Genomic DNA, 57671 nt, shown 5'->3' on the forward strand with positions numbered 1-57671 from the left:
GATACATCTTGCCATCCTTAGTTTTTACAGTAATGTCAAGTGGCATCGGTACTAATCCCTTGTTCTGTAGGATGACCATTTTCCCTTTTACATCTTCTATAGCGTAATTGATGCGATGAGTAGTGTGAACAAAATACTCCTTAAACCAATCAAGTTCAAGGCCACTTGCCTTTTCCATTATCCTGAAAAAATCATTTGTATTGGGATGTTTAAATTTCCAGGTTTCAAAATACATCAGCATACTTTTATCAAAGTTTTTTTCACCAATGATATATCTGAGCTGTTCTAATAGTGCAGATCCTTTTGTATAAGAAGCAACACCATAAGCTGTATTGGTCATAAAATGATCGGCATGTGTTATCAGGGGCTCTTCCTTCCCACTGAGTGCAAAATTTACGTAACCTTTTACATCCTGTAAGTGTGGGTTATCGACAGCATCCCCAGGTATAAGTTTTTCTTTTTAAATGATTCATGACGGCATTACTTGCGTAAGATGTAAATCCTTCATCCATCCAGTGATACAGTGCTTCATTTGACCCGAGGACCATTTGAAACCAGCTATGCATCAACTCATGTATAGACACGCCGACTAAACTTATAAGAGACCTTTGCCCGGTAATCAAAGTTGCCATAGGGTATTCCATGCCACCATCGCCACCCTGAATAAAAAGAATATTCTGAAAAAGGGTATTTGCCATAATGTGTATTGATATATTCAAATGCTTCATCCATGATTGCAGGCAGCCTTTCCCAGTTGTCGGACGTTTTTTCGCCAGGCTGGTAAAAGTATCTTACTGTGGTTCCATCCCGGTTTTTGTGTACTATCTGCTTGTAATCAGGATCTGCTGCCCAAACAAAATCATGGACATTTTGAGCTTTAAAGTGCCATGTGAGTTTTGTTGGCCTGCTCACTGGATCAGTAGATGCGTATCCATAACCTGTTTCTTTAGGATTTTGCAGAGTGCCTGTTCCAGCCAGAACATAGTTTGACGGCATAGAAATTTTCACATCAAAGTCACCCCAAATACCATAGAATTCCCTTCCCACATAAGGATTTGAATGCCACCCCTGATAATCATAATTGCACATTTTAGGATACCATTGAGCCATCGAATATTCTATTCCTTCTGCGTTATTTCTACCCGATCTTCTGATCTGCTCAGGTACCTGTCCAGTAAAATTCATCTCAAACACAGCTTGAGTATGAGGTAGAACAGGATTACTTAGTTTTACTTCCAGGATAGTACCGACTGTTTTGTGGAGTACTTTTTTGCCATCCATCTTCAGTGAGCTGACTTTAATAAAACCCTGTTCATCACTCTTGAGTTTTGAAATGCGGTCTCCTACCCTTCTGTCAGGATCCAAAATCGTTCTGGACCTTACATCCATCATACTATTGGGCTGAAATGCATTAAAATACAGATGATAAAATACTTTGTCCAGGGTATCCGGGCTATTATTGGTCAAAATCATTTTCTGGTAGCCTTTAAATTGATGTTTTTTTACATCAAAGTCTATGTCCATTTCATATTTTGCACCTTGCTGCCATCGTTCCGGCTGAGCTGATCCATTGGTTAAGGCAAAAAGCAAAATAACAAATATCCTTATTGCGAAAGCAGTAAATTGTTTGATTTTTTGATACATATCTAAGCGTTAGTGTTATTTAAAGTATTGTTTCTGGTAAAAATAAAATTCCATTCAGGCCAATTGTACTTGTATTTACATATGACAATAAAGGTTAAAGCTCCTATTAAAAAAGTAAAAGTCATCATTGATGGATCTATTTGATGCGTGATAAAGAGGCTATCCGTTTGTAACACACTTCCTTCATAAGTAAATAATGTAGCGCCAAAAATGTTGGTCGCTGCATGTACTCCCAAAGCAAGCTCCAATCCATCATCCATCACAGTGATAAATGCCAAAAACAAACCTGCTAATATATAATATGCCTGCATAGTCCAAAATCCATACTTGGCAACTTCAGGATTGGTGCCGTGTACAAGCCCAAATAAAATGCTGGAAATCAAGATAGGGAGCCATTTGTTTTTTGAAAGCCAATAAAACCCTTGAAGTAAATATCCTCTGAAAAACAACTCCTCAAAACTTGTCTGAATTGGTAAAAAAATGAATGAAATCACTACCAATGGAAGAAAAGTACTTAAATCCCATCTGAAAGAATAGTTTTCAGGATCCGAATTGTAATTGACTGCTTCCAAAAAAAGTGAAATCATAAGCCATAATAGAAATCCAAACATTATTTTCGAATAATCAACCTTACTCTTAGGGGTAATCATTTTTATAAAATCTTTGGCATGCAGCGTTTTGACTACAAAGTACAATCCGGCTATCGCAAAAGCAAACCAGGAGATCAGCAGTATAAAAACCAAATTCTTCGGCATTCCCAGAACCCCGAAATCCATGGTTTCTTCAAAGGTTTGTAATGCATTGATCCCTTCATTATAACTACTTGAATTTAGTATGACAATACCATACATTATGATTTGCCCAAATAGATAAGACATAAAGACAATGAAAATTCCCAAAAGGTATCGCCACCAGTCATTCTTACCTAAATTACCAAGTTCGGGAAACATGTGATTTTTTTGTGCCAAATGTAATCAATTATTATAATTTCACGCAAATATACCGTGATGACTGTAAAAAAAAATATATGTGCAATCAGGATTTTCTTTTCAAGGAAAGGGCATTGATTAGCTTTCTATATTTTTTTGATATTTGTGTTTAGATAAATCGCAATATTTTGTACATTTGCAGTGTCTAAAATCCGAATGTAGTCCATTCGGCGTTATACCAATATAAGAACAGATTGCCAATTTCAGGTCATACAAAAATTAAAAAGATAAAAAATATGAAAACAAATAACAAAATGATAGTTGTAGTGCTTCTGATGATCATTGGAGCGTTTTCAAGGTTGATACCACATGTACCGAATTTTACTCCGACTGAGGGAATAACGATTTTTGGAGTCGCTTTTCTGGGTAGAAAATATCTTTCTATTATCCTACCGTGTGTCTTGATTTATTTAACTGACTTTGTGATCAATAATACAGTCGCTCGATCTTTCTTCACAGAAGTCGAAGGAACAGTTTGGTTTTCAAATTACATGATATTTAATGTGATTTCACTTGTATTAGTGGTCTTTACTACTTCGATCATTCTTAAAAAAATCAATATAGTTTCTGTTGCTCTTGCTGCGATCCTGGCTTCGGTCATATTTTATGTAATCACCAATTTCGGTGCTTTATTTTCACCTGCAAGCCTTTACACTAAAGATTTTAGTGGATTGATGCAGTCATATCTGGCAGGCTTACCTTTTTTCAGAACATCACTTTTTAGCAATTTGATGTTTACAACCATTATTTTTGGAAGTTATTATATTATCAATTCCATATCAGCGATCAAGCTGGCAAAGGTTAAATCGTAAATTCTCCTCAGGTCTTATTCCGACATCATTTTCATCCTAATAAATGGAGGTATCCGGTCATATTATTGATATTCTTAATAGAAGAATTTTTAAGGGAATCATCTCCGTTGTAAATGACAAAATAGAAAAAATATCAGAAACATCAGATGAAGTTCCGGATCATTACATATTGCCGGGATTTATAGATGCGCACATACACATAGAAAGTTCGATGGTTACTCCATATGAATTTGCCAAAACTGCACTCAGACACGGAACCATTGCTACAGTATCAGATCCTCACGAAATCGCAAATGTTTGTGGTATGGATGGAATAGACTTCATGATTCAAAATTCTAACAACACCGGTTTAAAGTTTTTTTTCGGGGCGCCTTCCTGTGTACCGGCTACTTCCTTCGAAAATGCAGGATATGAAATTGGTGTAGCACAAATTGAACAACTAATGCAAAGAGATGATATATGGTATCTCTCTGAAATGATGAACTGGCCAGGGGTACTGCATGGAGATCCTATCGTAATGCAGAAAATCCAAACTGCTCACAATTATAAAAAACCTGTTGATGGCCACGCTCCGGGTTTAAAGGGACAAGATGCAAAACAGTATTCAAAACCAGGCATATCGACTGATCACGAATGTTACATGCTTGATGAGGCTTTGGATAAGATTTCATGCGGTATGAATATTATTATTCGGGAAGGTTCTGCTGCCAAAAACTTCGATGTCTTACATCCTTTGATTCGATTATTCCCACAACAGGTTATGTTTTGTAGTGACGACAAGCATCCTGATGACCTTATAACAGGTCACATCAACCTGCTGGTAAAAAGAGCATTGATGCTTGGATATGATATTTTTGATGTCTTGCGTATTGCTTGCATCAATCCGGTAAAACATTACAACATACCCGTTGGTTGCTTACGAGAAGGAGCATTGGCTGACTTCATTATCATCAATAATATTGTAGAATGGGAAGTGACTCACACCTATAGTGATGGAAAATTAGTTTACCATGATGGAAAAGTGGACATACCATTCAAGATAACAGACATTATCAATAACTTTAATTGTTTTCCAGTAGAGGAAAATGACTTGAAAGTACCACTTGTTATTGGTGATATTCCTATAATTAAGGCCATCGATGGATCATTGATTACCGAAAAGCACTTTGCAAGCCCAAAATCAGAAGAAGGATATTTGGTTTCAGACTCCGACCGGGATATACTTAAAATTTGTGTTGTCAACAGATATAAAAATTCACCACCTGCTGTAGGATTTATTAAAAATTTTAATCTGAAAGGTTGTGCTATAGCCTCCACGGTGGCACATGATTCGCACAATATCATTGCTGTAGGAGATGATGACAGCCTGATTGTCAAAGCAATAAACCTCATAATAGCTTCTCAAGGTGGTCTTTCTGCAGTAACATACGATGATTTTCAACACATATCATTGCCGGTAGCGGGTTTAATGAGTGATCAATCTGTGGAAGAGATAGGTCAGCAATACAGCAAAATTTCGCAATTTGTGAAAAGTCAGGGTTGCCTGTTAACTGCCCCTTATATGACGCTTTCGTTTATGGCACTTTTGGTAATTCCAAAAATAAAAATCAGCGATTTGGGGATGTTTGATGCTGAAAAATTTGCTTTTTATTGATGCTGAAAATAATTTATTCAAAATTCCCGTTATACTCCATATCAGATAATAGTCTTTGATTATGAATAACCATAAGTATCACTTTTTAGCTTTAGTAACGTTTGGATTTATATGTTTTCTTTCTTCGTGCAATGATGAGGTTGAGGCCAGTTTCACCGTACCTTCATCCTATAGATTTAATAGTCCAAACCTGGCTAATAAGAGTGTGTACAAAATAGATCAACAAACCAAAAAAGGCATATTGCTTACGGATAGTCTGGGAGATTTCAGCAGAGCCAACTCAGTAATTTCCGATAGCCTGAATGCCATCATCAGAAATGCCTTTGTAATTAATTCTTTGCGTTCAATTCAATTTAAAGATGGAAATACCGCATTGCTGGAGTTTGGAAAACTGGATACTACAGGTGGTAAATCAGTAATCGTTCCTCTTAATAATAAAGAAACGAAATATACTTTTACAGGCAATCAAATCAAGTTTGAAGCCTTTCCTCAGTACTTTGCTGAAATCACCAATTCATTTTTAGAAGTCAATCTTTGTCAGGAGTTTACATACAGAAGTCAACGTGTTTCTCCCGGTAATCATGTCAAAAGGTATTTTCATAATAACTGTATTGATACAGATCATTCAAAGATTATCAGCAGAATCATAGGCGAAAGTCCTGCGACTATCTTTGACACCATTTCTATCGAAAGAGTAAATTACATCTTTTCAAAATACTAATTCCTGTATCCGGAAAAACAATGTATTAAGTGGACTTTAATACTGTATTGAACTAATTGTGCTTCAACCAGTTATTTACATTGACTTTAATTCTTTTTTCAATATTGGTTGTATCTGCTTTTTCAAATTTTTGGCCAGTAATAATTTCATATAATGTAATATACCTTTCGGATATTTCCTCAACAAATGACAAGGGTATAACTGGAATTTTTTGACCATCTAAGCCTTGGAAATTATTTTGTATCAGCCATTCACGAACAAATTCTTTTGAAAGTTGCTGTTGTGGTTCGTTACTGAATTGCCTTTCCCGATAACCATCGAGATAAAAATATCTTGAACTGTCCGGCGTATGTATTTCATCAATAAGAATTATTTTATCGCCGACTTTCCCAAATTCATATTTTGTGTCAACCAATATGAGACCTCTTTCATTCGCCATCTTACTACCCTTTTCGAAAAGTGCTCTGGTATATCTTTCCAGAATATCCCAGTCTTCTTTGCTAACTATGTTGCGGCTTAATATTTCGTCAACAGAAATATCCATATCATGACCTTCAGATGCTTTGGTGGTCGGTGTGATAATCGGTACCGGAAATTGATCATTTTCTTTCAGGCCATCGGGCATCCTGACACCACACAACAAGCGTTCTCCTGATTTATATGTCCTCCATGCATGACCCGCCAGATATCCTCGAATTACCATTTCAATTTTGATGGACTCAGCTTTCAATCCTATACTTACATTTGGGTCAGGAGTAGCAATCAGCCAGTTGGGAACAATATCCTTAGTGGCATCAAGGAAATGACGGGCTATCTGGTTCAATACCTGACCTTTGTATGGGATGGCTTTGGGAAGAATATGGTCAAAGGCAGAAATTCTGTCTGTAGCGATCATGATGATCTTATCTTCAATGTCGTAGACATCACGGACTTTACCGTGATAAATGTTTTTTACACCATCAAAGTTAAAATTGGTGCCGGAAATTGTGTTCTCTTCAAGCGACATACTCAATTAGATTATTTAGAACCTAAATATCAGGTATTTTGTATTATTATCAATAAAGGATTCCACTTTGAAAGGAGTTAAAACCTGGATTTATTTCAAATTTGTCAGTTACAAGTTTTATAGAGACAGGATCAGATGTTGGTTATAGAATTTCTGTCAAAAAGGATTTCTCTCAATTCTTTCATTGCCTTATATTCATGGGGTAATACCTTTTTAAATGCTTCTTTAACCGCAAAATATGCTCCTTTTTCACTCCCGGGAAGATTTTCTTTGACGATAGACTTAAAAAGTTTGATATCATGCTTAAGCATACCCCTGATAGAAGGTATATCGTGCCAGTCTCCTTCAATTGCGAGTGTTTTTATTTTTTGCCCTTTTTCATCCATTACAGATTCAAGGTCTATGACACTTAATTTACCGTCATTCCTCAAGGTATGTGAAAGTCCTTCAGGAAGTTTCCATATATCACTATCATTCTCCATTTCATTGTTGATAAGGAAAATTTCAAGTCCTTTTTCATGAAATCGATAGATTATAACTCTGGCAAGATCTAAAACACTCATATTAACAAATTTCAGGTCAAAATTACATATTAAGTACCATATATTAAAAAAATCATGATAATATACTCAAAATATACCAAACAGAAAATTGATTGCGAAAATTTACAATCATAATTATTTAATTTACAATACATTATGATTTAAATATTTCGCAGAATATTTTCTGTCCACTATAAATTGGTTTGCGAAAATATTTATTACCAATTTATTCATGTTGAGCATAATAGCGACAGAATTATTGTTATTGTAAAGACATGTGCATCATGTTCTATACAAAAACAAATTCTATTCGCTATAACTTTAAAAATTCACTTTGGTTCATTGGTCACAGCAAAATATACATCAAACTCAATGTGTAATTACCTCATCCCCACTTTTGGCGACTCCACAAAAATAAGGCTTATTTATTACTTTCCTGGTCTTTAGAAAAGAAATAAAGGACACAACTTTTTTACTCTTTTTATTTCAATCTTCCAAAGTTTATCTATAATGCTATTCTGAGAGAAAATATAAATATCAGTGTAGATTATTCCGTGGCCGTGATAAGCATAAAAAATGAAATATTTTCCTTTAAGCATAAGATCATCAAATTTACCAGAAAACGAAAATCCATATTTATTTCTACCCCATTTCAAAACATCATCCTTACTTGAGAAAGTAAGGCTTGACTCATCATGACCATTTTGATTTTCCATTTGGGATATTGTCTTGTTACTACAACTGTTTAGACTGACCAAAACAGTAAACAGATAAAAAAAGATTCTCATAATACTCTAATTTTTTCTTGCACATAGTAAAATACCTCCATTACTATAGTTAATTTGACCATAATTGTGGTTAGCTATTGCAGGAGTGATCCCGAAACTCAATATTACCTCATCATCACTTTTGGCGACTCCACAAAAATAAGGCTTATTGCATAGCGATAAGGTGAACCAAAATAATCTATTTCAGCCTTAGGATCCACCTGCATCCATCTCCCTGTAGTAGGATCCATTCCCCTAAAGAATGCCATGTCTATCCCTACGTCCAGATCCTTGAGCCTCTCTAAATCGTTATACTTATATCGATAGTCAAAGCCTGACAGCTGGATATAGTGTCCCTGGAACTCCAGACCGCTGGAGCTCTTTGGCTATCGCACAAAGATTCCTGACTACGCTAATCGTGATTTTCAAAATCATGTACTCCTTGCCGCTTTGCGGTTTCGTCACTTGAAAGCATCTGTATGCTTTCATCGCAAGCGAATCGCTCCTCAATGTTTCACTTCACCCACGAGCCATTTCGTATGGCTCGAACGGGTTCGTTCACCAAAAGGATAGTAGCTGGCCCATCCCGCCGAAAGCGGGTTCCTTCACTTAAAGCATTGTCATGCTTTACCCTATGGGATCGTTCAGTCACCTCCAGGATTTCAGTATTGGCAGTGATGACGCCGTCATTGATGATGTCGGTATATACCAATCCTTTCATCATCCATCCCTTTCGGATTCCTTCGCCTCTCATGCTGTTGCATTCGGCCCTTCGGGATCACTCAGTCATCAAGATACCTATTATATAGCATCACCACTTTTGGCGACACTACAAATATAAGGTTATTTATTTCTTTATCACACAGCCAGGTAGAAAAAAGCCACACAACTCTTTTTACATCGTATGGCTTTTGTGTATTCAATTCATTACGACGCTAATTTATGGCGAAGTCATAATAACACTCGGACGCATTTGCAAATTACACCCAGCAGAATCAACATAATTCCGCTACCACTTTAATGTTCATTGGTACTTATAATAAGTTCCTTTGATTTACTAATTAAAAAAATTATTATTTCCATATCTCCAATCCGGTTTGCTCATAACACAATTGATAAAATTCTTGATACTTTGTTTTAATTATTTCATCACTTTTAAAAATTATTTTCTCCTCATAAGCAATCTTAAAAGTCTCAATCATATTTTCAAAAGATAGAAAAGCATAGCAGTGAGGTTCGCTTAACGTATTCGTCTGATAAATTTGGTTTTTGTTAGTACTTTCTTGATTAAGGTCTATCCAGTACACATCAAAGTTTCCTCCATCCAATATTGGAAAAAGCTTATTCCCTGGAAAACAATGGAGCTCGTATATATCTTCATATTCTTGCCAATCTATATCTTGATAATACTTAACGGCGTTTTTTAGAGAAAATAAAGAAAACTTACCTTGAATTAGTCTTGGCGAACCATAGTAATCGGGGTAAATTTTATGTCCATTGACATATTTATAAAAATCTTTTATTTCATTTGGAAAAGATGCACCAAAAGCCAATTGTGCTTCAATTATTTCTTCATCTGATGCTCCAATATTATAAATTTTAGAATCTTCATTTAAGTAGCTAGTTTGAAGATCCTTAAGAATAATAAAGTCTTCTATAATTGGACTCATTTTAATATACTTTTAAATTTTACAACTAAATATATGAATCAAAACATAAATAAAAAAAATATAATATAAGTCTCATAATCAATACTTTTCAAATCCTGATCCTGGACCAATATATACCGGAGGAAAAAATCTTGAAGCAGCTCTTCGAGGTATTGCTTGTAAAGTTCTTAAAACTGCTGTTTTCCTAATGTCTGACTTCATATTTTTTGTAAGAGTTGTGTAACTCAACCTTAATCCTGCAGCACCCAATGCAGTTAATACAGACGTATACTCATCTGTCTTGGAAAGAGGTACAACCAGAAATGCATCTTTATCGGTTAATAATGTCGATAAAATACTCAATTGCCCACCTTGCTTGCGCTGTTCACTTAAAGGAACATATTGAACAGATGCACCACATCCTCCCTCATAAGTACATGCATATGGATATTCATCAGGTGATGGATCACCACCAGGCTTTCCTTTAAGGGCATCATCTCGATTTTGATCTTTTAAAGCTTTGTTACCCTTTATATAATGTAGGATAGAAGGATATCCAGAAGCTAACGCTCGTACTGTGTGATCATAGATATTTTTTGTATAACTTTCAAAAACAAAATGAATTGCACTTATGCTTGATTGGTTATTGAGAAAATTTAACCCTTGGCTTACTGTTTCCGAAACTGCATCAGCACGCTTTTTGGCTTCTATTTGTTCGTATGATGGCCCATGATTAGCACCATATTCTTCCAGCTGATCAAATACCGTCCTTCTCTTCGGTGCCATGCCGGTCGGATCAGTATGGATCATAGGATTGTTGAAGGTATAGGCATAAGGGGAGTATGATGGCATCATCTCCGCCAGTGGGTCGACACTCATAAACCTACCGATGGATGGATCATAAAATCTAGCCCCATAATCATACCACCCCAAACCACTTGCATACAGTTCTTTTCCGTTGTAGCGGTACTTTTGGTTGTAGCCGGTGCTGTCGAATACGCCCTCCATCTTCAAGCCAAAGGGATAATAATGATGCTCTGATTGTATAGTTCCTGCACTGTTGCATACGATCCTAACATTGCCAAGATGATCTTTGACATAGTATTGGTAGTCATATGTACTTCCGTTTTTAAGGATACGGCCATCCGGGTGATAGATCGCTTTGATGGCATTTCCTTCATACTCTACATCCCCAAAGTACGTTGTGGTTATACCACCCACGGTGCTCTGCCACTTTTTGCCGGCGGCATCATATACATTGCTGATGGTACCTCCTGTGCCACTGATGGTGTGCGGCAGATTGAGATGGTTGTAGGTGATGGTATTGTATGGGGTATTGGTCCGGCCTGTGAGATTGCCGTTGAAATCATAGGTATAAGCCTGACTGGTTCCACTGGTCATCGTGAACCCAAAGCCTGGAGATGAGATATCACTTACCCCCGACAATCGGACAGCTCCACTTGAAGTATAGCTAAATGTCAGGTCGTCTATCTGGCCAAAGGTAGGTGCGGGAGGGGTGCCTCCGTTCTTTCCCCAACGTTTGAGTGTGGAGATATCACCATTAAGATTGTAGGTAAGGATTTCATTGTACCTGTCTGGATTAGATGTTGCTGTCGGTCCTTCACCATATTTGGCTTGTGTCATGCGGTTGAGGGCATCATACTGGAAGCCATATACTGATTTTGGTGCTCCTGTCTTGTTCCATTCTATTGAAGAGATATTGCCATTGCGACATGCGACAGCACTCACATTGGCATGTGGGGATTCGTAACTCAGCTTCATGGAAAAGAGATCATTGCCACTCAGCGTCTCATTGATGCCACGGAGCCAACCCCTGATATTGTAGGTATAATTGATCGTCTGGGTACTACTACCCAATGTTTTTACATTCACCTGATCTATTTCGTTGTATGTTTGTTGTGAAACAAGTGTTTCGCTATTATTGTTTATCGTATGGTACTTTTGCAACAGTCTTCCTGCATGGTCATATGTCATCCTGTCTGTGGTAAAGAGTGTTGAGGCGGTCCCGCTTACGGTAGCTTTGTGCTCCCGCGATATTTTAAGGGGCCATCCGGCAAAGTGGAACTTTGTCCATGTGAAGTCTGTATTGCCATAAGGATGGTCAGTGCGTGTCTGAAGCGTACGACCCCATTTATCATAAAATGTAGTTGCCTTCACAAACTGTGTCGGTGCAGTTCCATTGGAATTCAGGATACCTGTTTTTATTTGAGTAGGCTTACCCCGTACAAGCAGATGATGGGCAGATGCCGGATGATCCGTTGCAAAAGCAGCTGAAGGATAGTTTGCAGCTCCTACAGTAGGTGTGGCTTGATACGAGACATCATCCGCATGCACAGCATCATTATCTATGTCGAAATCATCATAATAACTGACCGAATATATCTCAGTACCGCTTGTCGGGAATGCTTGAGTTGTGGTGTAGTGGTGTCCTGTAGTCGCAGGGCTCTCATAAAGCATTTCTGCCCCTGTCGGTGTTGGCAAACCAGCTACCTTTCCTGTCATGATCGGTCTGCTAAGAATGTCATATTTAGTAAAAACGGAAAAACCTTTTGGGTCATATTCCAATACGACTCTGTCCAGTCTGTCATACTTATAGATATATTCATAATCTACACCAGGGATGGATTTATTGGTGAGTCTGCCTCTGAAGTCATAGACGTACCTGAAAGAATGCCGCAATACAGGTGTCTGATTGTTATCCCCTAATAAGGCACTACCTTCTGGCTGGATGATCCGAAAAATCTTACCTAATTCAGTATATAGGTAGTATGTTTTTGCCCCTCCACGGTCTTACATCACTTTTCTACCTAATTTGTCCGTATAGGTTGTGGTCTTTTTGTTATCCTCATCAATTATTTCATTTTTAAACAATGTATTGGCATCATAATAACTGGAAAATGTGGTAGGTATTCTGACTTCATTGGCATCATTGAGTTTATAATTGATTGTTGTCGGATAAGAAGCAAATGCTGCACCAGGAGATCTCAAGCCAGTCTCGCGCATCATCGGAGACAATTCAGTCATCTTTTCTGTATATGCAGTACTATCACCGGCATGATGTGTGTACCAAAATGAAGACTGTTCAGTATCAGGAGTAGCCCTGAAAATACCACTTAAACTTGTTGCAGAATTGGCTATACTATAGGGCAGATAATCATATATGTCCCGACCGTAGATATCATACTTTTTGAGTTTTATCACATCATTTCCCAAAGGCGAAAAGTCAGGCATGACCATCTGAGTTTCACGTCCTAATCCATCAAAATAATTGTAAGAACGAAGCAAATAATTGGATGCAAGACCGGATACAGCACCCACATTTGTTTGCCCTGAGAGCAACACCGTTCTGTCTATCAAGGCATTTTTAGTAAATCCCGGGTTGGCATATTGATACTCGTTCGTTTTGATGAGGTGATCATCATGGTTGTATATACCTGTGAGCCTGTTGAAGCTGTCATACTCAAAACGGGTCAGTTTGCCGGATTCATCTCCTATAGCGGTGAGTTGGTTATTGCGTGAGTCGTACGTAAATGTCTGAACCAATGCATCCGCAGGATAAAGCCTGAGTTCGTCCAGTTTTAGTGTGGAGGATGCTGATCTCACCTGGATAAGACTACTCGCAGTCACATTGATGATGTGCTCTACCTGATAGTATCCGGTGTGTGACGCTGTAGGAGATATAATCGATTTCACCACATTTCCTGTCAGGCTATTGATACTGACACTGGATAAAGTAGGACTGTTGACATAGTAAGACAAGATATATTTTCCCGCAGGTATTCCGTTGGCCAAAGTTGCACCAATAGATGGTGTAATTTCATAGTACCCGTTTCCGGCAGCACCACCTTTTGGTCCATACTTTACATTGGCCGAAGTTAGATTCCAGCCACCACTATGATTAGTAGCCCTCTCAAACCTGCTATACTTAACGTCGTTGACCTTTGCATTACGGGCAAAACAAGCCATATAGGTAGTATCGTTGTCCCAGATATAGGTATTTTCAACATCATGAGTTCTTTTAGCTTCAAGAATATTGCCATAAGAGTCACGTGCAGTTATTTCTTCTACTGTTTCAAAGTTATAAAATATCCCGTATTTATCCTGAATGCTTACAGGAAGATTGTAACCACCCAGCCATCCATAATTGATTTTGTAAGTATATGCACTGAATGGGTTACCTGACATACTTCTTGTAACCTCTCGTGGTTCATTATAGACTATGTTATTATTTGTGATATAGTATTCATATCCATCACTATTAACTGTTTTAATCTGTATTGGCACGCTATGAGCATTATAATTATAGCTGTAATGGGTCACCTGAGACAGATATTTTGCCTGATCCCAACTGTCAAAAGTTGTGATGCTGTCCGTAATCAGGTAGTTTGTTTTGGTTCTGAATTCTTGGAAGCCCCTTGTCCATCTTGTCCTAAACTGGTAGGATTCAATGCATGTAGGAGTATTAGCATCAGTTCGTTTCCAATCAAAATCCCAAGTACCAGCACCGATACGGCAAAGCACATTTTTTACAGTATGTTGAATTTGTTCTGGCTCTGTAATAAAACCATAATAAGCAGGAAGATTTGATGTGTTGGTTGGCGGGTCCATATAATATTTTTTATCATGCCTTTTTACTTTTTTCCAGTTGTTACTCCCGACTCTGGCCCACTCCTCCATAGACCTCAATTCACCGTTTCTCACTACCTGAGATTGTTCATATGGTTGATTATGAAATTCATATGCCGTTATCCCACCTATATTACTATTTGTTACAGATGTGATGACTTCCTCTACCCTGGAGTATCCTACATGCCCTTTAGCAAAAACATTATCAATTTTGATGGGATCTGCCTTCATAGTAGCTGTAAAGTAACTATGATTTGTCGCATAACAATTTGGACAGCCATTTCCTAAAAAAGGTGATGAAATACATGCGCCTCCTTCATGTTCGGTTTTCAATTGAGGGGATGATATCAGATGAAGTTTGTACAGATGTTTTCCTGATGATGTAATACCATTCAGTTGTGTTACATATCTATATTCTCTCTCAGAAGTCTTTATGCCATCCATATTAAAATTAGAAATCTTTTTTATACGGAGACCTCCGACATAACTCATAGTCTCACATGTGGACCCTGAACCAGTACTTGTATTATATGGCTCAACCTCATGTGAATCATATTCGTACATTTGGTAACCTCCAGTCGGAAAAGTCATTTTTTTCAACATACCTTGTGTAAACGAGGATGGACCTCTTCCTCCACTTCCACAACCACTGCAGTTACCATGTACCGTTGCTGTTGTTCCGGGTTTGTAATATCCCCAAAAATCTGAAGCGGTTCCATAAGGGTCTTCAAAGGTAACTCCTGTGAGATCGTAGTCAAACTTATATGGTGGCAATGAGTCGACGGAATTATAATCTTTCTCCACAACCTGTGTTAAAAATAGCTTTCTTGAAGCGGTACTGTAACTAAGCTGAAATTCTTTTTGAGATATAGATGGATTTTGCATGTCATATAAATTGACCTTGTCAATTTTATAATTGCCGTCTCCATAATAGGCATTATTTTGTGAAGTGGTAAATACGACCTCTTGTCTTTTTTTATTTCCTTTCAGATGTACTATTTTATGTATGATTTTCCTGAATTCAATTTTTGAAGTACTCATTGTATAAGGTCCACTGACTCCATCACAATATATCTGCGGCTGACAATTCTCTGGACAACCATCACTACAGCTATAATTATAAGATAATGAACCCATGTTGTTAAAATTGACAGGAATCCCGCCATCACCGGGAATGGTTGTATAGGTCAGCTGTATCACATCATTGCCATATGAGGGGTGTGTGATGAGTGTAAGATACCATGCTGAGTTATAAGCATATGAATTGGAGTAATTCACAGCAGTACCGGAAACAATTTCCTGTGTATAACTGGTTTTTTCAGGTACACCAAAGTAGTATCGATAGCCCATTTTATCTGTAACTATAAAGCCTGCTATATCATTAGCATTTCCATTTGTAGATTGCCATTGTACCTCGATCTGCATATGTTTTTGTTCTTCCCATAGTACAGTTCCATCCTTTTTAATAATAAAAGAATTGGAAATGCCTCCCACACTTATGGTATACAAATCCGGCTGCGTTTCAAAAAATCCACGCTGTATTGAATCCAGAAATTTTCTCTCACGCATTTGATCAAGATAAGCGATAGGTTGGTTATGATCAATATTTGTCCAGTAATAGGTATGGCTTTCATCCGGATTGCCTCTTACTGTGCGGGTGATCACTCCACCTGCATTCATATTCCACCCTATCCCTGTCCATCCACCTACATCGGCAAGCTTCATACCATCCGATGCATAATTCAACGATATTTCCATCCCGACATAACTACTTCCTATTTTAAAAAGTGGAATATCCGCTTGTACACTTCCTGTGTAATGTCCTACTTTGAAGTCACCAAACTTGGTAAAAGCAGTGGCACTTGGGCTTGCCGGTACTTTCAGATTGTTTTTGATATATGAATAATTAATATCATTCCAGTTTACCTGACAAAATGAGTTCTGCGAATAAAAGAAAATAGCGATAATAAATATATTTATACTTTTCATATTATTTAGTTTTTGAAAATTGATGTAAAAAATTTGAATCATTGATCTCCCTCTTCTGAGACGAATTGAATCGTCGTCAGAAGTCAAAGCTTAATTATAATCGGTGTAGGACAAATGATAGTAATAATGAAATAATCACCTCACAATTGAAAAATTGGATAAAAAGATGGTGTTTTCTTTGACAGAATTACACCTTAGTATGTACTCACCTGGTACTGAAATAATGGTTTCGTCACAGGTAACTACTCAGGTACAAAGTTAAGCATTAGCTAATACTTGGAGAACGTTTAGATTTCTTTTTATAGCAGTATCAATAACTGATCTTAGGACTGCATAATATGAAGCACCTTGGTCTGACCTAAACTGACCGCTAACCTTGAGTTTTACCTTTACGTTTCTGATGGCTTGTTCCAAAGTTGTTGTCTGGTGGTACTTCCATTACTTTTAGAAAAGTAAGTAGATATTGTTGGTGTTTGTTTAGTCTTTTTTGTAAAGTATGTAGTTTTTTATCTTTGGAATGTATCTCTTTATTCAGTATGTGGTTTAGTGTTTTTTCAATTTGGTTGATTTGTGTTTCATAGTTGGCTTCAGCATTTGTAAGCATTATTTTTTTAGAGCCAAGGCTTTCCATATTAATTTAGTCAACTCGTAAGCCCATTTATTTTCTCTTTTCAATAAAGTATTGTAATTCTCTAAGTATATGGCTTAGGCATATCTGACGTCCTTTTGCCCCTATGATGAAGTGTGCCTTCCAGCAATCATGGACCAATATAGTATTAACAAATCCTTCGCCAAAGTACTTCTCAATAGTTTCAAAGCCTCTATTTGATGAAACTACTATAAAGGTGACTAATCTTGTTTGCCATGCCCACAACCATCGCAACTTACCGTTTACCTTGCCTCCTGTTTCATCTGTTCCCACACAGCTACTTTGTTGTACCTCTTTTTGTATTTCTTCATACTGTGGCATACATCTTTGTGCCAAAGACTTTATTTTATTGACAATTGTTCCTTCGCTGATGTTTAGATTGAATACGTCTGCAAACATCTCTCGTATTCTGGATACGCTCACATACTGTCTGGCTGAAAAGTATCCACATAATGTCTCAATGTTTCGACCATAACTTATCGGACTCTTTACATGGTCAGGAAAAGAACTGACACAACAAGCTCCACAACTACAACGTCTTTCGTACACCCTATGCTCATATGTTTGTATGGCAATGGGCGGTATGTCTAAGACTTGTCGCCTTTCTTTCAATGTTGGAACATCGATATAAATTGTTCCGCATACTGGACACGTCTGGTCAATGTGATCAATTACATCGGGTTCAGAGGAAATTCTAATGTAGTTCCTTCGTGACCAGTTTGGCCTCCTGTTTTCTTGCCACTTTTTTGTCTGAGACTTTTGTTGTTCTTTGTATATCCGTTGAGTGGAGGAAGTGAACTGTTTGAGCTATTCTTTTATGACTCAATTCTATTATCCTTGCCTTTAATTTTTCGTTATCTTCTTTGGTAAGACGTAATTTTCTTTGGTAAGACGTAATTCTTCTTTTACCTCGACCAATTCTTGGCGAAGCTGCTCAACTAAAACTAATATGGAAGATAAATTTTCGATATTTTCTTGATTTTAAATCAAGTTCTATATCAATACTTTAAGGTTGGTCGTACAAAGTTATAACTCTTTTTGTATTTTTACAACTTTATTTTTATGCTTTTATACCTGAGTAGTTACCGTCACAGAAATCTTCATGTTCTGAGGGAGTCACCCTTTTGTTGAGTATCAGCCTCCCTGAAATGTCTACAATATTAATTTCATATTCTGACCCCATTGGGTTTTTGATACAATAACTGATCTGTCCCGATGACGGATTGGGTCTTACTGTGAGAACGGTTAGTTCTTTATTCCTGGCCTGTGTTACCGGAATGGTATATATCCCTTCTTTTGCAGAGCTGATATAGATTTTGTTTTCGTGTTCTATGATATCCGTAACATAGTCATCGCCGACGCGAAACTCCGGAAACCCATCTTCATAAATACCCTTGTGATATAAATCTACAATCTTATTATTGATCAATTTGATTTTCTGCACATGGGGGTTTTTATTATCCGCTTTCTTTTGAGCGTTTTTACTTTCAGGATTTATGGTGTATATGCCATCACCTGTTGTGGAAAAATATAATTTGTTGCTGACTTCCAAAACATCGCTGACACAAAAATTATATTTAAACTCCATTTTTTCCCATTTGCCGGTACTGCCTTTGTCTCTGGAGAATAATTGGTCGCAAGCAAAAGCTACTAGTTTTTTATTTGTCACACCCAAGTCTGTGATACGTTGTGAGTGGATATTGTCATTATTGATTTTTTCCATCTCCCACTTTAATTTTACACCATTCCATTTATATAGCCCTTTGCCTGTGCAAACATAGACATCATCACCGTCAGGTACTATCTTATATACTGCGGCACGGAGCAGACTGTCCGGCTCACTCCAAGTTCTCATATCTGTTGATTTGTAGATTCCGCCTGTCCATAGACCAATATAGTAATTATTTTTGTGTTTGATAAACGTACTGACAATACCGCCTGGCAAAATATTCGACCATCTTTCTGTACCTGATTCCGATGACCATATACCATCGTTGCAGACAACATACAATTTTTTATCGATCACTTTCATAAATTGAGTCTCTCTGCCCCCATTGGGAAATTGTGTTTTATTCCAGGTCTGATCTTTCAGTTGGGCAAAACCAGTATAGCCGCATAAGATCAAAAAATTGAAACGTATTGAGGATTATTGGTAAACATTTTTTAGCTTTCATTTCTTTATTTTTTTAATTTTAAATTTATTACCTGACAAAATTATATCGGGAATAGATAGGATTTATTTTAAGGATTAACTACACTGATATCTCATAAAATAGAATCCATCCATTCCTAAAAAACATCCATATTAATTCAAACAGGATCCATAATGAAAAATGAATATCATCCATGTATTAAAAAGTAAAATCACAATACTGTGGTTTCTAGTTTTTAGTAATACCTAAATATCTATAATGAGTTCCGTAATGAAGGTCAAAAGCACAATAAAATCAGCATTTTTGACGACAAATCATAGCATCGCTATGGTGCGAAGTCAAAAGTGATCCGCCGCGGCGGAGACTGATTTTGAAGTGATTTTGGGGCTGTAATAGGAAAGTCATTATAGATTTTTAGGTAATATAGATTAATTACCTTAAAACCTATTGGAATAATGATAATACCTTACCCGTGTCAATTATGACACAAATCAGCGAGGGTATGATGCGATCATATACCTGGATGTCAATCAAATTACGGCTTCAGGATATACTGAAGCAAATCAACTGATGCGGAAAGTTATAAAGTCGATAATTCACCCGTGTCATATTTAGCAGGTTGGCCTCACCTGACTAAAAGTCGTCATTCCATAATGTGAGTAGTCAGAGAAAAAAATGAGTATATGCATACTACCTATTCGTTTCGGAGAGTTACATTCACATGTAGTGTTGTGTTTTCTTTTTTTAAGTCTATGATGCAAATATAGGCGAAAATTTTAAAGCCAAAAACTTTTTGATATATTTTTTTTTAAAAAAATTGAAATTGGGTGTTCTCCATGTAAATTTTCTAAGGGGAAACGATTAAGATTTGCAGTAAAAATAGAGACTAATTTTTTTCGTAACTTGCAGGTAAAAAAAATGCTGCCTACTTTCTCACTGGCAACGGGTGCGGAAATCCAAATGATATGGTAGGCAGCGGCCGGCACAAAAGTAATGGTTTTGTGAATATAGTGTGATATGAACCAAATTTATTTTTTCTATTTGATTTTTTTTGACATTTATTGCTTCGATGACATACTGAATATGCTCTAATCTCTGAAAGGTGGAGTACAATCAAATCTCATAGAACACTTAAGAAAATTAATTCTATAATGGTGGATGATGAAGAAATGAAGTTGAGAAATGAACTATTGAATCCACTCAGAAAAATCTTTGATGAAAAGTAATAAAAAAATATTGATTTCTACCTCATTGATTATCAAATGTTTCCCTTTAGGCCTGCCTGCCGAATAGGCATGGGGAAGGCTGAAAAACACTTGATTACCATAAAAACATTTGTTTTCGGAGTAGACTCATGTGTAATTTAAAAAAATAGAAAATTTGTTTATTAGCCTTTGGGTAACTGCGACTCCTCTACCAGATTGATCAATGTAAGACATAAAAAAATTAATTTTTCGTCTTCATTCATTGGTTTCAGTAAGTTAAAAGCCCTTGGAATAGTGTGATTTTTTAGCCTTGGATTTGAGATAAAACCAAAGTCCTTGTCATTTATGATTACCTTATGAGTGGGTAAGTGATCAGCCCCATCGACAGTACCTAATAATTTGTTTCTCAAACTGATGAATTTACCATCTTTGGTAAGAATTCCGGCTTCTGCATTGTTGATATAAATGTGGGTCTTGTCTGGTTTTACAAGATAAACAAACTCATCGGTAGTTGTGGTGACCAATATCATTTTTTGTTGATTTGAATATTCACGAATAACATATGCAATCAGGTTCTCAAAATAAATAGTATCAAATATACCTTTGATGAGTTTAACAAAGCCTCTTTTTTTTGAAAAGTTACTTTGATTCAGAGACAGCAACTCCATTTCTTCATTAGTGAAAGGAATTAATTTTTCCTTCAGTGGCTGAATTTCCGTCCTTAGTGCATTGATGTCCCTAACAAGTTGATTTTTAGAAACAGTAAGTCTGAATAAAAATTGGAAAAAATCGGAAACTTTCATGAAGTAAATAGGTAGGAGTACTTTTATTTATTGATTTTGAATACAAAAGTACTAACCAAAAAACGATTTAAGTGCATTTTTATTCAATGATTTCCTCATTCGTCTGATTGCTCTTTCTTTTATTTGCCTTACTCGCTCTCTTGTGAGGTCATAGGCTTCACCTATTTCTTCAAGTGTGAGTGGCTTATTGCCTCCAAGGCCGTAATATGCAGATACTACTTGAATTTCACGTGGTGATAATATTTCGAGCCCATCTATTACTTCCTTTCTTACAGATTCTTCCATTAGTTTGAGATCAGGACTATCTTCATCGCCATGGCTCATCATGTCTACGAGAGACAGGGCACCTTCATCATCGCTGAGAGGAGCGTCTACAGAAATGTGTCTGTTTCCACCTTTCAACATATTGATGATATCCTTTTCATTTACACCAAGTATTTCTGCCAATTCTTCATTTGAAGGCTCTCTTTCATTTTTTGTACGAAAGTTACATAAGCTTCATTGACTTTGTTATAGGCAGTCATTTTATTGAGAGGCAACCTCACCATTCTGGAGTATTCCACTATTGCTTGCAAGATGGATTGTCTGATCCACCATACTGCGTATGAAATAAACTTAAATCCTTTAGTTTCGTCAAATCTTTTTGCAGCTTTCATCAACCCAACATTGCCCTCATTGATTAGGTCTGCTAATGACAATCCCTGATTTTGATACTGTTTTGCTACAGAAACTACAAAGCGAAGATTAGCTTTTGTAAGTCTGTCTAATGCTTCTGCGTCACCAAGTCTTATTCTTTTGGCAAGTTCTGATTCTTCTTCTATCGTCAAAAGATCTATTCTCCCGATATCGACGAGGTATTTGTCCAAAGCAAGAGATTCTCTGGATGTTATATTATTTGTGATCTTAAGTTGACGCATCTTTTATAAAATTATTTGGGCTTTTTTCTCCGTATTTTATGTTTTAATTCAGAGATCAGGGTTTCCGCTTATAATGACAATTGTAAGCCCAAAAAAGTTCATTTAAAGGTACAGATGTTATAAATTTTAAATTTTATGATTTGTTAGTGTCAAGTTAATAAATAGTGATAAAAGATCTTTTTCAAAATTTGTGATCTTTTTGGAAGGTTTATTGTTTCAAACGTCAAATAAGATTTATATTTATCAGGTCTTAAATACATACCACCAATGGATTCAAAAATTATCCGTCTTTATGATGAGTATACTCATAAGCCACTCAACAGAAAGGACTTTATCACCAGGATGATACAACTCACAGGAAGTATAACCACTGCTATGAGTATGATATCATTGCTTGAAAACAATAACGAAAGAACGATCACTAAAGAAACTGAAGCTGGCCTATTTACAGAAAGTGTAGAATGGACCGCTGAAGGTGGACAAATGAGAGGATATCTCGCAAGACCTGAAAAAATGGCCAAATATCCGGGAGTCATCATCATCCATGAAAACCGGGGACTCAATGAACATATCAAGGATGTCACTCGAAGGGCTGCTCTTGCCGGTTTTGTGGCATTAGCTCCGGATGGATTGTCCCAACTAGGTGGCACTCCGGCAAATGCTGATGAAGCAAGAGCTCTGTTCAGCAAACTGGATTCTGCTCAGAATACTAAAAACTTTTCTTCAGCTGTAAAGTATCTCAACTTGAGAAATGATTGCAACAGCAATACCGGTTGTGTCGGATTTTGTTGGGGAGGCGCAATGGCCAATCAACTTGCCATCCATGCAGAAAATTTGAAAGGAGCAGTGGCTTTCTATGGGAAACAAGCTGCAAAAGAAGATGTTATAAAATTAAAATGCCCTGTTCAACTACACTATGCCGAAAAAGATGAAAGGATCAATGCGGGTATGGCTGAATATGAAGCAGAATTAAAAGCTCAAAATAAGGTATATGAACAATATTTTTATCAGGGTGTAGATCATGCATTTCATAATAATACTTCCGAAGCGCGTTACAATGCAGAAGCTGCTAATTTAGCATGGGAACGAACATTATCATTTTTGAACAAATACCTTGTAAAGTAAGTATTTAAGTAGGGTCTGCTTGGTTTAAACTAAACAATTGGCTATTAGTTATATGTATTAAAATTTATTGGTTTCGATGCATGGCATTGTACTCATTTTGACTAAAACATTTGCACTTCACTCAGTCTTTTGCCCTGTGCGGGCGGCAGTTACTTTTTTGCATTGCCAAGTCGAGTAGGCAAGCGGGAGTTTCACCCGCAAGCCTCTCACGGAACCGTGCTTGAAGATCTCCCTTCACACGGCTCTTGATGCGGTTAAAACCTTTTCAACAATACCCTTTTGACCAATGATAGAAAAGCTCTGGCTTTTCTTTTCTTATCATTTCATACATGTTCAACGCTTCTTTTGACCCTGTTTTATACTTCTTTCTAATCCACTTCAATATCCGTTTATTAAAATTATAAAAGCAGGTGTTTAGTCCACGTTTTGTGAAGAGACCATAATAATTTGTCCATCCAATCAATTTGCTATTTATTCTTGCTGCAATGTCCTGTATTTCTAAATCAGTATGTTTCATCGCTTTATTAATTCGAAACTCTTCCATTATCTTTTCTTACTGCTTTTGCTGATGTCTCCCTAAGAATCCTAACAAGATTTGTTTGTCTTTCATTATCATCTTGGAAGGTTTAAAGCTAAAGCCCAGAAAATCAAATGTTACATGTTCATGGTTTGCTTTCCGTCGATAATCTTTGCAATAGGCTATCTTTGTTTTGCTTTCTTTGATGCTTAGTTTCACTTCTCCGAGACGTTGCTTGATTTGTGTAAGTATATGTTGTGCTTGTCGTTCACTTTTACAGTGGACTACTACATCATCCGCATATCTTACAAATCTTACATCAGGATGGTTTTTTATCAAACCATTTATCTAATGTAAAGTGCAGATATAAGTTTGCTAATAAAGGGCTTATAACTCCGCCTTGTGGAGTGCCTTTGCCTTCCTTATTCCTTATACTTCCATCTTTGTCTTGGATTGGCATTTCTAACCATCTTTTAACATACATCAATACCCATTTCTCAGGCATAACATGTGCTACTGCCTTTAGCATGATTTCATGGTCTATCTCATCGAAGAATTTACTGATATCCATGTCTATCACCCAATCATATTGATAGCAATTCTTAATTACTGTTTGTAATGCTTGATGTGCGCTCTTTAATGGGCGATAACCATAACTATCTTGGTGAAAAATTCCATCTATGCGACTTTCCATATATTCCTTCACTACTTGTTGACTGATTCTGTCTCGTATTGTAGGAATACCCAACTTGCGCTTCGTTCCGTCTTTCTTTGGGATTTCTACTTCTCTAACTGCACTTGGATGGTAGCTTCCTGAAGCCAGTCGGCTCCATATACTATGGAGATTACTACTTAACTTCTTTTCGAATGCCTTCCAAGTTTCTTCATCTACTCCAACGGCTTTCCCGCCCTTACGCAGCTTTAAATATGCCTGCGTAACCCAATGACGTTCGATTGGTATGCTTTGGTTTACTCTTACTTCCATTTCAATCTTCCTCCTCTACGGAGTTGTTTAATGTTAAATAATATCCACATCCTAAGCCCTTCGCTATTACCAACTTTCATTGGCCTTTAAAGCACTACTATGGCTTAGTCCGACTACCACATAACGCATCTTCTGCGCTGCCATATGTGGTTCTCCCAAGTTTTATATTGAAGCCCAATATACATTCATGTCGTCTTTACACCGATGGATACATTGCCAGTAATTAGGCGTCCGCAATGCTTATCTCTGAGTCCTTTTTACAACCCGATTTTATCCATATCTCTGTTTTTTCGATGTTTCATCAACGATTCATTCGCATTCATCTCTGTATATCATACCTGACGTTTTAATACGCCTTTTCTCTTTACGCTTTCTACATTTCAATTACTCGTTTTGCAGAAAAGAGCGGTTTGACAAGTTACCCTAAAATCCCTTGCCGATACTTCGCAACATGGTCACTCATGTTGTTGTATCATCTTCAATATAACATGGTAGGCTTTCACCAACCTACCTTCGTGGCACACAAAAAGTAACCAAAAAACGCTAGTTCAAAAAAAGGTGATTGCGAAGCTCCGTTCATTCTCGACTCAAAATGCTTTTTCTATCGCCTTGATTATGAATCGTTTAATTTGTATCATTGTAGACCGGCGATAGACGCACTTTTGACTCTTCATTCTCTATCACTTGTTTTTGAACGATTTACCAGACCAATAGCTGTCTTTAAATTGAATATTTTGACTTTTTCAGCAGGCCTAAGTATCTTCCTTTTTTACAAAATTGTATTTTAATCCAATGCCGCTTAGTTAAGACATCTTTATGAAGTCTTTCCCTTGTAAGGGAAAGATTTAGATAGGGTAAAAATAAAAAAAAATCCTTAACTAATCGACATTGATTTGTGTGTATAACAAACTGCACAAATACTTAAATTCCCTCGCTACCTTCATTCCCTTATAGGGACGACCCACGCCAATGCTTTCAATATTAGTGCTGGTCTCCCCTTTAAGGTGTTGGTGGTAAGTATTGGCAAATGTAGCAAGTTATTTTTTTTCACAAAAGTGCAATATGTTATACACACCATTGATTTTAATCTCTCAACTTATTTTCATGCTTTTTGGCTAAAACCACTAAAAACCTGATGAGATTAACAATAGACAGAAACACAAGATACCCAAAGGTCAAAACCATGTAAATCCATCTTACCGAACCGGCCTCTTTGATAGAAACACCGCTGATTGCCCAAGCCATAATACCACCTATCATTAGCATCATTGAAAAACTTATAATGGAATGCAACCAATATTTATTGGTGTCCTTTGCCCCAAAGCCCAAAATACTATTAGCTAAAGCAAAAAATAGGATCATACCACATTGGATCACCCAAGGCATAATATGTGCACTTTTAGAATAAGGGGCAGTAGGTATCAGGTTGGAGAAAATCATAAAAAATACAGTCGCCACCAAGACAACTCCAACTTGCCTGAATGGTGAAATTTCTCTGTCTAAGATGGACTGGTCACTCATGCCTACATTTTGATATAGTTCAATAATAATAAATCCATTGAATTGTTTTGAAATCTGTTGAGTTTTATTTAAGGTTTTGACCTTCCATCTAAGAGATTGATGGTTATAATCAATAAAATATTAGGTTTAATTTCAATATCGTTTAGTTAAGGCCATATTATGTAGTCCTTCCCTTCTAAGGGCTACCGTCTGCACATAAGTATAAAAGTTCCGGCATGATAAATATTTGAAAATATTTTTGAGAAAAGTGCCTCTTTTTAACTGTATTTACCCATCCCCGACCCTTCCCTAAAAATGGAAGGGTGACTCGCAACGCTTGGCATTTGAACGTAATTCATGAAAAATAGTTTTTTATTTTATAAAGAAGGGTTCAGAATCACACACCACCTAAGATGTGTGTAAACGGTAGCTTCTAAGGGAAGGATTTAGGATGGGTAAAAACAAGCAAAAATTACTTTACCTAAACGACATTAGGTTTAATTTCCACATTATTTCAAATATACGTCACCACTAATTCATGTTACTTAAAAAAGCCAGCTGCGAATAAATGTTTTACTTTACTTTTATGTCGTTAAACTTAAATATCTTTATGTTTGCGTTGTTTTCATTACTTTTGTTCTATAAATATAAATCAGTCCTATGTCAAAGTTTATAACACTATGGTCCGTTTTTTTAATGCTTATTGTAGCAGCGTGTACAAGTACATCACCAAAAGTTGTATATTCGGAGAGACTTACAGAATTCGTAGATCCATTCATAGGGACAGCATTTCATGGACATACTTATCCCGGTGCTGCTTATCCTTTTGGGCAAATTCAATTGAGCCCCGATAATGGCACACAGGGTTGGGACTGGTGCTCGGGTTATCATTATTCAGATAGCATTCTGGCTGGTTTCAGTCATCTCCATCTCAGTGGGACGGGCATAGGAGATCTTGCAGATATATCATTTCTACCGGTATCAAGTGATGTGACATTTAAGAAAGGCGAAAAAAACGCTGACTTTGTCTCCCGTTATGCCGGAAAATACAGCCATGACCAGGAAAAAGCTAGCCCTGGATTCTATTCTGTGACATTAAAAAACAGTAATATCAAAGCTGAGTTGACAGTCACTGAAAGAGCCGGATTACACAGGTATACATTTCCGGAGGGCGGAGAGAACAACCTGATCATCAATCTTGGATTTGCCATCAACTGGGATAACCCATACAAAACATCACTTAAAGTGGTAGATAGTACATTGGTCACCGGCACACGTTTGTCCAATGGTTGGGCAAAAGATCAGCATGTATATTTTGCAGCCAGATTCTCAGCTCCTATTGCGAAATCTATGATTGCTACAGTTGGAGGAACTGCCAGGACGGTTGGTGTACTAAAATTCAATCAAAAAAATGTTATGGTCAAAGTAGGTATTTCTTCGGTTAGTGCTGAAAATGCTTTGGCAAATTTAGATTCTTCACTTAATGGGTGGGATTTTGAAGCCACTGTCAATGCAGCCTCTGATGCCTGGGAGAAAGAATTATCAAAAATCAGAATTCAATCAAACGATAATGATCAGAAGACCATTTTTTATACGTCTTTATACCACGCTATGGTGGCACCTTCACTTTTTCAGATTCAAATGGAGAATTCAAAGGGGTAAATGGTGATGTACAAAAGGCAGCAGGATACAATCGATACACTATTTTTTCATTATGGGACACTTATCGGGCTTTACATCCTCTTTTCACATTGACCCAGCAATCGAGAGTCAATGATATGGTAAAATCAATGCTCGATCATTACCGCCAAACAGGACTATTACCGGTATGGGAGCTTGTAGGAAACGAAACCTGGTGCATGGTGGGAAACCATTCAATTTCAGTCATTGCAGAAGCTATCCTAAAAGGAATCGGGGATTTTGATCATGAGTTGGCATACGAAGCGATGAAAGTGACTTCAATGAACAATAGAGATGGAATGGGTTTGTATGATAAACTTGGGTATATGCCGGCAGACTCCATTCAGCAATCAGTAGCAAAGTCAGAAGAAATAGCCATTGACGATTGGGCAGTAGCTGCGGTGGCAAAAAAATTGGGCAAAACCGCAGATGCGGCTTATTTTGCCAAACGAGCATTAAATTACCGAAATTACTTCGATAAGGTGACGGGATTTATGCGCGGCAAACTTGCAAACGGACAATGGACGACACCATTCGACCCTGCTTTTTCTAAACATGAAGGAAGTGATTACACCGAAGGAAATGCATGGCAATATTTATGGCTTGCACCACACGATGTGAGCGGTTTGATAGATTTATTGGGCGGAAAAGAACCCTTTGCTGCAAAACTTGATCAGTTATTTTCTGTAAAAGAAGGCGTTACAGGCGAGGAGGCATCCAGCGATATCTCCGGATTAATCGGTGCTTATGCCCATGGAAACGAACCGGGACATCACACTACTTTCCTTTTCAACTATGCGGGAAAACCTTGGCGTACTCAGGAACTAAACCGCCAGATTCAAACAACAATGTACACAACAGCTCCCGATGGCTTGTGTGGTAATGAAGACTGTGGCCAAATGTCCGCATGGTATATTTTCAGCGCTATGGGTTTCTATCCGGTCAACCCATCCGAACTCACCTATCAATTTGGCTCACCAATAGTACAAGAAGCTAAAATAGAGATCGCTCCTGGAAAATTCTTTACCATGAAAGCGCCATTAGCATCTGTCGAAAACAAATATATCCAGGAAGTAAAATTAAATGGTCAGAATCTGCAACGCCATTTTATCACTCATCAGGAAATTATGGATGGTGGCACACTGGAGTTCACCATGGGACCGAAAGCTAATAAAAGTTTAAACTAAAAGAAAGATCAGCCAAACAATGAAATGATTTGTAATTTGAATATCTTGATCCGATAATTTCCAAAAAAACAAAAATTAAACCAAAGCATGAAAAAATGTGTATACTTCCTCATCCTTCTGTTTGGATCCTTAAATTCGTATAGTCAAAAAGACTTTATGAACGAGTCTCAAAAAGAGAAGGAAATCCGAATGAAATGGTGGCAGGATGCTACTTTCGGAATGTTTATACATTGGGGACTTTATGCAATTCCGGCCGGAGAATACAATGGAAAAGGTGGTGGCGCAGAGTGGATCATGGAGACCCATAAAATTCCGACACCTGAATATGAAAAATTTGCTAGTCAATTTAACCCACAAAAATTCAATGCCTTGGAATGGGTGCAAACAGCCAAAAATGCAGGCATGAAATATATGGTGATTACTTCCAAACATCATGACGGATTTTGTCTCTGGGATAGTAAATACACGGATTATGATGTAATAGATGCAACTCCATTCAAAAGAGATATCATGAAAGAACTTTCTGATGCCTGCAAAAATGAAGGAATTGTATTCGGAATGTATCATTCCATTATGGATTGGCATCATCCGGATGCGAAATCTAAAGATTATCCTCACCAGTCCAAGACGAATCCCGATTTTGACCATTACAGGGAAAATTATCTGAAACCACAATTGAAAGAACTTGTTGAGAATTATGACCCTGCTATTTTATGGTTTGATGGTGAGTGGATACCGGAATGGACTGAAGTCCAGGGAAAAGACTTGTATAATTTCGTAAGAAATCTTAAGCCATCTATAATCATCAACAATCGTGTAGGCAAAGGTCGTGGCGGAATGCAAGGAATGAATAAATATAAAAATGCAGCCGGTGATTTTGGCACTCCAGAGCAAGAAATCCTTGAAGTATTTTCAAAAGAATATTGGGAAAGTTGTATCACATTAAATAATAGTTGGGGCTATAGCAAAGAAGATAAAAAATGGAAATCTCCTCAAACAATTATCAATACTTTGGTAGATATAAGTGCAAAAGGTGGCAATTTACTGCTCAATGTAGGTCCAAAGGCAGACGGCACTATACCTTTGGAAAGTGTACAAAATCTTGAAGAAGTAGGAAAATGGCTGAAAATAAATCATGAAGCTATTTTTAAAACTAATGCTATTCCACACTTTAAAGAAGGAGACGATATAAGATTCACACAAACACAAGACAGCAAGTATGTCTATGCCATAGCAAATAATAACATTACCAATGAATTGGTGATTCAATCTGTTAAACCTCTGAAAGGATCCAAGATAAATCTAATAGGTACTGAAAGGACGCTTGATTGGTCCTGGAGTAAAAAGAAATTAAAAATTCAACTCCCTGAAAACTTACCTTCAAGTCATGGTTTCGCTGTAAAAATAGAAGGAATCAGTGTAGGAAAAGGGTACACAGTGAGTACTTCTCCGGTCGCTGTAAAACACAAGGCAGCTTTATCATCCGTTACCTACACTACCCCACCAAATGATATGTATGGATTGGATAAAAATAATGCATTGACAGATGGGAAATTGGGTACCAAAAAATATGATGATGGGTATTGGTTAGGCTGGTTTGGGCATGATATAGAAGCTGTTGTTGACTTAAAAAAGTTACAGCAGTAAACTACTTTTCTCTTCATTGTCTACAAAGTACGAACGCCTGGATCGTCTATCCCAAATCTTTAACCTGGTGGGGATCAACTGATAACAAAATATGGAACCAAATCCACCATTTTGAAACAAATGCCAGTGCCGGCCATCATGGAGAATTGACCCAATCATTTGAATATAAAACGGAAACCAAAAATAAATATCGTTACATTAAAGTAAAAGCAGCATGTTATGGCACTTTGCCGGATGGTCACCCGGGAGCAGGAAACAAGGCTTGGGTGTTTGCTGATGAGATCATTATAAGATGATCATATCCAAAAAAAATAATCAAAAGCTAATAATTGTAAACATGGAAATATATGTAGGAAGGATTCCATTTAAATGGAAAGAAAAGGATCTCTATGAACTTTTTGAACCTTATGGAAAGTTGACACAGGCTGTCATAATTATTGACAAGATCACACGCCAGAATAAAGGATTTGGATTTGTTACAATAGATGATAACAACTCAGGTATCAGAGCTATAGAAGCCCTGAATAACAAGGAGATTGATGGTAGAAATATCATAGTTTCTATAAGTAATCCAAAAGAAAAAGGATCATCCGGCAATAATGTGAGAACTAAAGGTCGAAATGAAGATAAGACAACTCACCATACAAAACCGGCAAAAAAACTGCCACCATGGCTTAGAAAAGAGTATTGATGAAGAGTAATTGGACAAAATTTCGATCAAAACTTTAGAGTATGTGATGTTCTTCATACACTAAAAAAAGCCCTTCCCCAAATATGGCGAAAGGCTTTTTTATGATCTTAAACTAACAGTATTTTATCTTGTGAAGAGTAATTCTCTGTACTTAGTCAACGGCCAGATTTCATCATCGATCAGGAGTTCCAATTTATCACAGGCATATCTGATGACATCAAAGTAAGGCTTCACTTTGTTACAGTATGCTACTGCCTTTTTATCAGCATGGTCAATTTTGTTTGCAACTTTACGCTCTTCAGTCATTTTTTCTACATTTGAAATGATGGAGCTGATGTGTCCTGAAATTTGCTTTATTAGATTGATTTGTTCAGAAGCATATTGTTCAAAATCCTTACCAAAGATATCTTTCAACCCCTGCACATTTTCTATCAGCTTGTTTTGGTAACTTACCGCTGTAGGGATTACATGATTTCTTGCGATATCACCAAGAATACGACCTTCTATTTGCACTTTTTTAATATATTCTTCAAGTTCAATCTCATACCTTGCTTCCACCTCAATTTTGTTCATGATCTTATGCTTCTCAAATAAATCAAGGGTGTTTTTGTGAACCATCACTTTTAATGCTTCAGGTGTGGTTTTAAAATTGCTCAATCCACGACCTTCAGCTTCCTTGACCCATTCGTCGCTATAGCCATCACCTTCAAACCTTATTTTTTTGGACTCCTTGATCAATTCTCTCAACACATTAAAGATGGCATCATCCTTTTTCATGTTTTTGTTCTCAATCAAGTCATCTACTTGATTTTTAAACTTATACAATTGGTCAGCCACTATAAGGTTCAAAATTGTCATCGCTTTTGCACAATTGGCAGAAGAACCCACGGCACGGAATTCAAACTTATTACCTGTAAAGGCAAATGGAGATGTTCGGTTTCTGTCAGTATTGTCAAGAAGGATTTCCGGAATTTTTCCAACAACGTTTAATTTAAGTTCCGTTTTTTCTTCAGGAGACAAACTTCCGTCTGACACGTTTTCTAGTTCGTCAAGCACCTGGCTCAGGTGTTTTCCGATAAATACTGAAATGATGGCCGGAGGCGCCTCATTTGCTCCTAGACGGTGGTCATTATTGGCAGAAGCTATAGATGCTCTGAGCAGGTCAGCATTATCATGTACTGCTTTTATAGTATTTATAAAAAATGTCAGAAACTGCAAATTGCTTTTAGGTGTTTTGCCCGGACCAAGCAGGTTGACTCCAGTGTCGGTAGCAAGAGACCAATTGTTATGTTTTCCGGATCCATTGACTCCCGCAAATGGCTTTTCATGAAATAACACTTTAAAGTTGTGCCTTCCAGCTACTTTACTCATGATATCCATCAATAATGAATTGTGATCTACGGCAAGATTGGCCTCTTCAAACAAAGGTGCCAGCTCAAATTGGTTTGGAGCGACTTCATTGTGTCGGGTTTTAACCGGTACTCCAAGTTTGATGCACTCTATTTCCAGTTCACGCATATATGCAAGGGCTCTCTCCGGAATTGAACCAAAGTAGTGATCTTCTAATTGTTGACCTTTTGCCGCTTCGTGGCCCAGAAGCAATCTACCGGCCATCATTAAATCAGGGCGTGTAGAAGCAAGTGCACTGTCTACAAGAAAGTACTCCTGTTCCCAACCCAAAGTCGAAATTACTTTATTTACATTCTTATCAAAATATCTGGCTACTTCAGTTGCAGCTTCATCTACTGAATGTAATGCTCTTAACAAAGGAACTTTATTATCCAATGCTTCACCGGTGTAGGATACAAAAATGGTTGGAATACAAAGAGTTGTCCCAATAATAAATGCAGGAGACGTAGGATCCCAGGCAGAATATCCTCGTGCTTCAAAGGTATTTCTGATACCACCATTTGGAAAACTCGATGCATCAGGCTCTTGTTGAACCAACTGACCTCCATCAAATTTGTCTATGGCAGTACCGTCACCTGCAGGTTCAAAAAAAGCGTCGTGTTTTTCAGCAGTACCACCTGTAAGGGGCTGAAACCAGTGAGTGTAATGTGTCGCACCCTTGGAGATTGCCCATGCCTTCATGGCCGAAGCAACATTTTCAGCTACTTTTCTGTCGATTTTTTTACCATGGTTGGTTGCATCGATCACAGCATTATATGCATCCTTCGGCAAAAAATGCTTCAGGCTTGATAAATTAAAAACATTCAATCCATACAATTCTGATCTTCTTGATGCAGGTTCTGTAATTTGAACAGGCTTTCGATCAAGGCTTAACTTTACAGCTTCAAATCTAAGTGTTGACATAATATTAGTTTAAAAATTAAGTGGGTTTAGATTAATATAAATAGTAAATAATTTCAAATGATAAATAATATTCTATCAAAATACCCTGAAAATTTCAGGCACACATTTAAAATATTATATTATTTAACCAGTGCACCCCTAAAATATATAGGGTATTCTAAAATTTAGTGCAAATGTAATTAAATTATATTATTTAAATAGAATTGTACTTAAATATGATTTGTTATCTTCAAATACAAATTATTGAATTTAAAATATTCACAATCAATTATTTATATTGAAATAATTCATTATCTCAAAGCCACAAAAAATAAACAACTTTACAGTATTTTTAGATTTCTAGTAATGTCTTTTACTCATGTAGCTGTAAAAAGAAAAGAAGTGATTGATAATTCATAAAATAGCCTACAAAAATATTAAATCTTTTTAATTACATCTTGAATGATTTCATATTCATAACCCTTCGAAAGTGCAAAGTCAGTAAGTTTTTTTAGTCTGTCAAATTGATTTTTGAAAGTGGCAGATGTAATTTTCTTTTCTATTATTTTTTCCAAAATCTGAATATAATCGTTCTCATCAATTTCCTTAAGTGCTTCATTGATACAGTAATTTGACACTTTTCTGAGTTTTAACTCATGCATGATTTTATTTCTTCCCCAATTTTTCATTCTGAACTTTCCTCTTGCATAAGTCTTTGCAAATCTTTCTTCGTTGAGAAAATCATTGGAAATAAGATCTGCAATAAGCTCTTCAAGTAAATCTCCATAGATTCCATGCTCGATCAGTTTGAATCTAACTTCCTGATGGCATCGTTCTTGTAAAGCACAATACTTTTGAATATTGAGTACAGCCTCATCACGAGACCAATATTGTTTATTCATATTTTAGAGGATGTTTAAATTTTGTTTTTGAATTACAAAATGAGCTTATTTTGAGCGAAAAAAGGCAAATTTTGCATTCCGCCGCTTCTTAAGGGCAATTCGCCTAAAAATTTAACGAATTGGCAGCCAAAATAAGACATTTTATGGCTAAAGGATAAATTTTAAACATAGTCTTACAAAACAAAAAGGCAGATCGGGACCGACCTGCCAACAATTAAGGGTGTTAATATGAATCTGAGCCAAATATAAGCTGATTTATAATAACATTTTAATATCATAGATTATTTTTTTTAAAAAAAAGTCAAAATAAAATTAGTATTGAATGACATCACCTCAATTCTGTCAAGCGGTAATCCTGGATGAGCGGTGGATTTTCAGGGCTAAGCGTAAAATAAACCTGTAAAGAGCCATCGGTACCTTCAATTTTGAATGAACCTCTAAGATTATTTTCCGGGACCAGGTCATGGACTTTTTTGATTTTACCTATTTTCAAATATAGTTCCTGACTTTGGTTTCTCAGTTTTTCTAAAATGAAGTCAGGGAAAAAATTTTCGGCAAAAATCTTAGAATTCTGTGCATTTTTCCAATCTGGTAAAAAGTTCATTAGTTCCAATTTTCTTTGCTGTAGAATTTTTGAGGTATTAAAGTTTCGGGGCTTCAATTCAGCTTGTTTTACTATAGCATCTATGACTTGCATATTGACTCCACTTGTACCAGCGTAAGTTCTGTTAGCAAGTGAGATCACCCCGATGCCATATTCAGGCAAGATCATCCAATGACTCCCGAAACCAGGAAGCCCACCACTATGTCCGATATAAATTTTGTCATCACAATCCTTGGTCCATCTTAATCCATAGCCGTATGCATTGGCTGTGGCGCACTGTCTTCCATCAGGATACTTATAAGCTGGATTAAAATTGCTAAAATTCCAGGGTTTGTGCATTTCCCGAATACTTTGCCTTTTGATTGGTTGCTGATCTTGGTCAGATCTTGGTGGCCATGCCTTAAGATGACAAGCCATATATTGTGCAAATTCATCTATAGATGAGATCATTGAGCCCATCGCTCCCCAAGATCCATTAGGATGATCATGCAGCAGCTGTTCTTCCATATACTTACCATCAAGCCATCTATATCCATGTGCCAGTTGGTCTTTATTGACACGATCATACTCCCAATCTGTTGATGGCATACCAAGAGGAAATAATATATGCTTTTTGATATAGTCCTGATATGGCATCCCCGACACCAGAGTGATGATCCGTCCGAGTAATGCATAACCCAGATTACTGTATTCATATTGGTAATCAGGGATTGTAGAAAAAGAGACTTTATTTTTCAAAAGTTCTGAGAGTTCTTCATCAGAATCCTGTAATTGCCTGTCTCCCCACGGATTGTCTTCAGGAAAGCCGGCACTATGAGTAAGACAATGTCTGATCGAAACCAAAGGCGCATCATTCGTAAGGGTATTTTGCAATTTAAATTCAGGGATATATTTTTCCACGGGATCATCAAGTTGAATTTTTCCTGCTTCTTTTAGATGCATGATGGCCATAGCCGTCACACTCTTACTCATAGAAGCGATTCTGAACATAGATTTTGAAGTAGCAGGTATCTTTTTTAGCACATCGGTGTAACCATAATTACCTGAATGAAACAATCTGCCATCTACCACTATTCCGTACGAAAGCCCCGGATAATTATTTTTAATAGCGATAGCTTTATAAATACTGTCTATTTTTGGTAAAGTCTTTCGTATTTTATTTATACGCGATGAGTCTACAAAATCAGAAAATAAATTTGACTGTCCATTGACTCCATAGCAATTAAACAATAAAATCCCTATACTCAGAATAGGGATATATAAACGTCGAAACATATTTTTATTCATAGAATTTAGTTTGCAAAATATTTTTGATATCAGACATTAATAAAGGGGAATTTAAATTTTAAGGTGTGAGAGGAAGTGATGATATTTTATATAAGTTCTGATATAGATTTCTGGCATTAAGCACCTATTTTAGAATTTATAATATTCAAAGGTACAAAATGATTTTTTACTTTTCAGGCATTAAAATTAAATTATTTTATCATCAATTATGCTCCAATCAAAAAAGCACTTTCTGAATAATGTTTCAGAAAGTGCTTTGATGATGTTTTAGTTTTTAAGTCAAGGATTCTCCCAGCAATTTTGGCCTAAATTACTAGAATACATGGGCATAGCCTGCTGAAACATTGAAGCCCTGATTCTTGATGCGGAGATCCACCAATGGATTATCCAGCATGTTTGTAAATCCTAAATTATATCTTGCATCTGCAAAGAGCTTGCCGTTGCCGGCTTTGATTTCGCCACCGGCTCCCAATACCCCTGAAATCTCCCATCTCTGGTATATATCATTGCTCAGATTTATGTTTACTCTGGGAAGATTGATATCAATCAGTAATGATGCAACGGGTCTCAATTCAGCATTGGCCGCATATGCTACATTGGGACCAGCAATAAAATAAGCTTTAGCCAATTCTGTACCTACACTATACTTGAGCAACATTGGTAATTCAAGATAATTGATCCGTGTCCTTGCTTTTGCACCTAAAGGCATTTCCACACCCAGCACATCGACATCAAAAGATTGTGATACGGTGAAACCCTTCTGAATGTAGTTCAATTCAGGTCTGAAGGAAAGCCCTCCTTTGACAGGAATTTCTGTTACAAACCCAAGAGTGTACCCTGTGAAAGTTGTTTGTTCAGGAGCAAGATTGCCTATCAGGCCGTCAACTCTTGAATCCGCAAAATTAGCACCACCCTTGATACCAACGGAAATTTGTGCATTGATCTGGTAAAAAAACACCATCATAGTGATGATACTGTAAAATCTTTTGTTCTGTTTCATGACTTATTGTTTTTGTTTTCAAAAATGAATTGTTGTAAAATGTTTACAACTATTTACATTTCTAAAACGGAATATAATAAGTCCAAATCGTTAAAAAAACAGTAAAGAAATCAACAGAAAGGTTAAAAAATATTAACTGTTTCTTTATAACCCACGCCCTAAAGTTGCGGACCTCCGTATAAATACAATTCAATGAGGTTTTTTTCAAAATCTTTTACAGCCTTATCTTTGATCAATGATTTATCATATTCGATAATCAAAAGACCTTGCTTATCAACTTCTACATATATCTGATTGTACAACGGATTGGAATCAGAATGCACAGCTTTGAACCTGTCGTCAGGGAATTTTGAAAATTTGGAAATGCCATCCATGCCTGGTATTCCATTTTTTATCAATCCTTCAAACAACGCATCGGAAGTCGCACTCGAATCTTTATTGGGCTCAACAGTTAGATTTATTAGTGGTAAGGGCTTAGGTGTCACATTTTTATAATATGTACAAACTTTTTGCTGCGGCGTGTTAGTTACTGTCTGAAAGATCATATCTATGACAGAAATGCCACATAATTTTGCAACATCAGGTTGTTTGGCCATATCACATGGCAAACTTGATATGTCAAAAAGGATAGGTTGTTGCTTTTGACCTTTTGAACAACCGAAAATAATTACCACAAGGAAGGTCATGTATAAAATTGATCTCATAAAAATGAAAAGTTTTAAAATTAAGGTGCAAAGATAATATTGTATTTCAAAAAAACTGAAAAGGAAAAAATTAAGGTGCAAATTTACTTGAACTCGACCAGTCGCATCTTCATCGCATTTTTTAGATTTATATCAGGATACGTAATAAGAAACTCATTTAAGGTATCAACACAAAACCATGAATTTGGGCATTAATTTGATAAATTTTAATATTTAACATATTAATTATGAAATTGAACCGTTAGTATATTAATTTTATGCCCAAATTATGAATTTAGTTTTTATGGTTTATACAACACGGATTTATTCAATGGTCATGTTTCTCTTAGCTATGATCTGCACTGCAAACGCACAAATCGAACCACCAAAAAACCTGTATCAAGCTGTAAAGGAGAATAACCACTTTATAAAAATTGATTTTAACAAATATTTACTTCAGGCAAAAGGAACTGACAACCGCTCTCCGCTTTTTTTTGATTTGCCTCTTCAAAACGTATCATATCAGATAAAAGCTGTACCAAACTATATAACAGATGCTGAATTCAGACGATTGTACCCTGATATTTATACATATGACTTTACATGTGAAAATGATCAAAATATTAATGGTACAATTACCATTTCAAGCACTGGTGTTTATTTTACAATAAGGCAAAGTGGCAAACTCATAACAATTTATCCTTCAAAAAACCCAACAGACAAAGATTTGCATTATGTAGATTATGGAAAAACGCAAAATAACCCATTGACACCATACTGCGGATCTAACCATATAGATCACAACACAAAAAAACCTTTTTTCAAATCAACGGGAGGATTAAGGTCTGATATTTCCATCGGTGAGCGAAAATACAATTATCGGATGGCAGTGGTTGCAACAGGTGAATTTTATTTAAATAATGGTAATAATGATACAGAAGTTATGACAGCGGTAGTTAATTCTGTAAATAGTCTCAATGCCATCTTTAATAATGAGTTATCCTTTAAATTCACCTTAGGCAACCGTATTCACTTATTTAAAGATCCTGCAGCCGACCCATTTCTTCCCGATATGGCAGGTGGCGTTGATAGAACACAGCAGGCTGGAATTGAGATTCCAAAAGTAATTGACATTAATAGTTTTGATATTGGGCATGTATTCCATACACATAAGCAAGGTGATAACTGGACTACAGGTGGGCTTGCAAATTTTAATTCAGTCTGTTCTTCCACTAAAATTGAAAATCAGTTTGTAAAAGCAAGTGGGTGGAGTGGTAGTTTTAATAATAAAGATGTCTATTGGATCAATCTACTGGCACACGAAGTTGGTCATCAGTTTGGAGCCACACATACTTTCAATGGTTCCGGACAAGAGTGCGATAATACAATCGATTCAGGAACGGCTGTAGAAATTGGCAGCGGTAGCACGATTATGTCTTATTTTGGTGCATGCGAATCAACGCAAAACATACCTTGGGCAGGAGCAGTCGATAACTACTTCCATGCAATCAGTCTCGAGCAGATGTACCGCTATGTATATCAAGGAGCAGGTGGAAATTGCGCAGGTCCTTTGATAAGTCAAAACAAAATACCTCAGGTGGAAGCGAACCCATGTATGGCAACACTAACCATTCCCAAAAGCACTCCTTTTTTCTTGAAAGCCCGAGGTACCTGGACAGATACTGATATACACACTTATAGTTGGGAGCAAATAGACGAAGACGGTTCCGGTATTAAACCTACTCAAGGACAAATTGGGGCTGCTGCAGCCAATTCGCTTAAGTCTCCCCTATTCAGGTCATTTCCTCCTTCTGTCAATTCTTTCAGGTACTTTCCTTCGTTAGATGTTTTAAATTCAGCATCAGGAAGTAGCCCTTTTGAAGTACTGCCTGCAATAGCAAGAGAGCTCAATTTTAATGTTTCGATAAGAGATAACAATCCTGATGGAGGAGCTATCTCCAATGATGATTTAACGATTCAAGTGTCAGCTACAGGACCCTTGCGAATTACTAAACCTGATGGAGGTCAAACACTTACCGCCGGTCAAACAGAATTATTGACATGGAATACTAATGGCAGCAATACCTTATGCAATAAAGCAAGAATAAGAATGTCCACTGATGGTGGTAAAACATTCCCGTTGATCATCGCAGAAAACGTCGTTTATGCTTCAGGGAGTTTTGCATATAATATTCCACAGAATTTTGTGTCCACTACAAATGCTAAAATAATGGTCGAATGTATGGATTATGATTGTTTTACCTTCTTTGATATTTCAGATGCTACATTCAGGATCAATAGTTCTTGTGCTCCAAATGAGAGTATATTGTGTACTACGGATAGTTTGAAAGCTGAAAAAGGAAGTGAAACCCTAAATCTAAATATGCCAGCGATTACGGGACTACAATTAAATTCTCTTTCTAAAACATTAAAAGTCTCCGACCCATTAGGAAATGTTTCGGTATTTACAAATGACTTTAATGCTTGTAAAACTGTATCTACATCGAACTATTTTCAAAAATCAAAAATTGCTGTTACAAAGACGGGGACATACAAATTCAGGATTGATGGCGGAGGCTTTGTATCTATTTTCAGTCCGAATTTTACAGCATCATCAGGTTGTAACGGTTTTGTATCCTCTTCCGCGCGTGAGTCACTTACCCCAGGCATCAATCGTTCATCGACCTGGAGCGTAGATCTGAGATCCTGCACAGATTACGAAGTGGTATTTTATAGTTTTGGCCAATTACCTGTTACAGTTTCATTAATAACAGAATCCGGGCCGGGAATTGTGTTTGAGCCGTCAACAAGTTTGCCTAATGGTTATGAACATGTATTTCTATTAGTAGATAAAGTTTCAGGTAATATCGTTAAAGCAGGTAGTTCTACTGATTTTCGCACGACTCTTCCCGGATCCTACACCTTGTTTTCATCAGTTATCCCAACTTCTGTCAACAACAATACACTTTTAAACCAACAGTATAGTCAGGTCTTGCAAACGGCATGTATCAGTCGCCAGCTCAACAATAGGGATATAACCATTTTGCCCACTTGTGAAATCAAAAACATCATCGCAGGAGCACAGACTGCTTGTGTACCATCCAACAATCTTTATACTCAAACATTAACTCTTACTTATGAAAATCCACCGTCAACAGGTAAGATCAATATCAATGGGCAGCTTTTTGATATCACCACAAGCCCACAGAATGTTATACTTGCTGGTTTGGATTCAGACAGTAAACCAGTGAATATTACTGCTTTTTTTACATCAGAAGAGACTTGTGTTTTAAGAAAACCAAATTTTTTTACTGCTCCGGCGGAATGTTGCCCTATCCCACTTGAACTTGGTCCACCAGTAGTGAGATGTGAGCAAAGTGGCACAGTAAAATTGGAAGCCGGCACAAATCCTAATTTTATATATATTTGGTCTAAAGATGGTCAACTTATCAACTCCAATCAAGGCGGAGTATTGTTTGTGACTTCTACTGGATTGTACGGTGTTCAGGTCAAGCACCCCAATGGATGTAGTAAAAGCGATACTGTCAGAGTTATATTCAATCCACTGCCTCAGGTCACTCTCAGAGATGGTATAAGTTTTTGTGAAAATGAAAAATACATCCTCGAAGCTGTAGTCTCTCCAACAGATACCATCACCTGGTTGAGAAATGATACCATCATACAAGGTGCTACATCAAACAAGCTGGAAATCTCAAAATCCGGTATTTATAAAATTACAGTTAAAAACACTTATGGATGTATAAGTAGGGCAGAAACCACCATTCAAACCATAAAAGCACCCAAACCAGACTTAGGTCCCAATCTGGCCAAATGCGAAGGTGACAATGTTGTATTAAATGCGGGTAACGATGGGATATCGTATCAATGGTACAAAGATAATACATTAGTTACTTCCGGAGCCAATATAAAACAGTATACTGTAACCAACTCAGGTACTTACAAAGTGATAGTAACAAACGTTGCACAATGTATGACTGAAGACCAGGTTAAAATTGACTTCTTTTCAGCACCGGCTATTGAATCTTTTCCACAGACCGTTAATGGTTGTCAGGGGTCTCCGTTATCACTTGAAGCAAAAGTAACAGATTATTTTTCCTTACAATGGTATTATAACAATAATCCCATAGGTGGCACTAACACACTAAAAATACCTGTCAATAATTCCGGAAGTTACAGTATTGAAGCAACAAACCTTGCAGGATGCAGAACCAGAAAGAGTACAAATGTGCTAATCCGCTCATTACCTTCAGTAAATTTGGGTCCTGATATTGTTATTTGTGAAAGGACACCTGTTTTACTTTTTGCAGGTACAGAAGGTATATTATACGAATGGAGTCGGAATGATATTAAGCTGAACAATCCTGAAAATACACTTTCTGTGCTTGAAGGCGGCTTGTACAAGGTGTCTGTCACAAACAATTTCAATTGTCGGGCAGTTGTTCAAAAGAGTATAACATACGTTACAGGGCCACCAGTGAATATAAGTAACGATACTTTTTTCTGTGATGGCTTGAATCATACTATCAAGGTCAGTACGACTGCAACAGATGCAAAATATCAATGGTTTCGCAATACAGAACCAATTTCCGGGAATGGCCCTGAATTGAATGTAACTGAACCGGGAAATTATGAAGCATGGGTAACAGCCGGTAGTCCAGCATGTACCACAATAAAAGGAAGTATCATCACTGTTCATCCAAAACCAGCTTTCAATTTGGGTAATGACCGTGTTTTATGTGATCCTACTGATTTTCCTGTTTTGAATGGTGGGCCTTCAAATACACAATTTCAATGGTCTTTTAATGGCACATCTATAAGTTCAAATCGAACAGTTACAGCTGACAAATCCGGAACATATGCCCTGAAAGTCAAAAATAGTTTTGGGTGTGAAAGGACAGAACAGGTTAAAATTACAATTTCAAGCAATCCGGCTTTATCTTTATCAGGAGATACTATCTTGTGTGAAGGAAATGATTTAACTATCAGCAGTCAAACGAATGGGACAAAATTTATCTGGAGAAGGAATAATATAAATATACCCAATGCTTCTCTAAATACCTATATTGCAACCATGCCGGGCATTTATACATTGGTTAGCGCAAATGATGTGGACTGCCGAACAGAGAAGAACATAAATGTAGTTTCCAGACCAAAGCCCGTAGTAACCTTAGGGTCTGATACCAGTCTGTGCCCCGGATCAACACTAACTTTAAATGCCGGTACACATTCTTCCTTTTTATGGTCAAATGGATATAACGGAGCTACATTGAATATTAATTCGGGAAATCCATCTGCAAACACCATCACCAAGTACATTGTTACTGTTACCAATGAATTTAAATGTTCGAGCAAAGATAGTGTGATAGTAACCCTTATAGCAGCTGTCAAAGCTGACATTATAGCATCTAACAGTACTCTTTGTAAAGGTGATTCTATAACATTAACAGCTTCAGGAGGTCAGAACTTCAAGTGGAGTGAAACCGGAAACAATACTTTAACTACACCTACCCTAGCCAAAACAATAGCAAAACCAACATCTAATACCATATATACCGTTGAAGTTAGTAATAGTGCCTGCCCTTCAATAAAAGATATAAAATCTATCGAAGTTAAATTGTTTGGTACAACACCCGTGGACGCTGGAAGAGATACATGTACCATTTCAGGTCGACAGATAAAGCTTAATGCGTCAGGAGGGGTTAAGTACCAATGGAATAACTCCGGTTCGATCACAGGTCCTACTGATATTCCTAACCCAACTATAGTAATTTCTGACGATACTCGTTATTTGGTTACCATCACCGACTCCAATGGCTGCAAATATGTGGATTCTGTGAAAATATGTATAAAAGCTGCGGAAGTAAAAGCAATTACTGCAATTACTCCTAATAATGACGGGAAAAATGATGAATTGGTTTTTCCCGGACTTGAAGTTTTTCCAGGAAACAAACTGACCATTTTCAATCGATGGGGAACTGTGATATTTGAAGCAAAAGACTATCAGATCAATGGTATTCTTTTTAAGGGAGAGAGAAACGGTGAAAGACTTCCTGCGGACACCTACTATTATATATTACAATATGATAAAAAAATAATAAAGAGTGCTTTACTCATTCTTTGGGATTAGAGTATGTTTAAATTTTTATGTTTGAAAGAAAAAAAATCAAAAATGAATTATTTTTATACATCAATCCTTAGCTGTGTATTCTCTTTTATGTATACATTCGTAAATGGCCAACAATTGGCCAATAGTTCTCACATACCAGAATCAAGAGCAGCTTGGAATCCTGCATTTACAGCTACAGGATCAGAAATGATTATAGATGGATTTTTCAGAATGCAATGGTTGGGTTTTGATGGTGCTCCAGTTTCTGGTTTTTCATCAGTACAGCTACCTATAAAAAGCAAAAATATGAGTATTGGTGGACAACTTAATTATGATAAAACAGGGCCAGTAAACAAAATAGGCGGTATGGTGAGTTATGCCTACAAACTACGACAGATTTTAGGCAGGAATGACCAGATTTCCCTTGGTATCTCTGGAAATTTTCAGCAATACAGTTTTAATACTACAGGATTGCAAATAAAAGATGACGGAGATCCATTACTTGCTGCCAATCAGATAAGTTCATTTTACCCTTCTATGGGGAGTGGGTTTTACTATATTTCCAATACCCGCGAGTATAAAGGAAACAGCTTTTTTGCGGGGGTGGCTGTCAATCAGATTTTCACGACTAAGATTTTGGTAAACGAAGTAGATCAGGTCAGAAAAAATCACATTCACATCAATACCGGCGGCAGATTCTATTTTTATGATTCATTCCTTGAACCTATGATCACAGCCAATATCGTTTCGCCTGCCATTGTTGATCTGCTCATAGGACTCAAATATGAAAAAGAAGGAGCATTTTGGGCAGGAGCAGGGTTTTCTGGTACAGGCATGGGAGCCGTGCATTGCGGTATCATCATGGATGAGTTCGGAGATAAAGATGGAACACTAAAAATAGGAGTCTTAGGCAATTATGGTCTGTCTTCTGCTTTGGAAAGAACAGGCCCGGGGTTCGAATTCTATATCAGGTATGCCATGCCCAGATAAAAATTGTATTTATACTCAAAATAAATTGGTTTGCGAAAAATTCATCTACTATTGTATTCATTTTGATGATAATGGCGATAGAATTATTTTTAAAATAAAGACATGAGTACCATCGTCTTTAGAAAAATAAATTCTCGTGGGTATAAAATAATTGAAAAATCAGACCATATGTGGCTGCCATCACACCGTAACCATCATTTTCACCTATTATTATGTTTTAAATAAAATTAAAAAATGAATTCAGATTTAAAAATTTACACCATCCTATCTTCATTCATGATATTCTGTGTCTCCTGTCGCATGAATAAAGATCAGGTCACTGGCGAATCTGTCAATTCAAAACCTGCAATGGTTCATTTTACGGATAGCATTAACGCAGCAAAACTTATCTCTACGGTTGATGATGATGGTTTGTTTGACCAGATATCCCAAATTGATATAGAAATACAAATGAAAAAAGAGCAAGCTTTTGAGTCAAGGGAGCATGCATTATCCGCTTATAAAAAGTTTCTATCCACTGAAGTCTCCTCATGGTCAGACGAAGAAATCGTCATAATGAATCAGATATTTTCCGATGCAAAAAAATTGTGCGACACGATTAGTCCCAGAATATTTCCCGGTGGAATAAAATTGATAAAAATTAAACCCAATCATTATGGACGAGATGTGTATTATACAAGAGGCAACATCATATTTATACCGGAAAACATTTTCCCTATTGAAAATCAACAAACCATTCTCTCTGTCATGTTGCATGAAATATTTCATATCGTATCCAGACAGAATTCTGAGTTGAGAAGTGACATTTACAAACTCATCGGTTTTGCAAAAGCAGAAAAACAGGTAAAGTTGAACGAAATGCTGAATAAAAAACTACTCACAAATCCTGATGGCGTCTCTTATCAATATTTTATCAGATTGGATAGTATTTTGGCTATTCCTCTTATCACCAGCAATTTGGCAGCATACAGAAAAAATACTCCATCATTTTTCAATTATCTTCAATTTGACCTATACCAAATACACGATAAAGGAACATATTATGAAGCAATAACCGATGAAAAAGGTAATACAACCATTCCGTTAAAAAAAACTCCTGTGTTCTTTACAAAAATAAAAGACAATACACAATACATCATACATCCTGATGAAATAATGGCTGATAACTTTATGTTTGCTGTCTTAGCTTTTTCCAATGATGATTACAATCGATTTTCCGGAACAGGAAAAGTGCTGATAAAAGAATTACTGACTATTTTGCGAAAATTTTAATTTGATGGCACTTTGAAATGAGATGTATATAATAGTTCCTGTTGTGTCAATCAATAAAAAATAACAGCTTACTTACTTAGGTGGCACTTTCATAGAGTAGACTCCCACAGCATAACCGCCCCAAATACCCAATCCACCATTGATATTGGTGGATATCCTGGTGTAAGCCGCAAAAGGACCACCACTGCTTGCACTGAAATCTCTTGTATTCCAAAAGTCAAAATGCGCTTTGTCTATGTTGCACCATTTGACTGTGATAGAATCGCCACGCCTGTAAAGTCCAAATGTCTCAGGATCAAAACCACCTCCGCGTCTTTGAGCCCTTTGAAGTGGAAATTCAAATTCTTTACCATCAAAAATGGCATCATCAGTCACGGAACCAAACGGTGGAATCAATGGACCACCTTGTGTTGCGGTAAAATACCTGTAATAGTTCTTAATACCTTTAGGATCATTAATTTTTACATTCAGTTCTGCTAGCGTATCTCTTGGTTTTCCGGGAGGTTCCTTCCAATTGAAGCCATAGATGGGTATATATGTAGGTATTGTTGTACTTGCTGATAAAGTTTTTCCTTCCGCCACTACTGTAAGGTCGTATTTTCTCCCGGGCTCGCGCTTTACCTGATTGAATATGTCTGCATACACACATATGTTGGAAGTAGTAGAATCAGGATTTAAGCCCAAAACGGCATAAACTTCCTTTTTTAGTTCAGCGGGAATCTGATCAAGACACAATTCCTGAAGATTAACACTCTTTGTACCATCAAAAACAGTTACTTTGGCATTTTTTACAAAAAGAGTAGAAAACTGGTCAGCTTTGATAGTGGAAATGAAAGGTATACTTCGCGTCAAAATAACATAAGTTGGATTTGCCCCTTCACCGTATTCAATATAACCTTCTACAACAATTTCCTGCTGTGATACGCTGGTATCGGGAATGAAATTTTCTTCACACGATCCTAAAAATACAGATAAAAATAGCATCAGTGACAGTTGGAATAAATATTTCATAAGCTTAATTCCATTTAAAGTTGTAAGTAATACTTGGTATCAAAGGGAAAATGGTAATTTTTGATCCGGTAATTGTATTGGTACCTGTTTGAAAATCAGTTGTGGTATCAAAGTTTACAAAGAATGGATTCTTCCTGTTGTATACATTATATACCGAAAAATTCCAACTCCCTTTCCATTTCTTTTTTGAATTTGGTCTGGGAGTGTATGTCGCTGACAAATCCATCCTGTGATAATCATCAAGCCGTGAACTATTACGAGGTCCATAAAACAGGTTGATATTCTGCTCCACGAAAAAAAATCCTCTCACAGGTGTAAATAGTTTTCCAGTACCATAAATAAAGATAGCGCCAAAATCCCATTTTTTTGACAGTTTATAATTTAGAACAACAGAAACATCATTTGTTCTGTCATATACTGCCGGATACCATCTTCCACCTTCTATATCTTCAAATGACCTTTCAGACCTGGATAAAGTATACCCTATCCACCCGTTCAATCTGCCTTTGGCTTTTTTAAGAAAAAACTCAGCTCCATACGCACGGCCTTTGCCAAATACAAATGCATCTTCGACTTCCTTACTTATATCATTGACATAATTGTCAGCGTAGTCTATCTGGTTTCTCAGATCCTTATAATATACTTCAAACGATGTTTCGTAGGTATCATTGTTAAAATTCCTGAATAATCCCAAGGCATACTGGACACCTCTTTGCGGTTTGACTATTTCCGAACTCGGCACCCATACGTCAGCCGGTAAGGTACTTGAAGAGTTGCTCACAAGATGCAGATACTGTGTAGTTACAGCGACTCCGGATTTAATACTGAATTCATTGGAAGCCTTATAATTTATAGCCAGTCTGGGTTCAAAACCAGTATATGTTTTGGCTGTCTCAAATGTTCCAAATTCTTTTCCTGTAATCTTAGACGTATATGGTCCGACCTGTTGAAACATACTAAATCTGAACCCTGTATTGATTGCCCACTTAGTATTTATTTTTATGTCATCAAGAAGATATATAGCACTTTCATTGGCATATTTAGGCTTAAATAATGTATTGAACTCAACTTCACCGTTTGATGCGCTGGCAGTATTGGGAGTCAGAGTGTGGTAGGTATAATTGATGCCGTACTTGAGTGTATGTGTCGTGTTTGGATAATTTTCAAAATCTGCTTTGAGATTCCAGTCTTTTACTCCTGAAAACAATTTGAATACAAAATCGTCCTGCCCACCGTTAAACTGAAATTGATAATCATTGTAAACCGCTGAAATATTCATAAACATTTTCTCACTAAACAGGTGATTCCATCTTAATGTAGCTGTCTTATTTCCATAAGGCAAATCAAAAGAAAAATCACGGGTAGGCTGTCTGAACTTCAAAACATCGTTTCCAAAATATCCACTGAAATACAACCGGTTTTTGTCCGAAAATGTATAATTCAATTTGGTATTCAAATCATAAAAGTAATAATTAGTGCCCTCAAAATTGGAACCTTCAAGTGCAGGTTGAATTAAATCCAAAATATAAGTACGTCTGCCTGAAACGATGAAAGAACTCTTGTCTTTGATAATGGGTCCCTGAAAAGTCAGTCGGGATGAAATAAGTCCGATGCCTCCTTCCGCCTCATAGTTTTGATTATTACCTTCTTTCATCTGAATATCAAGTACTGAAGATAGTCTGCCCCCGTAATTTGCGGGCATACTGCCTTTTATCAAGGTAGTATTTTTGAGAGCATCAGCATTGAAAACTGAAAAGAATCCAAGCATATGGCCAGAATTATACACCACTGCCTCGTCGAGTAGTACCAGATTTTGGTCAGGACCTCCGCCTCTCACATAAAACCCTGCATTGCCTTCACCAGATGATAGTACTCCCGGCAATAATTGTATAGTCTTCAGCACATCGACTTCTCCAAAGATAGCAGGAAGCTTTTTAATATTTTCTACCGGGATATCTATGGTGCCCATCTGTGTGCCTTCTACATTCTTTTTCCTTTCATCTTTATCGGCTGTGATTACAACTTCATCGATCACCACACCCTCATTTAGTGAAATATTCAGACTCAGGATTTTAGTCAAGTCTACTTCAAAAACCTGATCTTCATATCCCAGATATGAAGCCACAATTTTATAATTCCCGGATTCGAGAGTCAGGGAGTAAAAACCGTAAGAATTGGTGACCGTCCCCTGAGCAGTATTGGACGTATTGTAAATATTGGCCCCTATTAATGTCTCACCCGTAGCACCGTCTTTTATATAGCCACTTAAGGTGTGCTTTTGTTGACCTATAATACACGATAGACTAAAACAAAAAATAATTGTAAAAAAATGTTTCATCTGTTTTATTTAGTTTTCCACTTTTGCGTCGCTTGCAGGGTAAAATTAAATTTACCACTTGCAGGCAAATGGTAAAATTTTAAATTTAATATATACTCATTATTGAGATTAAAAGTGTTCTATTAACACCTACCCTTCCTTCAATATATTCCTACTAATGACCAATTTCTGTATTTCAGATGTACCCTCACCGATGGTACACAACTTAGAATCTCTGAAATATTTCTCAACGGGGAAGTCTTTTGTATAGCCGTAACCACCGAATATCTGGATAGCATCAGTAGCAATTTGCACACAGATTTCTGAAGCATAGTATTTGGCCATGGCTGATATTGTGGTGACAGGTTGTTGGTTGTTTTTAAGGTGGGCTGATTTTCTTATCAGCAACTCAGCTGCCTGAATCTTGGTCGCCATATCAGCAAGTTTGAAAGAAATCGCTTGGAAGTTGGCAATAGGTTGACCGAATTGTTCTCTCTCTTTGGCATATTTGACAGAAGCTTCGTAGGCGCCTTTGGCGATACCAAGAGAGAGTGCTGCAATACTAATGCGGCCTCCATCAAGGATTTTCATGGACTGAATGAATCCTTCGCCTATTTTACCAAGGACTTGTGACTTGTGTATCCGACAATTATCAAATATCATCTCTGCTGTCTCTGAAGCTCTCATGCCGAGTTTATTTTCTTTTTTTCCTGCAGAAAATCCCGGGGTGCCCCTCTCAACTATAAATGCTGAAATACCGTGGCTGTCTAATAGATCACCGGTACGCGCCAAAACTACTGCAACATCGCCTGATTTTCCATGTGTAATCCAGTTTTTGGCACCATTGATAACCCAATGATCACCATCCTGGACAGCGACACATTTCATACGCATAGCATCAGAACCTGTATTGGCTTCAGTGAGTCCCCAGGCACCAATCCATTCGGCTGACGCAAGTTTCGGGAGATATTTTTGTTTTTGTTCTTCATTGCCAAAAGCCAAAATATGACCTGTACATAAGCTATTGTGTGCAGCCAGACTCAAACCAACAGAACCGCAAACTTTTGAAATTTCTACGATGATACTCACATATTCATGATAACCAAGTCCGGAACCACCATATTCTTCAGGTACTAAAACACCCATAAAACCAAGATCTCCCAAACCTCGCATGGCCTCAACCGGAAAATATTGTGCTTCATCCCACTCCATCACTTGAGGTAATATGTGTTGATGCGCAAAAAAACGTGCGGATTCTTCTATCAATGGTAAGTTATCAACTGTATCTGTATGCATTATTTTAACGATCAATTTTCTCCTAATGAAACGGATCATAAAGATAAATGTTTTTATTTTGTTCAATTATTGTGCAGATACGTGTGTGTGCATAACAAATTGCACCAATTCACATTTTCTTCCCCGCTACCCTCATTCCCTAAAGAGCCTGTCAAGCTATGCTTGAGACGAGCCACCCAATCCAACCTCATTTTTACCGTCTTATAAGAATAATACTGAAAACGTGCAATTTGTTATACAGACGATGCTTTTAGAGTATGTTTAAATTTTTATTGCCTTAAAATCAATATATTATGAACCTGGATTCAAAATAATCGCCTCATTTAGTTCACTAAATTCGTTAATTATTTTATCACCGGAACCATAATCTCTTGATTTACAACTAAAAAAAATTTTAAACATACCTTAAGTGGTCAGGATATTAGATTACTTTTGTACTTTGAAAATTTCAATAGATGATAAAAACCATCGAAATCAAAGTTTTACCTGAAAAATTGATTGATGATTCGTATCTTACGATGCTCCAGGACAGGATTTTAGGAAATGTTGATGGTGAAATAAAATCAAGGATTCTGACAAGAAAATCTATCGATGCCAGAAAAAGACAAGCTGTCTATGTTTTGAGATATGATATATACATAGATGAAGCATACTCTGAACCCGCGCAGATAAAAAGTCAGTATAAGAATGTCAGCAATAATGAAAGTGTGATAATAGTTGGCTCAGGACCTGCAGGGTATTTCGCTGCATTGGAGTGCATTGAGGTAGGTCTGAAGCCTATTGTTCTTGAAAGAGGCAAAGATGTAAGATCAAGACGACGAGACCTGAAATCTATCCAACAAGAAGGTGTAGTTCATCCTGATTCAAACTATTGTTTTGGTGAAGGTGGTGCAGGTACTTATAGTGATGGAAAACTATATACACGGTCTCATAAGCGTGGAAAAATAGACAAAGTCCTGCGACTGCTTATAGAACATGGTGCAAATCCGGAAATTCTATCCGATGCTCACCCACATATCGGTAGCAACAAGCTACCCATGATCATTTCAAATATCAGGTCAACCATTGAAAAATTTGGTGGTGAAGTTCATTTTGAACACAAGGTCACATATCTGATAACTGATAGTGTGAGTATAGCAGGAGTCAGATGTGGAGAAAAAATATTCAGGGCTTCTAATGTAATACTTGCCACTGGGCATTCAGCCAGAGACATTTATTACATGCTGCTCGATAAAGGAATATTGATCGAGCCAAAATCATTTGCACTAGGTTTGAGGGTTGAACATAGTCAGGCTTTTATCGATAAGATCCAATACCATCAGCCTATGCGGGATGAAAACCTGCCGGCCAGCAGTTATAGTGTAGTAACCCAAGTGAATGATAAAGGTGTATTTTCTTTTTGCATGTGTCCGGGAGGATTGGTTGTACCTGCTGCTACTTCACCTGGAGAAATAGTAGTCAATGGTATGTCCCTGTCACGGAGAGACAGTCCTTTTGCCAATTCAGGATTTGTCACATCAATTGACCTTGATGAGCTTCAAAAATATGGCTATACTGGAGTATTAGGAGCATTGAATTTTCAAAAAGAAATCGAAAAAAAAATGTTTGAAGCTGGTGATGGTTCTCAAAAAGCTCCTGCACAGAGAGTATCTGACTTTGTAAATGGAGTCTTATCGCCGGTATTGAATGATACATCTTACATACCCGGTTTGTTTTCTGCTCCGCTTCATAAGTTATTACCTGGTTTCGTGTACAGAAGACTTCGCCAGGGATTGATCAATATTGATAAAAAAATGAAAGGCTTTATTTCCGATGAAGCCAACATCATCGGTGTGGAAAGCAGAACGTCTGCACCCGTCAGGATACCTAGGGATGAGTCCACATTTTGCCACCCTCAAATCAAGGGTTTGTACCCTGCAGGTGAAGGTGCCGGCTATGCAGGAGGCATCATCTCAGCAGCATTAGACGGTCAAAATGTAGTAAAAGCGCTAAAACAAAATCTTATGCTACAAGAACAAAATAAACACCTATAAAATTTGATTTAATATCCAATATCAGCGTTGAAACGCCTCGCCATCGATATTGCTATTTCCATTTGCACTTTGTTGAGACTAACTCCACTATGTTGAAGAATTTTAACTTTTTTGGGATGAGAGTTCTTTTCTTTTCTTCAGTTTGTGTACAGAAATACTTGCGTTTAATTCAAAACCTACCAGCAAAATAAATGAATTGAATTGTATCCATACCATGATGACTATCAATGCTCCTATAGAACCATAAATCTCATTGTATCTGCCAAAATTATTGATAAAGTAGCTAAAACCCAAAGAAGTGATCAATGATAAAATGGTAGCAATCATGGCTCCGACATTGATGAATGGTATCCTTCTGTGCATGGAAGGCCCTAACGTATAGATCAAACTTATGCCCGTATACACTAAAAAAACGGCAAAAAACCAATTGAACAAAGAGAATAAAAAGATCAATACATCAGAAAACCGAATCACATCCCTTAAGTAAGTGATGACGTGTCCTTCCAACACCAGCATGATCAAAGATACAATCAATAATAATGTAAGCACTACTGTCAGTCCTATGGCAATCAACCTTGAGATGTACCACTTACGCGGTTTGAAAGTTTCATGATGTGCCTTGTCAAATCCGGACATCAGGGTAAGCATACCATTTGAAGAAAAAAACAAGGCCAACAAAGCTCCAAAGGAAAGTAAGCTGTCTCTTTTGATGGAAGTAATGTCATTAATGATCGAAAAAATATATTCATGGGCATTTTTAGGTATTACACCATGCAACTGATCACTCAACATTGTCGTGTAGTCCTGCACTATAGTGAAAAGAGGCAGTAAAGTGAAAATGAAAATAATCGCAGGAAAAATGGATAAAAACAAGCTGAAAGATACTGAATTGGCTCTTGTAGTGAGATTGTCCTTTTGGGTTTCTTTCAAGACAAATGTAACGACTTCATAAAGGGAGACACCCGAAAATCCAGGCGGAATAAACGTTTTAGACCAGGACAAAAGTCTTTTTAGGTTTTCCCTGTAATGAAATACTTCAGCTATGTTCCATTTCTTCCTTTTCAAAACAAAGGTCTTAACTTTTCAAGCATATATTGAGGACAACTTACTTTTTTACCGTTTGACATGTCAATAAAAAACAACTTGACCACAGCGGTATGTATCAAAGTCATCTCCTCATTGTAGATTTCATTTTCGAAGGTAATCATACGCGATGGCAACTGCTTAAGAATGGTCTTTATGGTAAGTTCCTCATCATATTTGGCTGGTAAGAGAAATCTTGATTCCACATGTACTACTGGCATCATGATGCGATAGTCTTGTTCCAGTATTTTGTAAGAAAGCCCTATGCTCCTCATAGTCTCTACCCTTCCGATTTCGTACAATTGAGCATAATTACCATAATACAAATACCCCATCATATCCGTCTCACCATATCTTACCCGCTTCTTATAATCAAATGCCAACATATCTATTATAATGAAGTCCTTACAATAGGACAGGTCATACAATGTGATCCACCTCTCGCCCTGGACAATTCATTGGATGGCAGTGTGATGATTGTTTTTGAAATATTTGTTGTATTCAATTTCCCTTTTTCAACCCTTTCTATAAATTCATTGGCATGAATGATGTTGTACCCGGCTTTTTTTAAAGCATGCTCAGTTTTGGGATTTCTGTCATATGTCAATGCCACTCCGGGACGAATCGCCACCATATTGCATCCATCTGTCCATTGTTCCCTCTCCTGATATGGTGATATACCTTCACCACTAAAGATAAAATTGACATTTGGGTTGATTTCATGGGCGAAAAAAGTCTTCACGGAATCATATACCACTTCCGCACCATTTTTTCTAAAAACTTTTACATTGGAACTGATTCCGTCATATACAGTAGGCTTGAAGCAAACTACATCATTGGTGTCAATCATGGTGAATAAAGTATCAATATGCATACAGGACCTGTCTGCAGGAATATTGATTTGGGCCACGTTACTGACTAAATTTTTTGAAAACAACACATCTTTCAAGCTTCTTATGGCATAATCAGTTGTTCTTTCAGAGCACCCTATCAAAATAAAGTCATCATTCAGCATCATGACATCACCGCCTTCTAATGATACAACTTCCCCTTTTTTTGAAGGGGGAAATTTATCAAGGTGGTTCAGGTTGATAATTTTACCCTGATCATTTAGCCCTTTAAACAAAGGATTTGCATAAAAAATGAATCTTGTGAGCAGATTTTCCCTGAATCTTGCTGACTTTGCGGCTTTTGAGATAATAACGTGATCCTTCACAACTATAGCAATGTCACGTGTAAAAATAAAATTAGGAATAGGGTCAAAATATATGTGGTCGTCGTCCTGATAATATCCTGAAATCAACAGCTTTGTAAGACTTTCGGGAGACAAAGACATAAAAAATGCTTTGGTACTTTGAGGCAATTCCTCATAATCAACTATTTTATCAATCAACTCATCTTTAATTTCAGGGCTATGTTCAAATCCTTCGATGATGAGGGTTTCCGTATCCAGGACATTCTCTTTACCTATGAGCATTTGTAAGACTTTCCTGAATATATCATGCTCTATTTTCATCTGAGGAAGATGAACAATGTCGTCAAATAACAATTCCTCAGCTTTTTTGGGTGAAATCCTGGCAATACCCTCATCAGGCCTATGAATAATTACTTTTTGTAACAATCCTATTTCAGAATTTACATTGATCATAAATAATGGTTTGAATGATGGCACAAAAATAGCTAAAGTTCTTTACCAAATGCAATGAAACTCGTTTTAAATAATTACTTTGAACCCACTCCGAAGACAAATATTTTATTTTAACAAAACGTTTTTCTCCTTTCCCCATGCCTTATGCCTTATGCCTTAAGGTAAACTATATAATATCTAGGCTGTAAAAAAATCAATTCAATTATTTTATTTTATTTTACTTCATCCAAGGCTTAAACAAGATGAGTCAAAGTAAAAAATTTAAAAAAATCAGGCAGTAGTACAAAACAGTAACATTTTGAATCTTTAATAAGATTGCAAATCAAAAAACATATACAAAATTTGTCACAACGAAATCACAACAACCAAAAGTAAATATGAAGTATTAAATTAATATAACTACCTTTGTGCTTTATCATATTATGATAATCTTATTTTTAAAGGAAAATAAGTTTCATAATCAAACTAAATATAATGACATTCAATGATTTTGATCTATCAGAGCCGATCTTAAATGCTCTGAAATCTGAAGGCTACACTGTTCCGACTCCGATTCAAATAAAAGCAATACCCATAGTTGTAAAAGGAAAAGATCTTCTGGCCTGTGCACAAACAGGCACAGGAAAAACTGCAGCTTTTGCTGTGCCTATATTAAGACGTCTAGAAATTATGTCAGAAAACAGGCAATCAAAGTCTGTGATTAAAACATTAGTTCTAACACCTACGCGTGAACTTGCCATACAGATAGCTGATAGCTTTGAGGCTTATGGTAAAAATTCAAAGCAGAAAGTGACAACCATTTTTGGCGGTGTCTCTCAGCTTTCACAGGTACAGGCAATAAGAAAAGGAACAGATATTTTGGTTGCTACACCCGGCAGATTGCTTGACTTGATTCAGCAGGGAATCATCAACTTATCCACCATTGAAATTTTTGTACTTGATGAAGCTGATCGTATGCTTGATATGGGATTTGTTCACGATATCAAAAAGATAATAAAACTGCTGCCCCAAAAAAGGCAATCGTTGTTTTTTTCTGCCACTATACCTGCCAATATCAATGAATTGGCCCATACTATACTGACAAATCCTGTAAAGGTAGAAGTGACACCTGTGTCGTCCACTGCCGAAACTATACAGCAGGAATTGATCTACGTGGCAAAAGATGAAAAATACAACTTATTGTTGCAAACGCTACACGATAGAGAAGGTCAAAATGCTTTAATCTTTACGCGTACAAAACATGGTGCTGATAAAGTAGTTAAAGTTTTAAGCAGACATCACATCAAGTCAGCTGCCATCCATGGCAATAAATCGCAAAATGCACGACAAAAAGCATTGAATGATTTTAAGGAAAATATCAATAAGGTGCTTGTGGCCACAGATATTGCAGCACGTGGTATTGACATTGATGAATTATCTTTAGTTATCAACTTTGAAATTCCCAACATACCGGAAACATATGTGCATAGAATAGGCCGAACCGGTCGAGCCGGGGCATCAGGATGTGCCATTTCTTTCTGTGATCATGAAGAAAGAGCCTACATCCGGGACATTCAGAGGCTGATCAGTATTCAAATCCCATCTAAAACATATACAGGATCAGGCATTGAAGTAATCAGTCCATTGCCGGAATTACCTTCAAAATCT

40 protein-coding genes and 3 pseudogenes (2 of these 43 only partly in view) are annotated in these 57671 nt (G+C 37.0%); 13 read left to right on the forward strand and 30 right to left on the reverse strand.

Going from position 1 to position 57671, the window contains the following annotated elements:
• Positions 1–1644, reverse strand: a pseudogene (locus tag IPK35_12500) (M1 family metallopeptidase) (it extends 224 nt beyond the left edge of the window).
• A gap of 2 nt (positions 1645–1646) precedes the next feature.
• Positions 1647–2594: a CPBP family intramembrane metalloprotease gene (locus tag IPK35_12505; protein MBK8054057.1), complete on the reverse strand. Its 948-nt coding sequence runs from the start codon at positions 2592–2594 to the stop codon at positions 1647–1649.
• Between the two features lie 275 nt (positions 2595–2869).
• Here IPK35_12505 and IPK35_12510 point away from each other — a divergent pair, with 275 nt between their 5' ends.
• The 3 genes from IPK35_12510 (at position 2870) to IPK35_12520 (ending at position 5820) form a co-directional block, all read left to right on the forward strand.
• The gene (locus IPK35_12510) at positions 2870–3445 is read left to right on the forward strand and encodes a hypothetical protein (GenBank protein ID MBK8054058.1); all 576 of its coding nucleotides are present in this window, start codon (positions 2870–2872) and stop codon (positions 3443–3445) included.
• 43 nt (positions 3446–3488) lie between these two features.
• Positions 3489–5099: an adenine deaminase gene (ade, locus tag IPK35_12515; protein ID MBK8054059.1), complete on the forward strand. Its 1611-nt coding sequence runs from the start codon at positions 3489–3491 to the stop codon at positions 5097–5099.
• Between the two features lie 61 nt (positions 5100–5160).
• Entirely contained in the window at positions 5161–5820 is a 660-nt protein-coding gene (locus tag IPK35_12520) for a hypothetical protein (GenBank protein MBK8054060.1), read from the forward strand.
• 52 nt (positions 5821–5872) lie between these two features.
• On the opposite strand, the gene IPK35_12525 is transcribed toward IPK35_12520, so the two are convergent.
• The 13 genes and pseudogenes from IPK35_12525 to IPK35_12585 all read right to left on the reverse strand — a co-directional run bounded on the left by IPK35_12525 (position 5873) and on the right by IPK35_12585 (position 22147).
• Positions 5873–6826, reverse strand: a complete 954-nt coding sequence (locus tag IPK35_12525; protein ID MBK8054061.1) for a phosphoribosylaminoimidazolesuccinocarboxamide synthase — start codon at positions 6824–6826, stop codon at positions 5873–5875.
• A gap of 131 nt (positions 6827–6957) precedes the next feature.
• Entirely contained in the window at positions 6958–7389 is a 432-nt protein-coding gene (locus tag IPK35_12530; protein ID MBK8054062.1) for a hypothetical protein, read from the reverse strand.
• 422 nt (positions 7390–7811) lie between these two features.
• The gene (locus IPK35_12535; protein MBK8054063.1) at positions 7812–8156 is read right to left on the reverse strand and encodes a hypothetical protein; all 345 of its coding nucleotides are present in this window, start codon (positions 8154–8156) and stop codon (positions 7812–7814) included.
• A 104-nt stretch (positions 8157–8260) separates the two neighbouring features.
• Positions 8261–8404 (reverse strand): hypothetical protein, encoded by a 144-nt coding sequence (locus IPK35_12540; GenBank protein ID MBK8054064.1) that lies wholly within the window; start codon positions 8402–8404, stop codon positions 8261–8263.
• A gap of 245 nt (positions 8405–8649) precedes the next feature.
• The gene (locus IPK35_12545) at positions 8650–8889 is read right to left on the reverse strand and encodes a hypothetical protein (GenBank protein ID MBK8054065.1); all 240 of its coding nucleotides are present in this window, start codon (positions 8887–8889) and stop codon (positions 8650–8652) included.
• Between the two features lie 319 nt (positions 8890–9208).
• The gene (locus IPK35_12550; protein MBK8054066.1) at positions 9209–9805 is read right to left on the reverse strand and encodes an SMI1/KNR4 family protein; all 597 of its coding nucleotides are present in this window, start codon (positions 9803–9805) and stop codon (positions 9209–9211) included.
• 78 nt (positions 9806–9883) lie between these two features.
• Positions 9884–12484, reverse strand: coding sequence for a hypothetical protein (locus IPK35_12555; protein MBK8054067.1), 2601 nt, complete (start codon positions 12482–12484; stop codon positions 9884–9886).
• 111 nt (positions 12485–12595) lie between these two features.
• Positions 12596–16420, reverse strand: a complete 3825-nt coding sequence (locus IPK35_12560) for an RHS repeat protein (protein MBK8054068.1) — start codon at positions 16418–16420, stop codon at positions 12596–12598.
• A 370-nt stretch (positions 16421–16790) separates the two neighbouring features.
• On the reverse strand, positions 16791–17051 hold the full coding sequence (locus tag IPK35_12565; protein ID MBK8054069.1) for a hypothetical protein: 261 nt from the start codon (positions 17049–17051) through the stop codon (positions 16791–16793).
• A 27-nt stretch (positions 17052–17078) separates the two neighbouring features.
• Entirely contained in the window at positions 17079–17681 is a 603-nt protein-coding gene (locus IPK35_12570) for a transposase (GenBank protein ID MBK8054070.1), read from the reverse strand.
• Positions 17682–18129: 448 nt separating this feature from the next.
• Positions 18130–19194, reverse strand: coding sequence for a hypothetical protein (locus IPK35_12575; GenBank protein ID MBK8054071.1), 1065 nt, complete (start codon positions 19192–19194; stop codon positions 18130–18132).
• A 1415-nt stretch (positions 19195–20609) separates the two neighbouring features.
• Positions 20610–21230 (reverse strand): hypothetical protein, encoded by a 621-nt coding sequence (locus IPK35_12580; protein MBK8054072.1) that lies wholly within the window; start codon positions 21228–21230, stop codon positions 20610–20612.
• 51 nt (positions 21231–21281) lie between these two features.
• A pseudogene (locus IPK35_12585) lies at positions 21282–22147 on the reverse strand (RNA polymerase sigma factor RpoD/SigA).
• 267 nt (positions 22148–22414) lie between these two features.
• Here IPK35_12585 and IPK35_12590 point away from each other — a divergent pair.
• Complete coding sequence (locus IPK35_12590; protein MBK8054073.1) at positions 22415–23272, forward strand: dienelactone hydrolase family protein; 858 nt, start codon at positions 22415–22417, stop codon at positions 23270–23272.
• Positions 23273–23537: 265 nt separating this feature from the next.
• On the opposite strand, the gene IPK35_12595 is transcribed toward IPK35_12590, so the two are convergent.
• The 4 genes from IPK35_12595 to IPK35_12610 form a co-directional block, all read right to left on the reverse strand.
• Positions 23538–23789 (reverse strand): hypothetical protein, encoded by a 252-nt coding sequence (locus tag IPK35_12595; protein MBK8054074.1) that lies wholly within the window; start codon positions 23787–23789, stop codon positions 23538–23540.
• Between the two features lie 36 nt (positions 23790–23825).
• Positions 23826–24128, reverse strand: a complete 303-nt coding sequence (locus tag IPK35_12600) for a hypothetical protein (protein MBK8054075.1) — start codon at positions 24126–24128, stop codon at positions 23826–23828.
• A complete protein-coding gene (locus IPK35_12605; GenBank protein ID MBK8054076.1) occupies positions 24109–24774 on the reverse strand; it encodes a hypothetical protein in 666 nt (221 codons plus the stop codon). The genes IPK35_12600 and IPK35_12605 overlap by 20 nt, the downstream gene beginning before the upstream one ends.
• Positions 24775–25857: 1083 nt before the next feature.
• Positions 25858–26295, reverse strand: coding sequence for a hypothetical protein (locus tag IPK35_12610; protein ID MBK8054077.1), 438 nt, complete (start codon positions 26293–26295; stop codon positions 25858–25860).
• A gap of 639 nt (positions 26296–26934) precedes the next feature.
• Here IPK35_12610 and IPK35_12615 point away from each other — a divergent pair.
• From IPK35_12615 to IPK35_12630, 4 genes and pseudogenes are all read left to right on the forward strand, one after another.
• A pseudogene (locus IPK35_12615) lies at positions 26935–29141 on the forward strand (GH92 family glycosyl hydrolase).
• 87 nt (positions 29142–29228) lie between these two features.
• Positions 29229–30788 carry an alpha-L-fucosidase gene (locus IPK35_12620; GenBank protein ID MBK8054078.1) on the forward strand — a complete coding sequence of 520 codons (1560 nt, stop codon included), beginning with the start codon at positions 29229–29231 and terminating at the stop codon, positions 30786–30788.
• A 146-nt stretch (positions 30789–30934) separates the two neighbouring features.
• The gene (locus tag IPK35_12625) at positions 30935–31084 is read left to right on the forward strand and encodes a hypothetical protein (protein MBK8054079.1); all 150 of its coding nucleotides are present in this window, start codon (positions 30935–30937) and stop codon (positions 31082–31084) included.
• A 41-nt stretch (positions 31085–31125) separates the two neighbouring features.
• Complete coding sequence (locus IPK35_12630) at positions 31126–31479, forward strand: RNA-binding protein (GenBank protein ID MBK8054080.1); 354 nt, start codon at positions 31126–31128, stop codon at positions 31477–31479.
• A gap of 123 nt (positions 31480–31602) precedes the next feature.
• Here the strand turns inward: IPK35_12630 and IPK35_12635 are convergent, their stop codons facing one another.
• From IPK35_12635 to IPK35_12655, 5 genes are all read right to left on the reverse strand, one after another.
• Positions 31603–33792, reverse strand: coding sequence for a glutamine synthetase III (locus tag IPK35_12635; GenBank protein MBK8054081.1), 2190 nt, complete (start codon positions 33790–33792; stop codon positions 31603–31605).
• Between the two features lie 416 nt (positions 33793–34208).
• Positions 34209–34673: a RecX family transcriptional regulator gene (locus IPK35_12640; GenBank protein MBK8054082.1), complete on the reverse strand. Its 465-nt coding sequence runs from the start codon at positions 34671–34673 to the stop codon at positions 34209–34211.
• A 328-nt stretch (positions 34674–35001) separates the two neighbouring features.
• Positions 35002–36552 carry a serine hydrolase gene (locus tag IPK35_12645; protein MBK8054083.1) on the reverse strand — a complete coding sequence of 517 codons (1551 nt, stop codon included), beginning with the start codon at positions 36550–36552 and terminating at the stop codon, positions 35002–35004.
• A 325-nt stretch (positions 36553–36877) separates the two neighbouring features.
• Positions 36878–37564, reverse strand: coding sequence for a PorT family protein (locus tag IPK35_12650; GenBank protein ID MBK8054084.1), 687 nt, complete (start codon positions 37562–37564; stop codon positions 36878–36880).
• Between the two features lie 158 nt (positions 37565–37722).
• Positions 37723–38268, reverse strand: coding sequence for a hypothetical protein (locus IPK35_12655; GenBank protein MBK8054085.1), 546 nt, complete (start codon positions 38266–38268; stop codon positions 37723–37725).
• 283 nt (positions 38269–38551) lie between these two features.
• Between IPK35_12655 and IPK35_12660 the strand changes: the two genes are divergently transcribed.
• The 3 genes from IPK35_12660 to IPK35_12670 all read left to right on the forward strand — a co-directional run bounded on the left by IPK35_12660 (position 38552) and on the right by IPK35_12670 (position 46636).
• On the forward strand, positions 38552–44395 hold the full coding sequence (locus IPK35_12660; protein MBK8054086.1) for a gliding motility-associated C-terminal domain-containing protein: 5844 nt from the start codon (positions 38552–38554) through the stop codon (positions 44393–44395).
• Positions 44396–44437: 42 nt separating this feature from the next.
• Positions 44438–45364 (forward strand): PorP/SprF family type IX secretion system membrane protein, encoded by a 927-nt coding sequence (locus IPK35_12665; protein ID MBK8054087.1) that lies wholly within the window; start codon positions 44438–44440, stop codon positions 45362–45364.
• A gap of 234 nt (positions 45365–45598) precedes the next feature.
• A complete protein-coding gene (locus IPK35_12670) occupies positions 45599–46636 on the forward strand; it encodes a hypothetical protein (protein ID MBK8054088.1) in 1038 nt (345 codons plus the stop codon).
• Between the two features lie 72 nt (positions 46637–46708).
• Here IPK35_12670 and IPK35_12675 read toward each other — a convergent pair whose 3' ends face one another.
• The 3 genes from IPK35_12675 to IPK35_12685 form a co-directional block, all read right to left on the reverse strand.
• Positions 46709–47647 carry a DUF4249 domain-containing protein gene (locus IPK35_12675; GenBank protein ID MBK8054089.1) on the reverse strand — a complete coding sequence of 313 codons (939 nt, stop codon included), beginning with the start codon at positions 47645–47647 and terminating at the stop codon, positions 46709–46711.
• Between the two features lie 4 nt (positions 47648–47651).
• A complete protein-coding gene (locus IPK35_12680) occupies positions 47652–49985 on the reverse strand; it encodes a TonB-dependent receptor (GenBank protein MBK8054090.1) in 2334 nt (777 codons plus the stop codon).
• Positions 49986–50114: 129 nt separating this feature from the next.
• Positions 50115–51260, reverse strand: a complete 1146-nt coding sequence (locus tag IPK35_12685; GenBank protein ID MBK8054091.1) for an acyl-CoA dehydrogenase family protein — start codon at positions 51258–51260, stop codon at positions 50115–50117.
• A gap of 455 nt (positions 51261–51715) precedes the next feature.
• On the opposite strand from IPK35_12685, the gene IPK35_12690 reads away from it, so the two are divergent.
• Positions 51716–53293 carry an FAD-binding protein gene (locus IPK35_12690; GenBank protein MBK8054092.1) on the forward strand — a complete coding sequence of 526 codons (1578 nt, stop codon included), beginning with the start codon at positions 51716–51718 and terminating at the stop codon, positions 53291–53293.
• 102 nt (positions 53294–53395) lie between these two features.
• Here the strand turns inward: IPK35_12690 and IPK35_12695 are convergent, their stop codons facing one another.
• From IPK35_12695 to IPK35_12705, 3 genes are read right to left on the reverse strand one after another with little or no spacing between them, the layout of a single operon-like run.
• Positions 53396–54358, reverse strand: coding sequence for a YihY/virulence factor BrkB family protein (locus IPK35_12695; GenBank protein MBK8054093.1), 963 nt, complete (start codon positions 54356–54358; stop codon positions 53396–53398).
• The gene (locus IPK35_12700) at positions 54355–54762 is read right to left on the reverse strand and encodes an acyl-CoA thioesterase (GenBank protein MBK8054094.1); all 408 of its coding nucleotides are present in this window, start codon (positions 54760–54762) and stop codon (positions 54355–54357) included. Before IPK35_12700 ends, IPK35_12695 begins: the two co-directional genes overlap by 4 nt.
• A 5-nt stretch (positions 54763–54767) precedes the next feature.
• Positions 54768–56024 (reverse strand): arginine deiminase, encoded by a 1257-nt coding sequence (locus IPK35_12705; GenBank protein ID MBK8054095.1) that lies wholly within the window; start codon positions 56022–56024, stop codon positions 54768–54770.
• Positions 56025–56498: 474 nt separating this feature from the next.
• Here IPK35_12705 and IPK35_12710 point away from each other — a divergent pair, with 474 nt between their 5' ends.
• A protein-coding gene (locus IPK35_12710; GenBank protein MBK8054096.1) for a DEAD/DEAH box helicase crosses the window boundary here: on the forward strand, positions 56499–57671 show its 5' portion. 96 nt of this gene lie beyond the right edge of the window; the window shows 1173 of its 1269 coding nt (coding positions 1–1173); the start codon lies at positions 56499–56501; its stop codon lies beyond the right edge, outside the window.

The organism is Saprospiraceae bacterium (assembly GCA_016713025.1).
Lineage (GTDB): Bacteria > Bacteroidota > Bacteroidia > Chitinophagales > Saprospiraceae > OLB9.

Bases quoted from the DNA above. Each gene is read 5' to 3' on its own strand.
- IPK35_12675 (MBK8054089.1), bottom strand. From the start codon at position 47,647: ATGAAATATTTATTCCAACTGTCACTGATGCTATTTTTATCTGTATTT.
- IPK35_12700 (MBK8054094.1), bottom strand. From the start codon at position 54,762: ATGTTGGCATTTGATTATAAGAAGCGGGTAAGATATGGTGAGACGGAT.
- IPK35_12580 (MBK8054072.1), bottom strand. From the start codon at position 21,230: ATGAAAGTTTCCGATTTTTTCCAATTTTTATTCAGACTTACTGTTTCT.
- IPK35_12620 (MBK8054078.1), top strand. From the start codon at position 29,229: ATGAAAAAATGTGTATACTTCCTCATCCTTCTGTTTGGATCCTTAAAT.
- IPK35_12650 (MBK8054084.1), bottom strand. From the start codon at position 37,564: ATGAAACAGAACAAAAGATTTTACAGTATCATCACTATGATGGTGTTT.
- IPK35_12595 (MBK8054074.1), bottom strand. From the start codon at position 23,789: ATGAAACATACTGATTTAGAAATACAGGACATTGCAGCAAGAATAAAT.
- IPK35_12550 (MBK8054066.1), bottom strand. From the start codon at position 9,805: ATGAGTCCAATTATAGAAGACTTTATTATTCTTAAGGATCTTCAAACT.
- IPK35_12645 (MBK8054083.1), bottom strand. From the start codon at position 36,552: ATGTTTCGACGTTTATATATCCCTATTCTGAGTATAGGGATTTTATTG.
- IPK35_12540 (MBK8054064.1), bottom strand. From the start codon at position 8,404: ATGGCATTCTTTAGGGGAATGGATCCTACTACAGGGAGATGGATGCAG.
- IPK35_12525 (MBK8054061.1), bottom strand. From the start codon at position 6,826: ATGTCGCTTGAAGAGAACACAATTTCCGGCACCAATTTTAACTTTGAT.
- IPK35_12605 (MBK8054076.1), bottom strand. From the start codon at position 24,774: ATGGAAGTAAGAGTAAACCAAAGCATACCAATCGAACGTCATTGGGTT.
- IPK35_12505 (MBK8054057.1), bottom strand. From the start codon at position 2,594: ATGTTTCCCGAACTTGGTAATTTAGGTAAGAATGACTGGTGGCGATAC.
- IPK35_12520 (MBK8054060.1), top strand. From the start codon at position 5,161: ATGAATAACCATAAGTATCACTTTTTAGCTTTAGTAACGTTTGGATTT.
- IPK35_12660 (MBK8054086.1), top strand. From the start codon at position 38,552: ATGGTTTATACAACACGGATTTATTCAATGGTCATGTTTCTCTTAGCT.
- IPK35_12560 (MBK8054068.1), bottom strand. From the start codon at position 16,420: ATGAAAAGTATAAATATATTTATTATCGCTATTTTCTTTTATTCGCAG.
- IPK35_12640 (MBK8054082.1), bottom strand. From the start codon at position 34,673: ATGAATAAACAATATTGGTCTCGTGATGAGGCTGTACTCAATATTCAA.
- IPK35_12635 (MBK8054081.1), bottom strand. From the start codon at position 33,792: ATGTCAACACTTAGATTTGAAGCTGTAAAGTTAAGCCTTGATCGAAAG.
- IPK35_12670 (MBK8054088.1), top strand. From the start codon at position 45,599: ATGAATTCAGATTTAAAAATTTACACCATCCTATCTTCATTCATGATA.
- IPK35_12610 (MBK8054077.1), bottom strand. From the start codon at position 26,295: ATGAGTGACCAGTCCATCTTAGACAGAGAAATTTCACCATTCAGGCAA.
- IPK35_12535 (MBK8054063.1), bottom strand. From the start codon at position 8,156: ATGAGAATCTTTTTTTATCTGTTTACTGTTTTGGTCAGTCTAAACAGT.
- IPK35_12630 (MBK8054080.1), top strand. From the start codon at position 31,126: ATGGAAATATATGTAGGAAGGATTCCATTTAAATGGAAAGAAAAGGAT.
- IPK35_12690 (MBK8054092.1), top strand. From the start codon at position 51,716: ATGATAAAAACCATCGAAATCAAAGTTTTACCTGAAAAATTGATTGAT.
- IPK35_12590 (MBK8054073.1), top strand. From the start codon at position 22,415: ATGGATTCAAAAATTATCCGTCTTTATGATGAGTATACTCATAAGCCA.
- IPK35_12680 (MBK8054090.1), bottom strand. From the start codon at position 49,985: ATGAAACATTTTTTTACAATTATTTTTTGTTTTAGTCTATCGTGTATT.
- IPK35_12655 (MBK8054085.1), bottom strand. From the start codon at position 38,268: ATGAGATCAATTTTATACATGACCTTCCTTGTGGTAATTATTTTCGGT.
- IPK35_12665 (MBK8054087.1), top strand. From the start codon at position 44,438: ATGAATTATTTTTATACATCAATCCTTAGCTGTGTATTCTCTTTTATG.
- ade (MBK8054059.1), top strand. From the start codon at position 3,489: ATGGAGGTATCCGGTCATATTATTGATATTCTTAATAGAAGAATTTTT.
- IPK35_12530 (MBK8054062.1), bottom strand. From the start codon at position 7,389: ATGAGTGTTTTAGATCTTGCCAGAGTTATAATCTATCGATTTCATGAA.
- IPK35_12510 (MBK8054058.1), top strand. From the start codon at position 2,870: ATGAAAACAAATAACAAAATGATAGTTGTAGTGCTTCTGATGATCATT.
- IPK35_12705 (MBK8054095.1), bottom strand. From the start codon at position 56,024: ATGATCAATGTAAATTCTGAAATAGGATTGTTACAAAAAGTAATTATT.
- IPK35_12545 (MBK8054065.1), bottom strand. From the start codon at position 8,889: ATGAGAGGCGAAGGAATCCGAAAGGGATGGATGATGAAAGGATTGGTA.
- IPK35_12685 (MBK8054091.1), bottom strand. From the start codon at position 51,260: ATGCATACAGATACAGTTGATAACTTACCATTGATAGAAGAATCCGCA.
- IPK35_12565 (MBK8054069.1), bottom strand. From the start codon at position 17,051: ATGGAAAGCCTTGGCTCTAAAAAAATAATGCTTACAAATGCTGAAGCC.